Consider the following 56235-nt stretch of genomic DNA (forward strand, 5'->3'; position numbering starts at 1 on the left):
GCGATCTCCAATTGTCCCGTATATGGGATAGTGAAAACATAAAATCCCAAATAGTCGAGATAAGGCTCACTGTCTATGTTTGCGAACATCTGAAAACAGGACAGTAGAGGTTCCCAATGTCCAAGAAAACAATGGCCCTTTGGGGCGCACAAGTTCTTCTGGCGGCCGTTTTCGCGCTGGCCGGCTTCATGAAAGCAACGCAGCCAATCCCTGACCTGGCGGCTATGATGGGATGGCCCGGTGAGGTGCCCGTCGCGCTCGTTCGTTTCATCGGCGCTGCCGAACTTGCAGCGGCTGCAGGCCTGATCCTACCCGTCCTGACGGGTATCATGCCACGCCTGACCGCGTTGGCTGCGCTCGGCCTCGCAACAATCCAGGTGCTGGCCATGGGCCTGCATATCTACCGTGGTGAACTCGAGGTGCTGCCGGTTAATGCCGTGCTGCTGGCCTTGGCCGTGTACGTCATCCTGGGACGTCGCACCTCGCGGTCCGTGCCCGCTACCGCCTGAGGTGACACAATGACCAAAATGCCAACCTTCTATATCTCGCACGGCGGAGGCCCATGGCCATGGGTGCCGCAGTTACGCGCGATTTTCAAAAACCTGGAAGCGTCCTTTGTGCAAATGGAGGAGGACCTACCCGAGCGGCCCAAAGCCGTTGTGATGATCTCTGGTCATTGGGAAGCCGATCAAGTGCGGGTCATGTCGTCAGACGCGCCAACGATGGAATACGACTATTCCGGCTTTCCGCCCGAAACCTACCAGATCAGGTACGGTGCGCCCGGCGATCCGGCCTTGGCGGAACGGATCATCGGGCTGTTGGCCGGGGCGGGGATCTCTGCCACGCCAGACCCCAAACAGGGCTATGATCACGGGACCTTTGTGCCAATGCAGATCATGTACCCGGATGCGGATGTGCCGCTGATCCAGGTGTCCATGCTGAGCTCCTATGATCCTGCAAAGCATTTCGAGATCGGCCGTGCGCTTGCGCCGTTGCGCGACGAGGGCGTTCTGATCATCGGTTCGGGCCTGAGCTACCACAACATGTCAAAGATGAACCCGGCGGCAAAAGTGCCCTCGGCCGGATTTGACGCGTGGCTGGGTGAGACGCTGGCCAAGGCACCGGAGGCCCGAACAGCGGACCTGCTGAACTGGGAAAGCGCGCCCCATGCCCGCGAATGCCATGTCAAGGAAGACCATTGGGTGCCGATCTATGTCGCCGTTGGCGCAGCAGAGCAGGCAACAGCAACCCTTGTCTACCACGAAACCGATCTTTTGGGCGGCATAACCGCGTCGAGTTATCGGTTTGACTAACAGGAACAGGGACAAAAAACGCTGAAAGCCCTCATGAGAAAACCTCATTGGCTTTGGTTGCTTTTGTCCTTACCCGCGCTTGCCTTTGCGATGAACGGGGCAACGCAAGATGTTCAAGGCGATCTCGAGTTCATCATGCCGACGATGGGTTGACAGAATTGACGGGGCCTCAGCCCCGTCATTCTCCCCGAGGCATGCGTTATTGACTGCGGTCGTTTCTGAACGATGATGCGTCCCTCGTTCCCGGCTTTACGATTTGTTGTGACGGCTGGGAGTTGGACTCTTGGCATCATGTGCCCTCTGATCCTCCCTCCGGAACCAAGCATCAACACAGTGCCGACGATGACATCATAGCATCTGATCGAATGGCCGCTTTACCTGCTGAAGGGCAGCATCAGATTTATTGCTCCCACAGCATTCTCTGTGCTGCGAGCGCACGCAGAGAAGAAATCGAATTCACAGGTTGGGCTCGGAGCCGTCGTTGGATCGATCGCAGCATGTGCGCCGGTCAGGCAACGCCTTTACGGCAAGGCCGGCCCGAAGTTGCCTTTCGTCTCGCTAACAAGTTGCGGCGGCCGTAGTCCACATAGCTGACATTCGCCGCGGCCGCAAAATTTAACAAAGCTTAGACGCACGGATCACGGACAATCCTACTGTCGCCTGATGTCTGCAACTTTTGCCGAGTCTTAGAAACTGTCATGACTTGGTGCCGAGATCCGACTTCAGCCAGGAGTGTATGCTGGTCTTTTCTTGAAAGCAAAGCTGCCATTCAATGCAGCACCCCAATATCCGTTCGAGCCTGGACACGCCTATATGCGCTGTGAGAAATTCGCCAGGCTCCGAGTGGGTGTGATGCCTTAAGACTAAGCTAGATCGTCAAGCAACCTGCTTGCCTTGGCTCCAAGCACCGCAAAGTACAGGTGCTTTGCTGGTCTTGCGAACACGGAGTACATCGCCGCGCTGGCCGATGTCTAGGCGTCCGCGATCGCGTAGGCCAGCGGCGGTCGCAGGATTGCAGGTGACCGTCGCAACCGCGCGCGGCAAGTCGGACCATAATTCAGCCAAATAGAAAGCGGACAACAGCAGAGCAGACGGCACATAGTCCGACGAAACGATATCGAGTAAATCAGCCTTAGCGAGTTCTTCCGCTGCAACGTTTCCAGAATGTGACCCCCCGCGGATCAGATTAGGAGCACCCATCATAACCGCGATCCCTTGTTCGCGGCAGGCTTTCGCGGCTTCGAAGGTTGTCGGGAATTCCGCAAATCCAACTCCATTGGCCGACGAAGTCACGACTTGCTCTGCTGTTGTATCATCGTGACTGGCCAAAACCGCCCCCAGTCGGCGGGCTTCCTTCACTGCACCTGCCTCATGAGCAGCGCCGAATTTCTTTTGTAAGGCCAAAAGGTTCTCGACATGTTCAGCAAACTCCGCCTCGTTCATTCCGCGTTTTTTAGCAACGTAGGTTCTAAGTGCGGTGAGGTCGCGGAACTGCCGTTGACCTGGTGTGTGGTCCATGAGGCTCACGATGCCCACACGGTCATCCGCGCTGAATGCCGCAAGCTCGTCCATTAGGGTTTCGGAACAAATCTCGGCCCGCAGATGCAGGAAATGGCTGATCTTGAACAGACCTTCTGCACGCGCAGCCAAAAGTTCATCCGCAAGTTTGCGAGCATAATCAACATAACGCCCCTTTTTGCCGCTATGGATGGAGCCAACGCGCATTGCATCAAATACTGTGGTGATGCCTGTTGATGCTAGTTCCGCGTCATGCGCAATCAAAGCAGGTAGATGAGGCCAATCAACCTCTGGCCGCGGTTCGATATGGCGCTCGACATTATCGGTGTGCAGTTCAACCAATCCGGGCAGCACGAAATCGCCCTGACAATCCGTTGCCCCCTCAGGAACGTGGTCACCTTCAGAAATTTCGGTGATGACACCTTGTTCGATGGTGACTGATCCCTTTAGGACCTGATCAGGCAGGATAAGCTGGGCATTTGCCAGCCAAAGGTCGCTTGTCGCACCGTTGTCATATGTCTTTGTAAAAGAGGCCGCAGAAAAAGGGGAATTCATGTCATACTCTCGATTTCCGATCTATTTTATCCCACCCGAAGGCCCCTTGGCCGATTTCGGCGCGGCGTGGCTGGGGTGGAACGTTGTGACGGGTCGTGTGGCCGCTCAGCCGGAGGTATCCGGTTTGCGTGACATCACGATGACACCGATGAAGTACGGGTTTCATGGCACCTTGAAGCCGCCGTTTAGGTTGGCTGACGGTATGTCTGTTGAGGCCCTTGAGACTGCCGTTGGGGAACTGGCCGCGTCTTTGAAACCTGCCGCTTGTGATAGATTGGCGCTCACCACATTGGGTGGATTCCTCGCTTTGACGCCGCAAGGCGACGCAACCGGGTTGCGGCGCATAGCTGACGCCTGTGTTCGCGACTTGGACAGGTTCCGCGCCCCTGCGCCAGACGCTGAGCTTGCGCGCCGCCGGCAAGCAGGATTGACGGACCGGCAAGAGGCACTGCTGACGCAATGGGGCTATCCCTACGTGATGGAGGAGTTCCGCTTTCATCTGACACTGTCCGGACGTCTGCCCACCGCGGACATCGCCCACTGGTCTGCTGTGGTCGAACAGCACCTGCCGCCCATAACAACACCGTTCCCCATCGATCAAATCGCGCTTTGTGGAGAGCGGTCGGACGGTCGGTTTGAACTGATCCAACGCTACGCCCTCACCGGTTGAATGAGTGCCGCGGCCCGGGCAACTGTCTGGTTCAAAGGTCCATCGTTTGAAACTTCGACAGTGTCTAAGCCATCTGGCAAGCACTTCTGCGCGACAGAAATGCGTTGGGCTATCTCTTCTTCAGATTCACGGCCACGCGCAGTCAGCCGTTTTGCTAAAGTTTCCGGTGAGGCGGTGATATTGAGAACCAGAAAATTCGGGAAGATGGAGGCCCCTTCAGAAAGGGCTTTGCGAGAAAAGTTAACGAGACAATCCGTTCCCTTGGTCAATTGGTACTTCACGGTGATCGGAATGCCGTACCGTAGACTATGGCCCCCCCAATGCAGCGCAAATGCTCCGCTTTGGACCATCGTATCGAATTCCTCAGGCGAAACAGCGTCGTAGTCTTCGCCGCCGAGGCCTGGTTCGCGAGTGATGACACGCCGAACGACATGAAGATCGGGCATAAGGCTTTTCAGCCCAGACATAACGCTGTCTTTGCCAACGCCGGATGGACCGACCACGGCGATGACCCGGCCGGTCATCACGCTGCCATCTTCGGGGTGAAAGCACTGACATCTATTTCTCGATCGCATACACGGTCCCGCGCAGCTTCATCGTGGAAGATGCCGATGATCGCAGCACCCCGCGCCTTTGCCTCTTCAATGAGGGAGAGAACGACCTCTCGGTTCGCCGCGTCGAGACTAGCAGTCGGTTCGTCTAGCAACATCGCTGGGTATTCATGGGCAAACCCGCGAGCGATATTAACTCGCTGCTGTTCTCCGCCAGAGAATGTGGTGGGCGAGAGCGACCAAAGACGTTCCGGGATGTTGAGTTGCGACAGCAGTTTCTTTGCCCTGGCTTCGGCGTCTTTAACCGACACACCAACCGCACGCATCGGCTCTGCAACGACCTCCATGGTTGGAACGCGTGGGACAACACGCAGGAACTGACTGACATAGCCGAGCACCTCGCGACGCAAGGCAATCACTTCACGCGGTTCGGCTTGAACCAAATCGACACCACCAATGCGGATTTCACCGGCTTGGGTCAGATAGTTGCCGTAAATCATCCGCATCAGCGTTGATTTGCCAGCACCGGAGGCCCCCGTCAGCGCCACGCATTCACCTTTCGCGACCGAAAGGGAGACATCGTTGATCACTTCGATGACAGCACTGCCCTGATTGTGCAGCGTAAAGGTTTTTGAGACGTCTTTAAGTTCAATCATGGCTCATACCTGCAAAACGGAGCTGACGAGGAGTTGGCTGTAGGCGTGCTGCGGATCATCCAGCACTTGATCGGTTAAACCGGCCTCAACCACGCGACCGGATTTCATCACCATCAACCGGTCGGCCAGTAGTCTAACAACTGCGAGGTCATGGGTTACGATGATGGCAGACAGACCCAAATCGCGCACTAGACCTCGCAGCAGATCAAGCAGTCTTGCTTGAACCGAAACATCCAACCCGCCAGTGGGTTCATCCATGAAAACCAAACGCGGCCCAGTCACTAGATTTCGAGCAATTTGCAGACGCTGCTGCATCCCGCCGGAGAAAGTGGTGGGGCGATCATCAACACGTTCGGCATCAATTTCGACGCGTTGCAACCAATCGGTCGCTTTGTCGCGAATGTCGCCATAGTGGCGCTCGCCCACCGCCATTAGTCGCTCGCCGACGTTCCCTCCTGCGCTGACACCCATACGCAAACCGTCGCGCGCATGCTGATGGACAAATGCCCAATCGGTACGACCCAGCATCCGCCGCTCTGGCTCTGACATAGTGACGGTGTCTCTTGGCCCATCTGTGCGGGTATCAAAAACAACTTGGCCGGAGTCGGGCGCAAGATGACCAGCCATACAGTTCAACAATGTGGACTTGCCGGAACCAGATTCACCTACAATCCCCATGACTTCTCCGGGGTAAAGGTCAAACGACACATCGGCACAGCCAATATGCCGACCATAGTGTTTTGTTACACCCTGAACGGACAAAAGCGGTGTCATGCCGCCACCTCACTTCCTGGAAATGCTGGACCTTGATGGCCGGCAGCGCGGCGGCTGGTGCAATAATCAGTATCTGAACAGCAAAAGAGCCGCCCGCCTTGATCATCAATGATAACCTCGTCGAGATAGCTGTCTTCAGCGCCGCATAGCCCACAGACTTGATCGGCCTTAGACGCCTCAAAGGGGTGGTCGTCAAAATCGAGACTGACGACATCCGTGTATGGCGGCAGCGCATAGATCCGCTGCTCTCGACCGGCACCAAAGAGCTGAACAGCAGCCATTTGGCCAAGTTTTGGGTTGTCGAATTTTGGGATCGGGGACGGGTCCATCACATAGCGGCCTTCGACCTTCACCGGATAGGCGTAAGAGGTCGCGATATGGCCATGACGACTGATGTCTTCATAAAGTTTGACGTGCATAAGCCCGTATTCTTCAAGACTGTGCATCTTACGCGTTTCGCTTTCGCGTGGCTCAAGGAACCGGAGCGGTTCCGGAATTGGCACTTGATAAACGAGGATCTGATCTTCGGTCAGTGGCTCCTCAGGTATCCGGTGCCGCGTCTGGATGACTGACGCCGCACTTGTTTCTGTCGTCGTCTCTACGTCAGCGGTGCGTTCAAAGAACGTGCGAATTGACACGGCATTGGTTGTGTCATCTGCACCTTGGTCGATGACTTTGAACGTATCTTCTGGTGTGAGTACCGCCGCGGACACCTGAACGCCGCCGGTCCCCCAACCATAAGGCATCGGCATCTCGCGCGAGGCGAATGGCACCTGATAGCCCGGAATTGCCAACCCTTTTAGGATCGCACGACGGATCATCCGTTTCGTTTGTTCGTCTAGATAGGCGAAGTTATAGGCGCTTTCACTCACAGCAGCCCCCTTTGCTTAAGACCTGCTTCAAGAGCGTCCGGTCCGGTAAAATGAATGGCGTTCATGCCCGCGGCTTTCGCGCCAAGACAGTTGTGCAACCCGTCATCGGTGAAAATGCAATCGGCAGCGTCAACGCCCGCTTCGACGCAGAAGTAGCTGAAGATCTCTACGCTGGGTTTGATCATCCCAACTTGACCCGACACGACCGTGAATTCGAAAACTTCAGCCAGTTCCGGATGTGCTTTGCAGCCCTGAGGCCAGGTCTCCACCGACCAGTTGGTTATGGCGAAAACCCGCACATCTTTTGCTTTCAGCGCGTTCAGAATATCCCACGTGCCCTGAATCTTATTCGGCACCGTCTGCGAATAACGTTCTACATATTGCCTCAGAAGAGCGGCGTCGTCGGAATCATCCAATAGGGATGCAGCTTCATTGAACGTCGCGCCCGCATCACAGGCCAAATTCAATTTGTCGAAGTTGATGCGTTCCAAGAAAGCGTTGGTTTCCGATTGGCCGAGGTCGTCTACCCAAGCCAAAGCTGGATCCCACTCAACCAGCACTGCACCGATGTCGAAGACGACGTGTTTCATTTAATAGGTCCTCGCTGCTGAAGAGCTGCTACATTAGACCTTTGTCGCAATTCTGTTACGTGCGTTGTGCTATCCGCAGGCCAGACATGATGTGTATTCGATTTAGCAGGTTCATATGACGCGCTGGGGTGCGATAGATTGGCCCCTTTACCGCAGAACAAAACCCCTCGTATCGGACTATTTTCAACAACATAAGGAGACTTAACGTGACGAGCGCTTGCTCGAACAATTTTGCTTTTTGGAAAAGCATTTGGCCCTTTGGCATTCCGATTGGCTTGGTCGCCTGTTTTGGAGACTCGGTGATGGAAATTTTTTGGACCGTCGGTATTTGCCTTTTTCTTTGGTTCAAAGACTACAGCCGGCGTAGCACTCTCCGAAAAAGAGAGGATGGGGTCTATATCTGGGTCGAATGGCACGGAGGCGAACGAAGTTCGATGTGCGACCCCTCTGAGCCCGGTGGAGAATGGGCCAGTGAAGGAGATGGCGGAGACGGAGGCGATTGATCGGCCTCTTTTTTTTGTCTCGGGTACTCGACTTTCTAGACGTAAAAAGTCTTTTTTTGCAGCCACTTTCATTCCGCCGCCTCCTGAACCTGATGCGCGCCGGCCTCTCGGCGCAGCTTGCGGACCAGTTCAAGTTCAGACTGAAAGTCGACGTAATGTGGCAATTTGATATGTTCGAGAAAGCCCGTCGCTTGGATATTGTCGGCGTGATAAAGAACAAATTCCGCGTCCTGCGCCGGGGCGCCTGCGCTATCTTCGCCCAATTCCTCCCAACGAAGGGCGCGATCGACCAAAGCCATCGAGATCGCTTTGCGTTCGGTTTGGCCAAACACCAAACCGTACCCGCGTGTAAACTGCGGCGGCTCGGTTTTTGAGCCGGTGAATTGGTTGACTGTTTCGCATTCAGTCAGGGTGATTTCGCCAATTTCGATTGAGAATCCGAGCTCAAGTATCTCCATCTCCACCGGAACAGAGCCAATCCGCAGTTCCCCCACAAAAGCATGGTTTCTGCCGTATCCTCGTTGCGTGGAGTATGCCATGCCAAGCGTAAACCCTTCGTCAGACCGTGTCAGGGCCTGCAATCGAAGGGCACGATCAGCCGGCATTTCTAATGGCTCGCGCGTAAGGTCAGGCGGCATTGTGTCGTCATGCGGTGCTTCCTCGATCAATCCCTCTTGATTGAGAAACTCAGTGACATGCGGCACATCAGCAGGCTCAACGTCACGCGAAGGGGCTTCGGCAACCTCTCCATCTGCGGCGAGTTTGAAATCCAGCAAGCGGTGGGTGTAGTCGAAGGTTGGCCCAAGGATCTGCCCACCAGGCAAGTCTTTGAACGTAGCGGAGATTCGGCGATCGCAGTCCATCACACCGGTATCAATCGGTTTGGATGACCCAAAGCGTGGTAACGTCGTCCGGTAAGCGCGAATGAGAAAGATCGCTTCGATCAGATCACCGCGTGATTGCTTGATCGCTAAGGCCGCAAGGTCGGGATCATAAAGTGACCCTTCGGCCATCACGCGATGTACAGAGAGGCTCAGTTGTTCGCGGATTTGTTCGATTGTTAGTTCGGCTACTTTGGTATCGCCGCGCCGTTCTTCTGCCAACCAGGCATGGGCGTTTTCGATAGCGCGTTCGCCGCCCTTTACAGCCACATACATTTAAGACACCTCCGTTGAACGCGGTAACGCTGCGAGTTGGTCGCCACAGGTGAAATAGAAATCCAGACCCAGCGGAAATTTCGCTTGATTGGCTTGGAACGCAGCAAGCTCTGGTAGGTTTAGGCTTGCTTGGTCTTTGATCCCAGGACCCTTTAGCGTTGCCTCACCGTCGAGGCTGGAGCTTTCAACGATAAGCGTCGCGGAGCGATCGGGATATTCAGACGTTCCAATTTGATAGGCGCTGAGAGGAGCGAGCGCCTCCCACGTCCCGACGGCAAACATCGCATGGGATGGTCCCATCAACGGAGCACCGGTGTGAAAAGCGATCCAAGCCCGAATTTCTGCGGTGTCGGTCTCACCCGCCAAATAAACGGGTGTGTCAGCGTCGCAAAGTGTAAGCAAGATGCATCCTGCTGCCCTTGAGAGCGGAGACGGCGGTTCTGCTCCCGAAATATCTTGGATCGTTCCTGGGCGCGCCATAACTTCCATCACGCTCCTAAAAGCGTGGGCGGATTGAATTGCGGGTTCGGTGAAGCCTCCGCCGAGCGTTTGCGCGTCCATCAATCCTCTCCTCGGACCAAAGTGAAAAAATCAACCTTTGTGGCTGCTGCTTTGGAAGACCGGGCAGCCCTGCGCGCCGCTGCCTCGGCCGCCAAGGGTTCCAGAATCGCCGTGCGGACCTGCTCCGCAGCGTCCGTTTGCATCAAAGCGTCAACCAAAGCCGCCGCTTCCGCGTCTGCCTTGCGCCGACCCTGAATATACGCGTGACCCACTTCGCCACTTTCGAGCGTTAGAGCGCATCGGGTGACACTCATTTCGCCTAAGTTAAACGGTGCACCGGTTCCGCCAGCACGTGCTTGCACCATCGTGCTACCAATTTCCGGAGCGCGCAGCCATTCGAAGCTGGGCCGCGCAATACAGGCATCCAGCAACGCCGAGACGCGTCCAGCAGGCGCCTTTGCCAAGAGGCCCATCCACCGTTTACGTGGGTTTTCTTCTTCAAAGGTGTCTTTCATCTCGACAACTTTTCTCTATCCTATACAACTATACATATATTACCATAACTGACCGATGATGACAGAAGAGTTTTGTGAAGATTGAGTGACATTTCCCCCAAAACACCTGTTTGGAAAGCGATCGCAAATGCATTGCGTAGCGACTTAGCCGAAGGACGATACACGCCCGGAGACAAGCTTCCTACGGAAGCGGCGCTGGCGGAACGGTTTGGTGTCAATCGTCATACTGTTCGGCACGGAATATCCGCTTTGGTAGAAGAGGGACTGATCCGAACGCGACGTGGAGCTGGCGCTTTTGTTGCGGCGACACCGACCGATTATCCCATCGGGCGTCGGGTACGTTTCCACGAAAACCTGATCGCCGCCGGGCGCCGGCCCGAAAAACGTGTCCTGCATGTCGAAGAACGTCTCGCAACAGAGGGTGAGGCGCAGGCCTTGCGCATCCCTTCGGGTGTTCGGATCTGCGCCTATCACGCGTTGTCCTTAGCCGATGGTCAGCCGGTCGCCGTTGTAGAAAGCGTTTTTCCTTCCGACCGCTTGATCGGGCTTGCTACGGCGTTGGCCGAGAACACAAGCATAACTGAAGCTCTTAAAGTTGTAGGCGTTGAAGATTACACCCGAGCGTCAACGCGACTGACAGCGGTTCGCGCCTCTGCGACCCAAGCGCTGCATCTAAACGTGACAGAAGGCGACCCCTTACTTAAGTCAACAAGCGTCAATGTAGATGCGTCAGGGCGGCCGGTCGAATATGGCCGCACCTGGTTTGCAGGGGACCGGGTGACGCTAACCCTTGAAAATTGAAATGGCCTTCGCAAGAGTTTGCGAAGGCCAACTCCGGTGTCGGACAGAGCTATTCCAGACCCATGCAGTTTGCGTAGTAAGTCACGGTTGCAGGCCAATCTGAGAAAATACCTACAACGCCGACATCTTGGGCCAAGGCATCGATGTATTTATACATAACGCCATCATTGTCGGTGATGTCAGCAATTGACTGATAGTACCAGCCACCGCCGCGGACCAACGGTCCTGAACGTTCGATGGTCCAGGTGATGATATTCAAACCGGCTGCCTTCGCTTGGATCGCGAGTTCAGACGGCACAATCTCTTCGCGATCCAATGTGACGAGCATCCAAGTCGGGGGCGCGATGTAGTTTACACCCATCGCTTTCAGCTCTTCCATGGTGTTTGGCCAGGTCGCCGGATCCATCGGGGAATAGCCATCAATGTTGTATTCATCCATCAGATAGACAGCTTGCGCGCCAAAGTCCGGTTCCGCTTCGATCCAATACAAGATGTCTTCGAGGTTAAAGGATTGAAGCCAAACGTCAGATGCGGGAACGCCTGCCGCTTTGTACTCATCAACCAACTTTTGTGCATAGTCTTCCTGCGAGAAGCCGTTGAACGGCATTTCCACAGACGGTGATTTCAGCTCTGGCGTAAACTTCGCACCCAGGGATTTGAACAACTCGATGGACTCTGCATGCGACATGATCGTCGCAGGCTCAACGGAATAAAGATCAGTGCGCCAATCAGCGGTGCCGCCAAGATAAGCTTCAACAGTCGTGGCTGAACGATCGGCTGCATCCATCTTTGGGGTCAGTGTGCGGTATTCAGCCAACGTAATTTCGGATGTCCGGCATTCTGCAGCGGCGTCTGTGTCACCATCTGCTGGCGCAAATGGGGTCACGCAGGTGTCCGCGAGCGGCGTGGCAAGGATATTGGTCGTTGTGTGAAGGTCGTTCTGCGCATGCCGGCAAACCAATTCCAAGTCTTCGGTAAATGTCACGTCGCATTCCAGAATGCCTGCACCCATGCGGGCCGCTGCGAGGTTTGATTCCGCCGTATGCTCAGGAAACTGCATCGGTGCCCCACGGTGTCCGATTGAGAAGCGAGACGGCGTCGCCTCTTGTCCAGCGCAAGACATCAACTTTTCTTTGAGCGGACTATCCGCCATTCGATCAATCAAATAGTAGGGCCGTGGGCCATATTCGACGCTATCGACAGATTGCGCTAGCACAGGCGCGGCTGACACAGCCAGCGCTGCGATTGTAGAAATTCTAAGCATGGGTATCCCCTTAAATTTGGAATGCCCTGTTGCTCTGAACCGTCAGAGTAAACCGTCCGTGACAGTTGTTTGAAGTTTTTCTGACATCTGGGAGGCCTCATATTTTTCAAGGAAAGCCTCTGCACTGAGAGCGCGAAAATCGCCTAGCGCGCAGCGCAGTTTGGGGTGCTCCCAATCCCACCACGCCAGCGCGATCAAACGGTCGGCTATCTCTCTTGGTTGGCGCAACCGCAGCGCCTTCGCTGGCGTGCCGGCAACAATAGTAAAGGGATCGACATCTTTGGTGACAACGGCCCCAGCCGCGACAACAGCTCCATCTCCAAGTGTCACCTCAGGTTTAATCATTGCACCCGCGCCGATCCATGTATCGTGCCCAATTACAGAGATGCGGGATTTGCGGTGGGCGAAAAAATCCGCATCGCAACCAACATCATCCCAATAATCATCAGATCGATAGAGAAAATGATGCAGCGACGCCGTGTGCAGGGGATGGTCTGTCGCACCAATTCTGCTGAACGCTGCGATGTTTGCAAACTTGCCGATCTTTGCATTGGCCACATCGGCATATCGATCGCAATAGCTGTAATCATCAAAGCTAGAATGCGCGATGCGGCTACCTCTACCGATCTCCACAAAGGACCCAAAAGAACTGTCCGTGATCTCGCAATCAGGGTGAATGAACGGGTCGTTTCCCAGACGTGTCATCAGTCTTTCCGCCCAATCAACTTGCCGCGAAGCCAACCAGAGAACCAATCCATGAACATGACCATCAGAATGATAACAACGATGTAGTAAGCGACTTCTTCCCAATCCTTTTGCGTCTGAATGGCTTGGGTCAACAAAAGGCCAATACCGCCGCCAGTGATCGCACCGATAATCGTGGCAGACCGCGTGTTAGATTCAAGGAAGTAAAGGATCTGAGCCAACAAGACTGGCACCACTTGTGGGATTACGCCGAACCGATAGCGCTGAAGAGGTTTTGCACCCGTCGATGACACACCTTCGATCTGTCTCTGATCCACGTTCTCGAGCGCTTCGGAAAAGGTTTTTCCGAATGTTCCTGTGTCCGTGATCAAGATGGCCAGCGTACCAGTCAACGGACCTGGGCCGAATGCACGTGCCAATACAACTGTCCAAATTAGGGCATCGACGCCACGGACAAAATCAAAAAAACGGCGCGTGGTGGCGCGGATCAGCATAAATGGAGAGAAACGTTTTGCTGCGAGAAACGCGAGCGGCAAAGCGATCATTGCGGCACCCATTGTGCCTAGGAACGCCATCAATATTGTTTCACCAATCGCCCAAGCAACATCGCCATGTCTCCACATTTTGTTGTACCAAAAGTCATTGGCTGCACCCGATACATTGCTGCGCTCGGGATCAATTTGCTGACCAAAGAAAATGGAAGTGAAGCTTTGCCCATAGTACGGGCTATCAAGAGTGAACCAGAAGAGTTCCCAACCGGGGAAATAGTTGAACACTTCGGTCCGAGCGCCCGTCAGTGTGATGCGTCCTTCCTCGGTTGTGATCCCAATCCGCCTGTCTGATGCAGAAATCCAGTCTGGCAGCTCATCAGGCAGATTACTGGTGACCTTACGTCCCTCAGCCTGCGCCTCGATCAGAGGAAAGCCGGGTATCTCAATTTCGGTCCGATTGTCTGGCAAATATCGCACTATATGATCGCCGCCGAGGTCAATGGTCAAGACATCATCGCCGCTGACCCAATCCGGGCGTTCTCCATCGGGATATAGCCCTTTACGCTCTCCTTCGACGGCGTAGACGACATCACCACTACGATTGTCTCGCGTTACGTGGACCTTGTAGGACCAACTATCGGAAGCAAGCGTGACAGCATTGTTCCAATTCGCGCGCCCGGCAAGACCTGCGACATCAAACGAAAAGAAAATGTAGATAAGGTAAGTCACAATCACTGCGGGGATGGCAAAGCCCACAAGACGCTTACGTTTAAAGAGGCTGTCCGCGGCGAGCTTGGATGCATTGATATCGACAGCAGTCATTGAGCTTGTCCTTCGGTGAGACGATTACGGTAACGGCTGGACAATTGATCGAAGAAGACGATCGTGCAGAACAGCAGAATGAAAATGGCGGCGGCTTCGTCAAATCGCCCGGGCCCCCAAGCCATGGCGTTTCGCAGTTCGTAGCCAAGTCCGCCTGCGCCAACAAAGCCGAGAATGGCAGAGGCGCGGATATTGATCTCAAATCGCAACAGCGAATAACTGATATAGTTCGGAGCCACCTGCGGTAAGACGCCAAGTAGCATTCTCTGGGACCATGTCGCCCCAGTGGACGCGAGGCCTTCGACAGGTTTCAAATCGGCATTTTCTGCAACTTCGGAGAACATCTTCCCGAGTGCTCCGGCTGTGTGGATTGCGATGGCGATCATCGCCGGTACCGGACCACCGCCAAGAACAAAGATGAGGACCAGAGCAATGACAATCTCTGGAACGGCACGCATGATGTCCGAGATACGACGAAAAAGCGGAATAAGTCTTGGCCATTTGGCCAATCCGCGCGTTCCCAGAAGCGACAAGTATAGCCCGCCAAATACACCTAAAATGGTCGAGACGGCGGCGATATTGATCGTTTCGATCAAGGCTGGGAAATACTTAAGCAAAAGAGCGGGCATCTCGGCGCGGTTTTCCCAAGCTTCGGAAAGAACGTCAGCCGGGTAGTCTCCGATTTGATGCAGACCTTCCCAAAAACCGCCCGCGTTGCGTTCATTGACGGTGTAGAAACCGGCAACCATCATCACAACGAAAATCAAGAGCATCAGCCCACCGTAGAGGCGGCGCCGTTGAACCATTTCCATGTAGTGGGATTGGATATCCGAAACGCTTTGTTGCGTACTGCTAAACGCGATGTCTGCCATGTTGCCCCCAGATGCAAAAAACCGGCAACCCTAGCGGGCTGCCGGTCCTGTCTTTGACGTACTTAGCCGCCGATCTTCGCTTTGCGTGCTTCGACGATGGATATGTATGTGTCATGTGTCACGGGCTGGAAACCCAGTGTATCGCCTGCTGCGACGCCGTAGGCACAATCTGGATCCGCTTCATAGAGACCGTCGACCAGCTCTGTCATTGTGACTTTGACTTCTTCAGGAAGCGCCTGACGCAGAACAACAGGGCCTTCTGGGATAACCGCAGATTTCCAGATCTCTACCAGATCGTTCATGTCGATCAGACCAGCGTCAACCGCCTTGCGCAATGCGCCAGAGTTATAACCGTCTTCCCAGTTGCCCTGACCATCTGCCCAAGTCACACCACCGTCGATGTCGCCATTTGCGACAGCTACGATTGTCTGCTCGTGACCGCCGGTGAATTTCACTTCACCAAAGTAGTCACCGGATTCCATTGTGATGCCGTCTTTGTACTGAGGGATCTCGATGGATGGGATCAGGTAGCCGGATGTGGAGTTTGGATCGCCAAAGCCAAAGACTTTACCTTCCATGTCATCCAACGATGTCACGCCGCTGTCGACGCGCGCAAAACCGATGGAGTGATATCCGATGGAACCGTCCAAGTTGACCTTAACCAAAACTGGCTCAACAGCTTCTGGATCTTGCAGGTAGGTTGCAGCATAGGAAGACGCACCCAACCAAGCCATGTCGATTGTGCCGCCCAGTAGGCCTTGGATCACTCCGTTGTAGTCCGCAGGGGCAAACAGCTTTGTTTCAACGCCAAGTGCTTCGGATGCATATTCCTGCAAACAAGCATAGCTGTTCATCCGGTCTTGCGCGTTTTCGCCGCCCAAGATGCCGATGCGAAACTGGTCGATGCCTTCAGCAAAAGCAGCTGAGCTGAGGCTGGTTGTGGCGACAAGCGCCAGTGCGAGGGTCTTTTTCATCGTTCTCTCCGTAAGTTTGATGAAGGTGGCCCGCGTCTGACGCGGGTTAGAACTGGCTCAGGCGACGGCTTCCGCCGCTTGTTTTGCAGACCTGTCCAGTGTTTCGATTTCGGTAGACGTGGCAGCCTCCGAAAAATCCGCGCCTGCACCGTAGATGTCTCGTGCGACACCTGTTGTGAGTTGCGCGGGCGTGCCGTCAAAAACGATCCGACCGTCTCGCATACCGATGACGCGGTCGCAGTAGCGGCGTGCCGTATCAAGCGTATGCAGGTTGGCGATGACCATGCGACCGTCTTCTTCATGGATCGTTCGCAATGATTGCATAACGACCTGTGCATTCATCGGGTCGAGGGATGCGATTGGTTCGTCGGCAAGAATGATTTTTGGGTCCTGCATCAATGCGCGCGCGATCGCGACACGTTGCTGCTGACCACCAGAAAGAGCCTCCGCCCTTTTTGGCGCTTGTTCCGCGATACCCAATCGGTCAAGGATCTCGATGGCATGGTGGATATCTGATTGCGGATACAAGTTGAACAAAGTCGCAAAGGTTGACCGCTGGTTCAAAGTTCCGTGCAAGACGTTCGATACAACGTCCATGCGAGGAACCAGGTTAAACTGCTGGAAAATCATCGCGCAGCGGGATTGCCAATTCCGCTTGGCGGCACCCTTGAGATCAGTGATGTTTTCGCCTTCAAAAACAATCGATCCCTCCGTGGGATCGCTCAACCGGTTGACCATTCTAAGAAGGGTCGATTTCCCAGCTCCCGATCGGCCAATGATGCCGATCATCGTTGGCTTATCGACCTCAATGTTGGCTGAATCAACAGCCGTCTTCTCACCAAACCGCTTTGTCAGCGCGTCTATATGCAGCATATCGCCCCCAAGAATTTGAGGGCGACGCTAAGTAGGTTTCACGACACAAAAGTGACGCCTAGGATTCAGTTTTGTTTAATTCTTGAAACGGTTTTGTGACGGCGACGTCGCTCTAAATGCAATCTAGGGTAGATTTTCGAGCGGCACGATTAAAATTATCCACAGGTCGTCATAAAACTGTTACGTTTTAAATTCCGATGGTCTAACCTTTGAATATGCGGTTCGCCCTATCTCTCGCCTTTTGTTTCTTGCTACCAAGTTTTGGGGCTGCGCAGATTGCTGACCTAGATTGCGACGACCGTGAAAGGCTGACTGAAACGCTTGAAAATGTCCTCGGGGCGACAAGACAAGGCATCGGACTTCGAGACCCTGACACCACTCTTGAGATTTGGGTACAGACGCGAAACAGCGATTGGTTTATCGTTCAGAGCTACGCCAACGGGACGTCTTGCATCGTCGCTATGGGCGAGTTCTGGGAAGATCGGGTCAACGGCCCAGCTTAAGCGGTTATTCAGACTAATCGGTCATTTGTGGATAGCGCGGAGGCCGCGAAAGCATGTGTTTCCTGATAGCTGATGCATTGCATCAATTTCGGACGTACTATCACCGGCAACTTCGGGTCGAAAGCTGCGCATGGCTTCTTATGCACGAACAAAACAGTTGGACTGCGCAAGAAGGAGACCTTGCTCAAAGCTGCCGTAAGCTTTTTCCCAACATTCCTAGTGGCACCCCTGACTGAAAGGCTGCTTTTCACTTCTGGTCGTGGAGACCGTGCACTCGCCGCGAACTTCGGCTTTCCGCCCATCGCTTCAAAATGAGCGAGGCGCAGCATTGGTCACTAAGGGCTCAAAGCGGTTGTTTGCTCAACGGACAACCAATGTCAGCTGTAAAGGCCGAACAGCCATTTGCTGCGTTCTATTGCTGATCAACTAAACAGTCGGACCATACCTGCAAATAGTTATGGGAGAAGCCTAATGTATTAGAGTTTAGTCGCAGTAACTCGCTCTCCGTATCCGCGATTTTGCTGCTGGCGTCTCCAAGTACGCGTAACGACCACCTGAATATCTGCGGCAGTCAAGGGCGTGACCTGCCGCGATCACTGCAGCACCCACATCCTCGCCGTCGGCATAGCAGACGCCGACCCAGCGATCATGCGTACGCTCGCCATTTAAGTCGCACTCGATACTCTTGCCACGCAGATAACTGACCATCCATCGACGTGCATCTTGTCCTGCCCTGGTCCTAAGTTCAGGCGCATCCACCCCGTTTAATCGAACCGGCGTCCCGTCAACAACGATCGTATCAGCATCACGGACATGAAGTCCGGATGCACTTGCGGTTGTTGCCACTGTGGTCAGCGCGACCACGAGAACTCTTAACATATCAAATCTCTCTAATTTGGGATCAATCCAAGACTTGGGTCGCTATCCGAGTTTCCGTCAGCTCTTCTTCTACTAAGATGTATATCTCTTCGGGTGGAGTGTTTAGCGAATAGAGCATCAATTCAGAATTAACACCCATATCGATCAGGTGCTGCATTGTTTCGCCCTGCCCTTTCTGAATGCCCTGTCTGACGTCAGCGCTAATGAGACAGTTTAGGGTGATTTGATAAGAGAGGGTTTCTTGCGCGAAGTAGAGGTGATTTAATGCGAGCGTCTTGCGAGAAGTGCACTTTTTGGGTTTCGGTTTGACTTTCGAAATCAGTACCGCTGAACCTTTCGGTATTTCGGAGTTATTGTCGGTTTTTTTGTTACAAAGGACTGTTACATTCAACAGAGTTGTGATGGATTAAGTCACTGAATTTAATAAACTAAAAATCGGAAGTGGAATTTCCCCTAGGCTCCACCAAAACCTTACAGATCAATAGGTTAGAAAAAAATACTGAGGTGTGAAACACGATCGAAACACAACGCCACAATATCATTTAATATCAATAACTTACTGATACATTGGAGCCTCCTCTATGCTCCACCAGAGCCATTTCGCGACTGCCATCGACGTCCCGTTCATGCAGGAGGTCTTTGACATTCTGATGCGAGAGCGGAAACCGGAAATACGGAAAGTCCGCAAAACCGTTGACCTTGGGACTGGCTGAGAAGCCCTTTTTAGAAGGCAGGTTTGGTCACTCCCAGACGCTACGAAACCACCCTGCCCCTCTCAACACAATTTAATCCGACAATGCTCCCCGTTTTCTTAGCCACCTGCGAGCCGCTTGATCAACATCACTTCGGCACCTTCAGGTAACTCCTTTGACCAATCGTCACGGTAAATTACGCCGTCTACGGCAACCGCAACCTGACCCCGGAACGGTGTTGCAAGTCCAGGATAACGTTCTTCGAGCTTTCGAAGCATTTCTCGTATATTACTGGCCTCAACAGTCGCGACGGACTGATTGTCGGCGAGCGGGCGCAAACCCGCCCACAATTTGACCTCAACCATCACGTCTTTGCAGCATTCAGCGCCGCAAGAATACGTGGTGGCGAAAGCGGTATATGGGACATGCGCAGGCCCACCGCGTTCGATACGGCGTTTGCGATGGCGGCCAGAGGTGGCACGATAGATGTCTCCCCGACACCGCGAACTCCATAAGGGTGGTTGGGGTTGGGGATTTCCAGAATTTGAGTGTCGATCATTGGTAGATCAGAACAAACGGGAATCCGGTAGTCGAGGAACCCGGGGTTCTGCAAACGACCGTCGTCGCCATAGATATATTCTTCGTTTAACGCCCAACCGATACCTTGTGCGGCGCCGCCCTGATACTGACCTTCCACATACGCAGGGTGCACAGCCTTGCCGGCGTCCTGAATGACAGTATAACGCACAACTCTGCTGGATCCGGTTTCGGAATCCACTTCAATGTCGCAGATATGCGTGGCAAACGACACGCCTGCACCATCAGCTACCAATTCGCTGTGCCCTGCAATGGGTCCGCCTGTGTTCCCAGCCTCGGCCGCGATATCCTTGACCGAAAGAGGGGCACGATTGCCGTGCTTACTGCCAGCGGCTTTGGCATGGCCATCCTCCCAATAGATATGCTCAAGCGGGATGTCCCACATTATGGCTGCGCGTTGGCGCATCACCTCAATCGCATTTCGTGCTGCCGAGATCGTTGCCATGGAGGTAGAAAACGTCCCTCGGCTGCCGTCGGTCATGTCGTTGTAGCCCAGTGTTGATGTGTCTGCGATCACCGCTTTGACGTCGCTGTATTCGATGCCCAATTCCTCAGCCACGATCAGTGACAGAGAAGCGCGCGAGCCGCCAACGTCAACTGTACCGACCGCAATGGTAACGGTACCGTCCGCGCTGATGTTTAAATCGGTGCAGGTCTGACCCCCAAAGTTGAACCAGAACCCACAAGCCATGCCTCGGCCTTGGTTCGGGCCAAGCGGGGCAGACATATGCGGATGCGCTTTCGCGGCATCGAGTGTCGGGCCGATTCCGATAGGACCGTAGACAGGGCCGTAAGACGATCGCGTGCCCTCTTTGGCCACATTCGCAATGCGGAAATCGACCGGATCCATGCCAATTTCTTTGGCCAACTCGTCTACAGCACTTTCTGCCGCGAAAGCCGCCATGGGCGCGGATGGGGCGCGATAAGCAGCCACCTTGGGTCGATTAACTACAACCTCAAAGCCAACGGTTTTTACATTTTCCAGATCATAGGGGGCAAAGGCTGTCATCGCACCCAGTTCAGCCCACATGTCGGGATATGGTCCGCTGGTGTAACGTAATGTGGCCTCCGCAGCGGTGATCTTTCCATCCTTTGTCGCTCCGATTTTGACATCGATCGACGTGGCGCTGGTGGGGCCAGAGGCGCGGAACACTTCTTCACGCGACATTATCAGCTTAACGGGCCGACCCGCCTTGCGCGACAGCGCGAGAGCTACCGGTTCGGCCCAAACGTGGGTTTTGCCGCCAAAACCGCCACCGATTTCGGAGGAAGTGACGCGTAGCTTAGAGGCCTCAAGCCCCAGAAGATCAGCACAGTTTTGCCGGTAAACGAAGTGCCCTTGGGTGCACACCCAAAGATCTGCCGTTCCATCGGCGTTGCAACTGGCCACGCACGCATGTGGTTCGATATAGCCCTGATGGGCTTGTTCAGTCTTGTAGCTGCGTTCGACGATGATGTCCGCTTTTGCAAAACCGGCGTCGACGTCGCCATGTCCGAATTCGGAACGATTGGCCACGTTCGACGGTTTAGACGGCGCTGGTTCAACACCTTGAGTGAAGATCGTGTCATTCAGCACAGGCGCATCCGCCATCATGGCTGCGTCTACGTCCACAACGTGCGGCAGAACCTCGTAGTCGACTTTAATCAATTTCAACGCGGCCTTTGCCGAACTTTCATCAATAGCGGCGACGGCAGCGACCGCATGGCCGTCATACATTGCCTTTTCGCGCGCCATGCAATTGTCGAGGATCGCAAAAAGGGCCTCGTCCCCATCGGTTAGATCTGGCATGTCGGCGGCGGTGACAATAGCTTTCACGCCTTTCACAGCTTCCGCCTTCGAGGTGTCTATCCCCTTAATCCGCGCATGGGCATGAGGGCTGCGCAAAACGCGGGCCACAAGCTGACCGGGCATGTTGAAATCCGCACCATAGCGCGCGCGGCCTGTCACCTTGTCGATGCCATCAGGGCGAAGAGGACGCGTGCCGACAGAGTTGAATCTCTTGTTTTGGAATGTCGCGTCGAAACTCATGCTGTCTCTCCCCTCATCTCGGCGGCGGCGTCCTGAACAGCGCGGACGATTTTGTCATAACCGGTGCAGCGGCAAAGGTTGCCAGCAAGCCAGAACCGGATTTCTGTTTCGGTTGGATCTGGATTGACCTCCAAAAGCGCCTTGGCCGCCATCAGAAAACCTGGCGTGCAAATGCCGCATTGGAGTGCGGCGTGTTCGATGAACTTCCGTTGCAGCGGATGCAGTTCGTTGCCATTGGCCATGCCTTCGATCGTCTCGATCGTGCGGCCTTCGGCTTCGGCGCCAAGCACTAGGCACGAACACACCACACGTCCGTCTACGATGGCGCTACAGGCACCACAATCTCCAGTGCCACAGCCTTCTTTCGCGCCCATAAGTCCCAAACGGTTGCGCAAGACATCGAGTAATGTCTCATCCGGCTGGCATAAAAATTCGACGGTATCGTCATTGATAGTGGTAGAGACAGCAATCGCGGGCATCAGTTCTCTCCTGCACGTGCATAGGCGGTTTGAGCGGCTCGGCGCGCCAAGACGCCGGCAACCTCTTTGCGGTACTCAACGGTCCCGCGCTTATCATCAATCGGATTACTGGCGTTCGAACAGGCAACGGCAAGCGCTTCTAACGCAGCTTCGTCTAGATTACTGCCAATTAAGGCTTCTGCAGCCTCTTCGACCAATAGAACTTTAGGCGCAACAGCTCCAAGCGCCACGCGGGCAGCGGAGATCGTACCATCGTCACCCAAAGACAAATTGACGGCGGCGCCGACAACAGCGATGTCCATTTCGGTTCTTGGAATAAAACGCAGGTAAGCATCGGCAGTGCGTGGTTCCGGCTTGGGCAATAGAACAGCTTCGATGATCTCGCCTTTTGAGAGGGATACCTTCCCCGGACCGGTCGGAACATCTGCAATCGCAACCTCTCGTGTTCCCGCAGGCCCGGCAATCTGCGCACGTGCATCGGCAGCCACCAAAGCAGGTACACTATCGGCCGCAGGTGAGGCGTTGCAAAGGTTGCCCACGATTGTGCAGCGCCCTTGGATCTGAGTAGACCCAATGAGGTTCGCAGCTTCAACCACGCCCGGCCACGCCGCCACAAGCGCTGCATCTTCAGACAACGCCGCAGACGGTACTGCCGCACCAATCACAAATCCGTCTTCGGTCTGGGTGATCGCGTCGAAACCGGAAATCGCTTTAATATCGACAATCAGATCCGCTTCGAAGGCGTCGCTTTGCATCCGCACCAAAAGGTCTGTGCCTCCGGCCAGAACAAAGGCGTTCGCCTCGGCCCCTGCCATTAGGGCCGTGGCGTCTTCGATCGTTTGAGGTCTTTCGTATCTCATTTGTTTACTCCGTCGGAATTGCGTCGGACCGAGAACAGATCACAACATTTTTCGTCAAATCCATTTGCACCACGCGAGAAACCTGTCCGTATCATGCGGGTTTGCGCCCCCGAATGTGATGGGGGCAGTGCTCGCCGCTTTCCAGCACCCCAACAAGTTTGGTCCAAATGGCCACTTGATGATCTATAAAGTCAGTTCCATAGCGATCAGACAACTCGGACCGTTTTGGCCCTGTCAGCCATGCCAACTCTTGCGCGGCCACTTTTGCGTACCAAGGGTTGCGATTGACGAGCTCAACGTCAACAAAGCCTGCATCTTCCATAGCTTTGCGATAAGTGCTCGGCGAAGCCATGGCGAAATCGAGACCTTCTTCCTGAATGTAGTCGGCCATTTGCGCTGAGGGCGCTTCATCGTGACTGATCAACCAATCTGAGGCAGCAAATTGTCCGCCCGCTTTGAGAACGCGAAAAGCCTCGCGTGCCATGCTTGCCTTGTCTGGGATGTGGATGATCGAGTCTTTCGAAAATACTGCATCGAAGGTCGACGCATCAAATGGAAATGGTCCGGGAGTTACTTTAAGAATTCGGAATCGGTCACCCAGACCAGCGGCTTGTGCTCGTCGGTTGGCGGCCTCACACACCGGATCCTCTACATCGATACCAGTCACCTGTGCGGCCTTGTGTTGTTGAACCAACAAAACCCCGCAGGCACCTGAGCCAGAGCCGATGTCGAGGACATGGCCGCCTGCAAGATCGACACCAGTTAGAACCCGCGCCACCTCATCGGGGCCACCTGGTGACAAGAAGCCATCTCCCCAAATCTCTTCAAGGAACCCAATAACCTGCACGTCGTAAAGAACCTCATCCTGCATGGCTTATGGCTCCAACGGGAAATGTTTTGGAAAGTACTTAGCCAAGGTCAAAAGGTTGTCGCTGTGATATTCTTCAGCAGTCGTGCCTTTGGGGTAGAGCATGAGACAAAGCCAAGCACCATCCGACAGCGCCACAATGGAACGAGCAACTTGGGAGGCATTCAGATCATACTCGCCGTATTCGATCAGTTCGGCACAAAGCCGTTCGATCAACTCGTGTCTCTCATCGTCGTATTGGTTGTGAATTTTTTGATAGTTGGGGCGATACTTGACCTGTCCCCAAAAGGCGAACCAAACCGCAAGGCGTTTGCTGGTGCAGATATCTTTGTCAAAATCGGCGGCAATGATAGCGGCAAGACGATGCGCTGGCGTCGGCTTGGCTTGCTCGTAATACCGTGTCCACGTTTCATAGTGTTCGCGCGCCAGATAACCGAGGGTGGCGTCATAAAGCGCCTCCTTGCTTTCAAAGTGGTAATTCGCAACGCCCTGCGAAAGCGACGCGCCTTCTGTCACATGTTTGAGCGTGGTGTCAGAAAAGCCGCGTTTGGCGATAGAGTCGAGGGCCGCCATGATCAACTGTAGCCGACGGATTTCACGCGGCTCGCTCCGGCGTTTGCGTGAGGGGGTTTCGACGTTCATTACCCCTCCTCCTTAAATGCCATCTGCTGATCCCGAAGTTCGGCCTGTTGTTGGCGGAAGATTAGGATCGCAGCGATGGCCACGCAGATGGAGATCGCGATGATCATTATGGTCGCCATCGCATTAATATCCGGGCGAAGGCCCAACCGGATGCGCGAGAAGATCAGGATTGGCAGCGTCGTTGAACCCGGTCCCGTGACAAAACTCGCGATGACAAGATCATCAAGTGACAGTGTAAAGGCCAGAAGCCAGCCTGAAATCAGTGCGGGCGTCAGCCGTGGGATCGTAATGGCCGTGAGCACTTTGAATGGCTTTGCGCCGAGGTCTGCCGCTGCCTCTTCCAGCGTCTGGCCCATGCCTGTCAGACGCGCCTGCACAGTCACAGCAACAAATGCCATCGAGAAGGTGATGTGGGCGATGGTGATTGTCGTGAAACCGCGCTGCGAGGGCCAGCCGATCAACTCGCTCAATGAGATAAAGAACACTAGAAGTGATAGGCCAGTGATAACTTCTGGCATGACAAGAGGTGCCACCAACATCCCACCGAAAAGCGTTCGCCCGCGGAATCCCCCAAAACGTACCATGGCTAGACCTGCCAGCGTGCCTAAGAGCGTTGCAAAAGTGGCGTTGACAACAGCGATCTGCAGCGACAGCAAAACCGCCTCCCAAACTTCCTCTGACTGAAAGAGCTCCTGATACCAACGCGTGGACCAGCCGCCCCAGACAGGCACCAGTTTCGAGTTGTTGAACGAATAGATCACCAAGAGCAGGATCGGGATGTAAAAGAACGCCAACCCTAAAGTCAGCATCACGGTCAAAAAGCGAGATCGGGTCTGCGTCATGGGTCAGCGCACCTCGCTCGATTTGCCTTGGAAGTATTGGAATATCATCATCGGTACGACCAAGAAAAAAAGCAGCATGATCGCCACTGCTGAGGCCACGGGCCAGTCGCTGTTGCGCGAAAACTCATTGAAAAGGACACGGCCAATCATCTGCACGTTGCCGCCACCTAGAAGGTCCGGCACGACGTATTCTCCCGTCGCAGGGATAAAGACCAACAGGGAGCCAGCGATGATACCCGGCTTGGTCAAAGGCAGCGTGATGCGGAAAAACGTGGTGGTTTGACGGGCGCCAAGGTCTGCTGCGGCTTCGTTCAAGCTACCGTCCAAACGCTCCATATTCGCATAGAGCGGCAGGATCATGAACGGCATATAGGTGTAGACGATACCCACATAGACCGCGAACTCAGTGTAAAGCATACGGATTGGCTCATCGATTAGCCCAAGGCCAATCAGGAGGTTATTGATCGTGCCTTGATCCGCGAGCAGGCCCATCCAAGCGTAGACCCTCAGAAGGAATGAAGTCCAAAATGGCAGGATGATCAGAAAGAGGAAGATCGGTTTGGCCACGGGGCCAGACCGCACGATGGCATAGGCGATGGGGTAGCCGAGCAGCAAGCAAAGGAGCGTCGCTGAAGCTGAGATCTTTATCGAATTTAAGTACGTATCGAAATAGAGTGGGTCGTCAATGATATAAGCAAAATTGTCAAAGACGATACGGATCGTCACGATCCCGTTGTTTGACCATTCCATCATTCGCGTGAAGGGCGGGCTCGCGATAGCGAGTTCTGCAAGCGAGATCTTTGCGACGATAAAGAAAGGCGCCAAGAAGAAAAATAGGAGCCAGACGAAAGGGATCGCGATGACGATGAGCCGCCAGTTCTCTTGTGCCCGACGCGCGAGATCCCGCATCCAGGATGATGCAGGCAATTTCTCAGATGGTTGCGTTGCGTCGGTCATGAGCTGAGCAACATTGCGTTTGATGGCTCCCAGCTCAACAAGACTTTGTCGTCCCAGGTGATCCGATCACTATTGCTGGATGGCCGCATTTGGTTTGGCGCTGCGACGTCCACGATCTGACCGCTCTCGAGCTTCACTTTGTAGATCGAGGTTTCTCCCAGATATCCAACGTCATCCACAATGCCGCTTATCTGGTTAGGGCCTGAAGCGGCAGCCTCGGATTTCTCGATACGGATCTTTTCAGGCCGCAAGCCAACCCAGATCCGGCTGTCGATCTTCACCGATTGGCCGTGATCTATGAACACGTCGCAGGCCTCGGTCGTCACAAGGATATGATCCGCACTGTCCTCGACCACTCTGCCTTCAAAGATGTTTGCTGAACCAATGAAGTCAGCCACGAAACGCGAGTCAGGAAATTCATATATCTCGGTTGGTGTGCCGATCTGCTTGAAGCGACCGGCATCCATCACAGCCATGCGGGTGGAAAGAGTCATCGCCTCTTCTTGGTCGTGTGTCACCACGATGAAGGTCACGCCCACTTGTTCTTGTATGTTGGCAAGTTCGAACTGGGTTTGCTTGCGCAGTTTTTTGTCGAGGGCTGCAAGCGGTTCGTCCAAAAGGAGCAGCTTCGGCTGCTTCACCAAGGCGCGTGCTAAGGCGACCCGCTGCCTTTGCCCACCGGAAAGTTGTTGCGGTTTGCGTTTTTTGTAATCCTGAAGCTCTACAAGCGTTAGGATGTCATGCACGCGGTCTTTGATTTCTGATTTTCCAACGCCGTCTTGTTGCAGCCCAAACGCGATATTCTTTTCGACCGTCATGTGCGGGAAGAGCGCGTAACTTTGGAACATCATATTGGTCGGGCGTTCATACGCCGGCACATGGGCCATATCCACGCCGTCAATAAGAATCTCACCGCCGTTAGGCGTCTCGAACCCGGCAAGCATCCTTAGCAGCGTTGATTTTCCGCACCCAGATCCACCAAGCAAACAAAAGAGTTCGCCCTGATAGATATCGAGATCAATATTGTCGATGGCGGTAAACGCCCCGAAGGATTTAGTCAGACCCTTGATCTGCACCAATGGCTTCTGACCCGCAGGATCAAGCCAAGGCGTATCGCTGAACGCATCAATTGCAGCCATTCTTATTCCATACCCACTTGGCAAAGTGAGGTTGCGGCGCACCGAAGATGCGCCGCAACCTATGGTTTGTTGGGACTAGTTGCCCGCCTTGAAGTTTGTCCATGTCCGGGTTTGCAGACGCTCAACTCGCGGAGGCAGGACTACAGTCGTGTACATAAGCTCAACCTGATCCGAAGTCGGGAACGCCGCTGGGCTTGAGATAACTTCCTCATCAATCAAAGGCTTGGCATCGATGTTCGCAGTCGCATACCAGACGAAGTTTGTATCGCCAGCAGCAACTTCTGGGCGCATCATATAGTTCAGGAATAGATGCGCATCCTCAACGTTTTCTGCATCAGCGGGGATCATCCAACTGTCGACCCAGAGCTGCGCTGCGCTTTCACCAGGTGGCAGGAAGAAATCCAAGACAACGCCAGTGTTCGCCTCTGCCGCACCTGACATAGCCAAGAGACCGTCCGGCCCCCAAGTTGTCGCCACGCAGAATTCGCGCTGAGGCATACGTTGGTAGGCATAGTTATCAAAGGTCTTCACGTAAGGGCGAATCTCAGCCAGCATTGCGCCGACTTTTTCGTAGTCCTCAGGATTTGTCGAGTTTGGATCAAAGCCCAGGTATGACAGTGCCATAGGAATGATATCACCAGGCGAATCTAGGAACGACACGCCGCATTTCGACAGTTCAGCCATGTGCACAGGGTCAAAAATCAAATCGAGTGAGCCAACCGGCGCATCTGGATAAGTCTCCAGCACCAGCTCATTGTTATAGGTCACGCCATGGCTGCCCCACATGTAGGGTAACATGTGAACATTGCCTGGGTCCCATTCCGCAGCGAGCTGTTCCATGATCGCCGGGTCAATATGTCTAAGGTTGTCGAGCTTTGAGAAGTCCAGTGGTGCCAGAATGTTTCCTGCTTTGATTAGGCGCGCAGCGTCACCGCTGGCATGGACCACCACATCGTATCCGCTGTTGCCCGCAAGTAGCTTGGCATCAATAGATTCAGCAGAGTCATATACGTCGTAGATCACTTCGATCCCGTATTCCGCCTCGAAGTTGGCGATCGTGTCCTCGCCAATATACTCGCCCCAATTGGTCACTTTAAGCACCCGGTCTTGGGCGGTGGCAGATTGTGCTGACGCGATGCTTAGAATTGCTGCAAGCAACGCGCTCGATGATGTTTTGAGTGTCTTCATGATGTGACTTTTACTCCCGTAGCGCTTGGATTGACTCAAGCGCATTCTAGTTGTTCAGTTTGTTGTGGTGTGAGTGGGCGCCCCTGCGCGCGCCCCGTTATGGTCGCTCCCGTTTCTAGGGCTTCGCGAATGACATGCCCGATAATCCGACGTCCCATCTGAACGTTCATTCAAAATGCTAGGATTGGATTTGAAAGTCTGTCAAGCGTTTCTTGTCAGATTCGTCTCCCGAAGCGTCAAAAACTCAGAGAACAAGAGAAAATCAAGGAATAGATTAATTTTTTAGCATAGCCGCCATTCGGGCTCTCATTGTTTGCGTTCTGAATGGTCATTCAGAAGAATCTATTGACGTATCGTCGCTTTTGAACGGATAGTCGCGTGAATTGGAACGTCGTATCTACAAATGTTTGCGGCGAGATCGCAGGACACTAAAGGGCATCTGGGCGAGATATGATCATGCGAGCAAGAAGACGCGCGACCACTCGCAGTGCGTTTCAAAGCAAAATCAAAATAGGCTCGACGTTGCCTGAATGGTCGGGCGCGTAATGGAGAGTTTGTCGCAAGACCCGGATGTGATCGTCATCGGCGCGGGCGCCGCGGGCCTATCAGCTGCCAAGGCTCTACGTGCAGCTGGGCTTGTGACGAACGTGCTAGAAGCCGCAAACCATGTAGGTGGCCGCTGCGTGACAGACACGACCACGTTTTCGACCCCATTCGACCGTGGTGGATCTTGGATGCACTCAGCCAATATCAACCCGCTTGCGCGGCAGGCAGAAGCGGTGGATGCAAGACTCCACAAGACGGAATGGAGCTTGACCGCTGCGCATTGCTTCGACCGCACCCTAGAGGGAGAAGATTTTGCCGACTATTCCGCCTACGAAGACGTTATTTGGAACGTCGCCAGCGGTGTCAAAGAAGGTACGGTCGATACTACCGTCGACGCCGCGCTGCCCTTTTCACCTTGGAAAGCGCCTGCAAAGCATCTCATCTCGACCATGGATGGCGCCGACGCCGACATGATCTCACTCCACGATACAGCGGCTTATGATTGGGGCGATGATAGCGATTGGTTGGTCGAAGGGGGCTACGGCGCCTTCGTTGCCCGAATGCACGCAGATGTGCCGGTCAAATGCGGCTGCCCTGTCACAGAAATTCGGCATGGAGGGGCCACGCCTGAGGTTGTCACACCTGAGGGTACGCTCAGCGCCGAGCAGGTGGTCGTAACAGTATCTACCGGTGTCTTAGGTGCAGAGCGCATTCGCTTCGAGCCCTCGTTGCCCGTCGATACACTTAGAGCGATCGACCAACTGCCGAATGGCTTGCTGAATAAAGTTGGAATAGAGTTCGATCCTGTGTGGCAAGAGGCGGTCTTAGGCGATCGTTTCGATTTCCACGCGAATTCGGATCAATTCGTCACCCTTTTCTTTGGCTTTTATGGAACCGGCCTCGCCACGGGATTTATCGGGGGACGATGCGCCGATCAGCTCGAACAGGATGGACCGGGCGCAGCGACTGCACTTTGTCGCGATTCGCTGCGGAGCTTTTTCGGAAGCGACATTGAAAAAATGATCCTTAAAACGACCGAGACCGCCTGGCGCAGCGATCCACTGACATTGGGATCTTACAGCTATGCAAAACCAGGCGGTGCCGGAGCGCGTCAGATGCTGGCCACGCCTGTGAATGACCGGCTCTTTTTTGCGGGTGAGGCGACGATGCCTCACAGCTATTCAACCGTTCATGGCGCTTGGCTCAGCGGGCAGCGCGTTGCTCAAGAAATCTTAGCAGTCCGGTCAAAAGGAAACTGATATGACCAGAGATCCACGTTTCGACGTCCTTTTTGAACCGGTCAAAATCGGACCGGTAACGGCGAAGAACCGATTTTATCAAGTCCCCCACTGTAATGGCATGGGCCGCGCGTTCCCGTCTTCTATGACCGAGATGCGGCGCACCAAGGCCGAGGGCGGCTGGGCTGTGATCTGCACAGAAGAAATGGAAATCCACCATACTGCCGACCACACACCGTGGGCAGGTGCGCGGCTTTGGGATGATCGCGACATACCAGTCTGGGCCAAAATGTGCGATGGCATCCATGAATTCGGCTCACTCGCCGGTGCTGAGCTGAACCACGCAGGCGCGACAACAGCGAACCGCTGGAGCCGTGAAGTGCCGCTCGGCCCCTCACATTTTCCAGTTGAAATGTATGACCCTGTGCAGGTCCGCGCTATGGATCGCGAAGACATCCGTGCCCTGCGACGCTGGCACCGTGACGCCGCGCTTCGGGCCAAAAAAGCAGGCTTTGATCTGGTGTACGTCTACCTTGGGCACCAGCTTTCGACGATGTCGCATTTTTTGTCGCCCTACCGGAACCGCCGCTCTGATGAATATGGTGGCTCTTTGGAAAACCGCGCACGTCTGGCGCGCGAGATCCTGGAAGAAACCAAAGACGCTGTCGGCGACACCTGCGCCGTGGCGATACGCTTTTCGGTCGATGAGTTGATGGGCGACGCGGGTATCACCAGTGAGGGCGAGGGTCGCGAACTTATTGAGATGTTTGCCGAACTGCCGGACCTTTGGGATGTGAACATCAGCGGTTGGGAACATGATAGCGCAACCTCGCGTTTCAAAGGTTCGGGCTTTCAAGATGACTACGTCGCCTTCGTGAAACAGGTCACGACCAAGCCAGTGGTGGGCGTCGGCCGCTACACCTCGCCAGATGCGATGGTGTCGCTGGTTAAGTCCGGCAAACTCGACATGATCGGGGCCGCTCGGCCATCCATTGCGGACCCATTCCTTCCAAAGAAGATTGAAGAAGGACGCATCGAAGACATCCGAGAGTGTATAGGCTGCAACATCTGTGTTTCAGGCGATCACCACTCTGCGCCGATCCGCTGCACTCAAAACCCGACAATGGGGGAGGAGTGGCGCAAGGGATGGCATCCCGAAAGGATCGCCCCCAAAGACTCCGACGCATCCGTCTTGATCGTAGGTGCAGGCCCTGCGGGATTAGAGGCCGCGCGAGCGCTGGGCCAACGCGGCTACACTGTGACATTGGCCGACAAAGCTGCCGAGGCGGGGGGGCGCGTGGCGCGGGAAAGGCGCCTACCGGGGTTGTCGGAATGGGGCCGCGTCGTGGACTACCGGCTTTACCAAATCAGCCAGATGCCAAACGTATCGCTCTATCTGGAAAGCGAGATGACACCTGACACGCTCGATGAATTTGGCGCGGATCATGTGGCGCTGGCAACGGGTGCGCGCTGGAACGCCGATGGCATCGGACGGCAAAACCCGCGCGGGATATCTATTGCGGACGGCGCAAAAATAATGACGCCTGATGATGTGATGGCAGGCGTTGTACCGGATGGGCCGGTGGTTGTGTTTGATGACGACCATTTCTACATGGGCGGCGCGGTTGCAGAGATGCTATTGCGTGCAGGTGCCGATGTTACTTTTGTGACCCCTGCCCCTGAAGTCTCTAGCTGGACTCATCACACACTTGAACAACACGCGATTCAAAAGCGTTTGCTTGATTTGGGTGCCAAGATTCACTGCGGACAGAACGTCGCTTCCATCGACAAAGATACAGTCACACTTGAGAACGTTTACAATGACGCACTGCAGGTGTTGGCCGCGAGCGCGGTGATTCTGGTTTCAATGCGCACGCCCGTGGACGACCTTTGGCTAGCACGGCCTGAAGTGACCCGCATCGGTGACGCTTACGGCCCGTCCACAATTGCCGCGTCTGTCTACAGCGGCCATCGATACGCTCGTGAGCTTGACGCCGCCCCCCATGACGGCGTTCCGTTCCTGCGCGAGCTCGTCGAACTCTCCCCCAACTAAGTCGAGGCCAAGTTATGACCCGCGATCCCCGCTATGACATTCTGTTCGAGCCCATGAAAATCGGTCCTGTCACCGCGAAGAACCGGTTTTACCAAGTGCCACATTGCACAGGAATGGGATACCTACGCCCGCGCATGCTGGCCGATATGCGTGCGACTAAAGCAGAGGGTGGCTGGGGTGTGATCTGCACCGAATACAACTCGATCCATCCCACGTCCGACGACCTCAAGCACGTGTCGGCTTCCCTTTGGGACGACAGCGACATTCGTGCGCATAAGCTTATGACCGACAAGGTTCACGAACACGGTGCACTTGCTGGTGCAGAGCTCTGGTATGGTGGCGGGCGGTCTGGAAACATGATGACGCGGGAGGTGGCGCTGGAGCTTGACAGCGTACCAAATGCAGTTGGCCATCCGTTTCAGACCCGTGCAATGGACAAAGAAGATATTCGCAACCTGCGCCGCTGGCACCGAAAAGCTGCTCTGCGTGCACGCGACGCGGGGTTTGACGTTGTATATGTTTACGCCACGCACACCTATCTTCTGGCGAATTTCCTGAGCCCGACAGCCAATACACGAATCGATGAATATGGCGGTAGCTTGACCAACCGGGTACGCCTCGTCCGCGAGTTGATCGAAGAAACAAAGGATGCGGTGGGCGATCGCTGCGGTGTTGCAGTGCGCTTTGCTGCCGATGAAGAGATTGGCGAAGACGGCGTGCCTATTCATGGCGAACGGCGTGATATGTTTGCGATGTTGGCGGATTTACCGGACCTTTGGGACATCAATATTGCCAACTACACGGTCGAGATGGGGGTTTCGCGCTTTACCAAAGAGGCTGCGCTGGAACCTTACATGGATTTCGTGAAATCCCAGACTGACAAGCCAGTAGTTACTGTTGGGCGTTTCACTTCGCCTGACACGATGGTCAGTCAGATCCGCAGGGGGATCACCGATTTCATAGGTGCGGCGCGGCCCTCAATCGCTGACCCGTTTCTGCCTAGGAAGGTCGAGGAAGGCCAGTTCGAAGATATCCGCGAATGTATCGGTTGTAATATCTGCTATGCTGGCGACAGCATCGGTGTTCCAATCCGCTGCACCCAAAATCCGACCATGGGTGAAGAATGGCGCAAAGGCTGGCATCCCGAACGGTTTTCGCCGACGCAAATGCCCTCCAAAGTGCTTATCGTCGGTGCAGGGCCAGCTGGGCTCGAAGCCGCACATGTATTGGGCAAACGCGGCTATCAAGTGACTTTGGCCGATGCTCGCCGCGAGCTGGGCGGGCGCCTACCGCGCGAAGCTGCTCTACCCGGGATGAGCGAATACATCCGTGTACGCGACTACCGAGCGCAACAGTTCCACAAACTGCCCAACGTTGAGGTGTTCCTTGAAAGCCCACTGACGGCCAACGACGTGTTTGAGTTTGAGGCAGATCACGTTGTCATCGCGACAGGCGCGTCTTGGAGGAAAGATAGGTTCGACGGCGACCGATACATCCCGATCGCCGTACCCGATGGCATCAATCTTCTAACCGCCGATGACATCATGGAGGGTAATCTGCCCGATGGTCCGACTTTGGTTTATGATGAGGACGGCTATTATCTGGGCGGCGTGATTGCGGAACGGCTCAAGGCTGCCGGTCAGGACGTGACATTGGCCACACCATCTGAAGTCGTCTCAGAGTGGGCGAGCAATACGTCAGAGCGATGGAAGGTTCGTACACATCTGATGAAGCTTGGTGTTGGGATTGAGCTTTCGCAAACCTTAACCGCATTTGATGGAGAGACCGCAACATTCGAATGCACGTTTACGGGCGAAAAGAAGAGTTTGAAGGTGGCCAACGTAGTTATGGTTACGCAACGCGCGCCTAACGATCGGCTTTATCACGACGTACTGGCAAAGGAGGGCGGCGATGCCAAGGCATTGCCGTTTACGTTGGCAAAAATCGGTGACTGTGACGCACCTGCCATCGTGGCTGGGGCGACTTATGCGGGGCATCGCTACGGGCAGGAGCTAGATCGACCTGTCGATATCGACGTGCCTTTGAAGCACGATCGCATTGATGTCGGCGATATCCACACTTCGGACCCTAAGGAGAAGCTAGTCGAAGGTTATCTCGATACGGTGCTGCACTATTATGAAGAGGAAATTGAGGGCGAGACTTTCTTTGCCGCACTTGCTGATCACCTGACCGCGCCAGAGCATAAGGCGAAAATGGCGATGCTGGCGGAGATCGAAGGCTATACCGCGAAGGCTATGCAGCCTTTGCTCGAGAAGTACGCGCTTAAGCCCCGCGCGACCGACATGCTACATGCCAATGGGCGTAGACAGGCTGAAGATCTGCCACGGGACTGGCCGGGTCTCATCAACCATATGCGAGAGATTTTTCCCGCTTACATCACCGCTTTCGAAAGGCTTGAGGCCATGGCCCCACCTGAGGATTTACCCGCGCTGCGCATCGCTACGGCGCATGAGATCGCGGCGGTCTCGTTTCTGGAACGAGAGGCCGAAGGAGATCCTGACAGTACCGCTCCCCTTCGCGAATTCCTAATGACGGGAACTGCGTAGTTGACGCTAGTGGGCGCAACATCCGCCAAAGCCCACCATGGGTTTGACCGGTTGTTTTCGCCGCTGCGCGTTGGGCCCTGCACGCTCAAAAACCGAATTTTTTCCACAGGCCATATGGCGGTTATGTTAGATGGCCACAAGCCTAGTGCCGCCATGGTTGCTTACCACAGGGCCAAGGCCAAAGGTGGCGCAGCGCTAACGATCATAGAGGCCGCGCGCGTGCATCCTTCCGGCAATTCGGGCAGGCCTGCGATACGCGCTTATGATCCAAGCTGCATCGACGGCTATGCCGCGCTGGCAAAGGCCTGTCAGCCATACGGTTGTCGGGTCTTTGCGCAACTGAGCCATCCAGGCCGAGAGATGACCATGGCCGCCGATGGCACCCATGCAGTGGCCTACGCACCCTCAGCTGTGCCCAACGAACGTTTCCACGTGATGCCCCGCGCGCTGACGCCCGATTTGATCGAGGAGATTATCGCGGGATTTGAAACCTCGGCTGCACATATGGCGGCGGCGGGTCTTGATGGTGTCGAACTCGTAGCGTCACATGGTTATCTTTTGGGGCAATTTCTTAATCCCCGTGTCAATCTACGCGATGATGAATACGGCGGGTCTTTCGAGAACCGTTTGCGTTTTGTGCGTGAAGCTATTGCAGCCGCACGGCGCGGCGCGGGAGACGACTTAGCTGTGGGCATTCGCCTTTCGGGCGATGAGAAGGACCACGACGGGATTGACGCGTCCGATATGCTAGACATTTCGCGCGCTTTAGGCGCGGACCCCACGCTGGATTATCTAAATGTGACCGCGGGCACCTCTGCTGGCCTCGCAGGTTCCACTCATATCGTACCGTCGATGCGCGCAGAGGTAGGCTATACCGCCCCGCTTGCTGCTGCGATCAAAGAAGTTGCCAGTAAGCCAATTTTTGTCGCCGGGCGGATCAACCAACCGCAGACCGCAGAACAGGTACTGCGTGATGGGGCTGCGGACATGTGCGGCATGACGCGGGCATTGATCGCTGATCCCTTAATGCCCCAAAAAGCTGTCGCAGGTCAGGTCGACGATATCCGCGCCTGTGTGGCCTGCAATCAGGCCTGCATTGGGCATATGCTCAATGCGCAACCAATCTCGTGCATCCAGCATCCCGAAACCGGACGCGAATTGGCTTTTGGGACTCTGTCGCCCGCAACAAAGCAGCGCAATGTTTTGGTGGTGGGCGGTGGACCGGCAGGGCTGAAGGCAGCGTCCGTCGCGGCACAGCGCGGGCATCACGTGACGCTCTATGAAGCAAAAGCTACGCTTGGTGGTCAGGTCAATCTTGCGCAAAACCTACCTGGTCGAGCTGAGTTCGGCGGGGTTACGACAAATCTCGCTCGCGAGGCTGAGAGCGCCGGAGTGGAAATTCAGCTAAACACAAAAATAACAGCAGACCACATCCAATGCGATGCGCCGGATGTTCTGATAGTAGCGACGGGAGGCACAGCCTACATGCCGCCGATCGAAGGCGCGGGAGACGGCCACGTTGTCACTGCTCAGCAGGTGCTTGAAGGTCGGGCCAATGTCGGTGCCCGTGCGGTCATTGCCGACTGGCGCTGCGATTGGGTGGGTCTTGGTATGGCCGAACGCCTGGCCCGCGACGGCTGCCATGTGCGTTTGGCCGTGAACGGGATGGTCGCAGGTCAAACCATCCCACAATATGCGCGAGACGCTTGGCTCGGCGATTTGCATCGGCTTGGAGTGGTGATCCTGCCGCACATGCGCTTGCATGGGCTTGATGCCGAAGACGCCTATTTCCAACACACATTGAGCGGCGAGGCCGTAATCTTGGAAGACGTGGACACGCTTGTTACCGCCCTTGGCACGCGGTCTGACACGGCGCTGGAAGAGGCGCTACGCGATTGGTCTGGCGAGATGCATGTCATCGGTGACGCACTTTGCCCAAGGACCGTTGAAGAAGCGGTGTTCGAAGGTCTCAAGACGGCGGCAACTCTATAGGTGATACATGATACACATGCTCTCCAGCTTTGATTTGAAACCGGCACAAGATCCCGACGTGTTTCAGGCCGACTATGCGGAATTCGTCGAAGACCTAATCACAGCGGGTATGATTGTGAGCGCAGGTCCGTTGGGCAAAAGGGTTGCCGACACACCTATGGACACTGACGACGACCGTGATCACAGCTGGTTCTCAACGATGAGTTTCCGCGATCGAGCTCAGCTAGACGCGGCATACGCATATATCGAGGCTCGCCAGAACCCGAGCACGAAAAGCCATATCCGCATGTACCGCCGCATCACCAACTCGATCTTCCTGTGTTGGGAGGACCAGCCGCCAGAAAAGGATACGCCATGACAAAAACCGCGAACATCATCCGCTTTGATCCAAACGGCCCGGATGGCCTCGAAGTTTGGGAACAGATGGACTACGCCTCCTTGGTATCGGGCGAACCGGTCCAGCGCGGCCACCTTTATCATGAAATAGAGGGTGAGGGATACATGGCTGGCGTCTGGGACTGCACGGCCTTTGTCGATCAGATGATGCCCTATCCGGTGGACGAATACATGCTGTTGCTCAAGGGGTCGGTGATCATGGTGCTACCTGACGGAACGGAGATCGAGGTTAAGGCAGGCGATGCGTTTGTGATCCCCAAGGGCTTTATGTGCCAATGGAAACAGCCCGAACTAGTGCTCAAGTACTTCATGATCCTCGACGGCCCCACGCCAACGGCGGAAAATGCGTCGTTGCAGCGGATCGCGGTGCCCGACCTCACGGGACCATCCGCCGATGTCGCCGACCGACGAACAGATTTTCTAAACGCAGCGGGAACTATGAGTGTCGATCTGGTGACATATGGCGCAGTTCAGATGCCAGCTGCCCCAGCCTCCAAGCACCAACTCATAAGCGTGTTGGACGGCGCGTTGGCCTTACACGACGGCGAAGAGGCTCACAGTTTTGCTGCGGGCGAGACAGCTTATTTGCATCAGGGCGACAGCGCCGGATGGACCACATCTGAAGGCACCCGTCTGTTGATAGCCAGCTACACCTCGCCATGAACGATGTCTAAGCGAAATCGGGCTCAACCTCAGTTAACGCGTCTTCGATGATGTCGAACATCGCATCGATTTCATCGGGCGAAATGGTCAACGGTGGCGAGAAGACGCACATGTTGATCAAGGGGCGCACAATAAGCCCGCGCGCTTCACAGGCAGCATCAAGCCGTGCCCCAAGCGTGCGCTGCACCTCTAGCGGAGTGTCTCTGCCCGCGTCGAGCAAGCCTTCTAGGCAGCCCAAGAGGCCCATACCACGCGCGTCACCAATCACAGGCGACGCCTCAAGCGCTTTCAATCGCGCCTGGAAATGGGGGGCCACGGTCTGCACATGCCCAAGCAAGCCTTCGCGTTCGATGATCTCGATGTTCTTCAGCGCCGCAGCACAGCAGACTGGATGGGCCGAATAGGTGTAGCCATTGGGAAAGAGAACGTCGTGATCCGCGCCGGTCATCCGGTCCATCACCCGGTCAGAGATTATACAGGCCCCCAGAGGCAGATAGCCCGACGTGATGCCCTTAGCGCAGGTGATTATGTCGGGTTCGATCCCAAAGACCTCCTGTGACGCAAACCAATGTCCCAAGCGACCAAAGCCAGTGACAACTTCATCGGATATGTAAAGGATGTCATGGGCGCGGCAGACCTCTAGCGTGCGTTGGTGATACCCCTTAGGCGGGATGATCACACCGCCAGAACACAATATCGGCTCTGCAATAAAGGCTCCAATACGGTCCGGACCGATCTCAGCGATCATGTTCTCAAGATCTGCAACTTTGGCATCGCACCACTCCGCCTCAGTCATGACGTCGGGCCGAATGTAAGGATTGATGTCGGGTAAGAAACGCACCAAACGATCTTCGAAATCAAAACAGCTCTTGTCGCGTTCTTTGCCGGTGACGCTGGCCGCGAGATACGTCGATCCGTGATAGCCCTTTTCCCGCGCAATGATGATCTTTTTCCCGGGCCGACCGAGGCGATTGTTCAGGAATTGCATGGTACGCAACGCCGTATCGACAGCCGTAGACCCTCCTGTGGTGAACATCACCGTGTTAAGGTCGCCTGGCGCGAGCTCCGCTATTCGTTCGGATAGCTGTGCCGCGGGAGCTGTCGTCGAAGTCCACGGCGAAGCATATGGCAACTCCATCACCTGCGAAGCAATCGCATCCGCCATTTCGCGTCGCCCGTACCCGATCTGCACTGCCCACATGCCAGCCGGTCCGTCGATAAGTTTCTGACCGTCCTGATCATAGACATAGATGCCCTCGCCACTGGTGAAGCAATGCGGATCGGCTTCGCGCCAAGCCGAAAGATCATGCCAGGGATGGAGATGATGCGTCCGGTCTGCCGTCAAAACGTCCGACAAATCCTGGTTGTGTGTTCTGTGTGGCTTCATTCTTATGTCCTAGACTTCAGCTGACAGAGTCGACCTTAGCCCTTCATACTAAGCAAACAAGGATCAATCCAAGTCTTTGGCGAGCTGACTGTTTCGTTCTGGGTAAATTGTGAATGAAACCAACTAGGCTCAACTAGAGTTCTGTAAGATGACTTAGTACCAGTCGCAGCTTTCTGCAGGATGCGCGAACTGTTGCGGAACAAAGATGAGTCCAATCGGAAACGGCTTAGTTTTTTCTTATGATGGACATCGCAACCTTAGACAACTTGCGAACGGCAATACGTGATAATGAAGTGTGACACGCAACCGAAATCCGACACCTAAATATCTTTTAATGTCAATAACTTGCAGATCTGTTGGGTTCTCCCCTAGGCTCCACAAAAATCGCGCTAAAATCATAGACCTACGCATGAGTAACTTGCGTCAATTGGCTACATGGCTACGCGCACAACCTAGCCGACACTCTGGCCCTTTCCCTCAATCCACGCGTTCGCCTGCTCGATCGCCTCGTTCAACGCGGCCCCAATTTTATCCTGCTCGGCGAATACATTGTCTGCCGAAAGTTGCTCCAACAACCCCGTCCGACCGAGTTGGCGCATCAGTTGGTCATTGACGCCGGCGAGCATCAACGCACTCTGAGTTTGCTCCAACTCTTGCGCATATCTCTGCAGAAGCCGGATGACTGTGCTGCCGAGGTCGTCAACATCTCTCAAGATAAGGATCACCACTGATCTGTCACCAGTCGACGCGTCCGGAAGTTGTGCCTCGAGCGCTTTGGCGGAGGCAAAGAACAATGCGCCTCTGACCCGCAGGATGCTGACGCGGTCCGCGACCAAGTGATAGGGGCGCGGCTTGTCGATTGGAAATCCATTTGCGACCAGTTCTAACTCACGTACCTCAACACGGTTCGACGCTTGCATGACTTGCAACACAAACGACAGCGCGATGCCGAGCAGGATCGCGTATTGTAGAGGGACCATCAGCGTCGCGAGAAACGTCACACTCATGGCGATGCGAGGAAGTGTTCCCGTATTCCAAATGATAAGAATGTTCTTTGGGGAGACGTTCTGAATCCCAACCACAACCAAAAGACCGCCCAATGCCGCCATAGGAACAAGTTCGACCAATCCAACGAAGAAAAACACAATCGCAATGACGATGAGACCTGCGAAGATATTTGCCCAGCGCGACTTTGCGCCCGCTTGAACGTTGACCGCAGTACCCGACATCGACCCGCCCGATGGGATCGCTCCAAAGAAACCAGCGGCCGTGTTCGCGACACCCTGGCCAACGAAATCTTGGGAGGCATCAGGAAACCGGCCATCGGGGTTGGGATAACTCTGCCCTACTCCAGCCCCTTGGACCAATCCAATCACAGCAATTGCGATGGCGGGAAGGGTCAACGACGGTAGGTAACCCAAATCTGGCAAGACAAAGTCAGGAAGGCTGCGCGGAATGGCTGCTACGTCTTTCACAAGCTCGGTGTCACCAATCGACAGGACAGCCATGCTTAGTTGAACCATCGCCGTAACCGCCACTAAGGCCACGATCAAAGCGAACTTAGCAACACGTGTGGTTTGAGCATAGAAAATGATGGCTATTGTCGCGATCCCAAACACAACTGCGGCGTAGTCGAGCGATCGCCAATTCAGGATCGTATCCGCAATTCTCAACAGATGGTTTGGCAGTGGGCTTTCGTACCCAGTGATATCCGGAATGGCGCCCAAGATGATCAATGCCGCGATGCCCGTTATGAACCCCGTCATTACGGAATTAGAGATATACCGCACCAAGCTGCCGAGTTTCAGAACCCCCATGGCGAGCTGAGCGAGGCCGATCAAAACAACAAGCGTCACAAGAGCAGAAATTTTGCTCTGGTCTGGAACATCACTCAGCGCTTCACCCGCCGCGACCGACAGTGCGCCGGTGGTGGAGACATTCATGTAAACCGAACTGGTATACATGGCCCCAATGGGCATCGCGATCATGAGCGCGTAGAGACCCGCGACAGGATTAACCGACGCCAGAACTGCATTGGCCATACCTTGCGGCACGTTCACCACAGCAAATGTTGCCCCTGCGACAAGGTCGGGAACAATATTCGTGCGATTGAGTTTCAAACCGCCTGGGAGCGTCAGCAGTTGCTTCATTCAAAGACCCTGTCGCCAAAAATCGAACTGATGCGGAAGGGCGCACCAAAGTGAATTAATGCAAGTGTTAGTTGAACTGGTCCCGTCGGTCTACAGCTTGTCAGGGCGTTGGACCTCGTGCCGGTCTAGACCTGCAAATGTGTCAAACCATAAATAAACGGTGAGAGGGGTCGTTTTGAGCGAAGCCATTTCGCATATAGGATGCACGAAACCGCAACGCATAGGACCTCCCAATGACCCTAAACCGCCGCGTAGTCTTAACCTCCCTCGCCGCCATTCCCGTGGCCGGCTTCACCGCCTACTGCGTACAAGCCCAAACGACGCCGCCGGTCTACACAGAAGGTGGCATCGCCATAGATGGAACCGATCCCGTCGGCTATTTCAAAGAAGGCAAACCTGTCGCCGGAGACGCCAGCATTACGCATGATTGGAATGGCGCGACTTGGCGTTTTTCAAGCGTCGAAAACCGCGATGCTTTTGCTTCTGATCCTGAAACCTATGCTCCACAGTACGGTGGCTACTGCGCTTACGCGGTAAGTGAAGGCTACACCGCCTCGACTGTTCCAGAAGCATGGAAAATTGTGGATGGAAAGCTCTACCTCAACTTCTCACGTGGTATTCAGAACCGCTGGGAACGCGACATTCCGGGCCGGATCGCGGCGGGTAATGCAAACTGGCCGAGCGTATTGCAGTAAGCGCTAACCCTAATTCTGGATCAGAGCATCCTCCCACTCTTCCAGAAACTTTTTGCGCTTAAGGCTATCAAGAAAGGTCATTGTAGCCGGATCAAGTGGGATCGCCCCCCGATCCCCGTCCTGCGCCAATGTCGGCAGTGGAGACGCATTTGACGCGTCATCTGATTGGTACGCGATAACGGCTCTTAAGAATGATGCCGCCTCTGCCACTTGCGTGGTTTCTTTAGACACCAGAGCGGTTCGCATCATCGTCGTTTCAAAATCGGACAGGTCCAGGATTTTGAAACGCTCCCCACTTTCGACTCGCGCTTCCGCGTAGCTTCCCAAAACGTTATAGGCGACGGCGATAGTCCCGTCGGTGAGGTCGTCGATCATGTCGCCAGAACAGCAATAGAGCCGGACATCAAGCCCACCCATCACTTCCATCAAACGCCAGTAGGTTTCTGAGGCGCGAGAATCCTGAGTGGCGAACAAATACCCCAACCCGGACCGCCTGATGTCGTAAGTGCCCACGCGCCCGGCAAAAAGGTCCGGGCGGTCTCTCAACAACCCGATCAAGTCTTGCCTTGAGCTGGGAACAGGCAAGCCTTCAAAGGCTGCGGTGTTGATAACAATCGCCGCCGGCTCGGTTGTGAAGGCAAATAAGCTGTTGCGCCATTCGGCCCATTCGGGATGCGCGACATCATCCAAAGCCAAAGCGAAACCATCATTCGCAAGCTTAAGCTGAAGGTCCATTGCACTGGAAATGACAACATCAAAACGCTCGGGCGCTTCACGGAAGAGGCCATCAATATCAGCAGTCCCAGTCACCAAATATTCCACCGCCGTATCTGGGTTCTCCGCCACATAAGCCTCAATCAAAGGCGCGAAGAGATTGGTATCCGTGCTCGACAAGACGCGAAGGGCATCGCCACCAGCGCCGTCATTGAACAGGCGCTGATCCTCCCACTCTTGCGCAAAGCTGGTGGACGCAAGAAACCCAAGGATCAGAGCGATAAGATAACGCATGCTCCACCCTCCTCTCTGTTGCGCAGGGTGATCTCTCCGCCATGCGCGGTCGCTACGTCTTGCGCGATGGTGAGGCCTAGGCCAGACCCAATCGTGTTGTCGGCATTGCGCCCACGTGTAAATCGCGCCGTCAGCGTTTCTATTTCATCCAGCGGAAACCCCGGCCCCTGATCTGAAACCGTGACGGCAACTACAGGTTCAGAGCGCACACTAATCTCAATTGCACCATCGGCAGGGCTGTATTTCATAGCGTTGTCAATCATATTGCGCAGTGCGTTTTGCAACAAGATCGGATCCCCCGCATAAGTCACGGTATCTTCGCCCCGCAAATCCAAGGTCAAATCCTTCATATCCGCCACTGGGGTCAGACGAAGGATCAGATCGCGCACTAGGTCGACCAAATCGAGTTCTTCACGCTCAAGATGGTCCGCACGAAAGGTGATCATCGCATGATCCAAAAGCTGCCCAGCTGCACGAGAGCTTTCATCGATGGCTTTCACCATGGACCGCATTGCTTCGCGATTTTCTTCCTTGTTGACCCGCAAAAGCGTCGCCTCAGCGTAAGACCTCACAGTAGCCAAAGGTGTCCTAACCCGGTGGGCGGCTTCCGCTATGAAATCCTCAGACTGGCTCAAAGACTGGTCCAGCCGACCCATCAAAGAATTCAGAGACGTAACCAACGGTGCCATCTCCTGCGGAACTGGTTTTGTGAACGGACTGAGATCTTGTGGACCTCTGCGGGTCACGGAATTAGTCAAGCGACTGAGCGGGCTGATAGTCGCCTGCGTCGCCCATATCGATAGCGCGACCGCGAGCGCAAAGAACCCCAAACCCAAAAGAGCCGCATTGCGGGAAATCTGATCAAGCGTATCGGCCAACGCATCTTGCGTCTGAGCCAATGCAATCTGGATTTCCGTCCGCTGATCCGCGCCGATTAGCGTTCGACTCGCTGTCACCTCTCGCACAGACGTATCTCTATAATCCCGCGTCTGAAAGGATGGCTGCCCACCCTGATTTTCTCCGAGAAGGCCCAGATCGTTATACCCCGACAAGAACGTATCATCCTGATAAATGGCATAAAATACCCTGTCGTCAGCCGGTGTGTTCAGCATCGAAAACGCAGCGTAAGGGATGTCAACCTCAGCAACACCATCACGGAACGCTGCTGCATCTAGCATCGACGTCACCGATGCCAAAAGGATATTGTCTTGCCCCCGCTGCGCGACTTGCACCGCATAGCTGCGAACCGCAAAGAACAAAAAGATCGCAAGAACCGCGGCGCCGCCAATCAGGATCAAAACCAACCGATTCCGAAGCGATCCTGACACAACAGCATCAGTCTGCATGGTCAAGCCTGTAGCCTAAACCCCGCAAGGTCGTGATGCCCAAGTCAGATTTCTCTAAGTGTTTGCGCAAGCGTCCGACATAAACCTCAATCGCATTCTCTGAGACATCATCGTCATAAGAAAACAGTCGATCCGCCAGCTTCTGCTTGGAAAACACCTGCCCAGGTGCGTTCAAAAACAACTCTAGCAATCGCAATTCCCTGTTCCGCAAATTGATCGGCTCGCCCGCAACCTTCAAACTGCCAGCAACAGAGTCAAACACCACCCCACCCGTTTCAATCGTGACCCTTGCGTTGCCAGATTTCCTCCGCAAAACCGCGCGGCACCGGGCTTCTAACTCCGCGTGGTCAAATGGCTTTGTCAGGTAGTCATCCGCGCCGAGGTCAAGCGATCCGATTCTATCTGAAACTTGGCTGCGCGCCGTCAGCACAATGACAGGCGTATCCAAATCGCTGGCCCGATGCTCTTTCAAAAACGTGCGGCCGTCTCCATCGGGCAGCATGATATCGAGCAGGATCATGTCATATTCGCCGGTGGAGACAAAGGCCTTGGCGTCCTCCAAAGTTTCAGCATTATCAACAACATGGCCATCGAGACGCAGTCGAGACGCAATCGCCCCTGCCAAATCACTATTGTCCTCGACCAAGAGGAATTTCATGCGATGCCCTTCGATTTTTTCCGATGACAGGTCGGTGTCAGGTTTAGGTGATTAGCTTTCGAATAATTGATCCGCACTGCGGACAGTTGTCAAATGGGAGGAAATCATGACGACATTCAAACTGGGCCGCCGCGCCCTGCTTTCTGCCGTTGCAGCCTTTGGTCTAGCCGGACCAAGCTTTGCAGACGGCCATCAAGTTGTAGACAGCATCCACTTCCTGATCCCCGGCGGCGCCGGCGGTGGCTGGGACGGAACAGCGCGTGGCACTGGCGAGGCGCTAACAAACGCAGGTTTGGTCGGTACCGCATCTTATGAAAACATGTCAGGCGGCGGCGGCGGTAAGGCCATCGGCTTCCTGATCGAAAATGCGGATAGCAACCACGGTACATTGATGGTGAACTCAACACCCATCGTGATCCGGTCACTAACAGGCGTTTTCCCACATAACTTCCGCGACCTCACGCTGGTCTCTGGCACCATCGGCGACTACGCAGCCTTGGTTGTGGGTAAAGACAGTGACATCAACTCGATGGACGATCTCTTGGCAGCCTATGATGCCGATCCAAGCGCCACCGCGATTGGCGGCGGCTCCGTTCCTGGCGGCATGGACCACCTTGTTGCAGCAATGGTGATGGAAGCAGCCGGCAAAGACGCGTTGGGTGTGAAGTACATCCCCTATGATGCGGGCGGCAACGCCATGGCTGCCCTGCTCTCAGGCGAAATCGCGGCTCTGTCCACCGGTTTCTCTGAAGCCGTTGATCTGGCGAATGCGGGTGAAGTGAAGATCATTGGCGTGACCGCCGATGAGCGCGTCGACGCCTATGCAGACGCGCCAACCATGAAAGAGCAAGGCATCGACACCACCTTCGTCAACTGGCGTGGATTCTTCGGCGCTCCTGGCCTGCCAGATGACAAGCTGGCAATGTATCAGGACGCGATCGCCAAGATGTACGAGACCCCTGAGTGGGAAGAAGTGCGGGCGCGCAATGGCTGGGTCAACATCCATAACCCAGGCGATGATTTCCAAAGCTTCCTGGAAGAGCAGGAACAGGTGATCGGCGATCTGATGAAGAAGCTTGGCTTCCTCTAAATACGGTTTCGCGGACCATGTCCGCGACCGACGCGGGGGGCCAGCCCCCCGCACCCCCCGAGGTATTTTTGGCAAGAGGAAAGGGAGATCTCTTGAGACCTCCCTTCCCAGAGAAAGACAGATCCTTCCCCTTGCACGGCCATCGGCTCCTCAGCCTGTTCCGCAAGATCAGACTAGATCGGATTTGATTAAAATTTTCTTTCCTCTTGCCCAAAATACCTCGGGGTGAATTGAGCCCGAACGGGCTCAAGAGGGGCAGAGCCCCAAAAGAACAAACCGGGGGACACATGGCACTCGACCGATGGATAGCGCTCATTCTGTTGGGCATTTTTGTAACCTACGGCTACGCCGCTTGGTTCACGATGGATGATAACCTCGCACCCTTCATGCGCAGAAACCCTATTTGGCCAAGCACCTTCCCCAAAGTCTTGTCAGTGCTGGGCGTGATCGCCTGTCTGATCGTATTGTTTGGCCTCGAAAAGAGCGAACCCAAAGAACCTGAAATCGACTATAGACGGTTGACGGACTACAATCTCGGCCAAGCCATAGCGCTTCTTGCGCTCATGGTCGTCTACGCTTTGTGCCTACGTCCAGCTGGGTTCATTTTTTCAACATCAGCGTTTCTGATCCTCGGCCCGATCATCTTAGGCGAACGCAACTGGAAAATCATGATACCAGTCGCCCTCACTGCAACCTTTGTCGTTTGGTACCTCGTGCAAGAGGTACTTGGCATCTACATGCGCCCATTGCCGGGCTTTATCGGAGGCTGAGATGCTTGAAGGACTTCTGATCGGGCTCGAAACCGCATTCTCACTCAAGAACCTTTTGATGGTGATCGGGGGGTGCCTCATCGGCACCTTCATCGGCATGCTGCCGGGACTTGGTCCAATGTCGATCATTGCCATCATGATTCCTGTTGCCATCTCCTTGGGCGACGCATCTGCCGCTCTTATCCTACTGGCTGGTGTCTATTACGGCGCGATTTTCGGCGGGTCGACGTCCTCGATCCTGTTGAACGCTCCCGGCGTTGCCGGAACGGTCGCCTCCAGCTTTGACGGCTACCCGATGGCGCGAAAAGGTAAGGCCGGTAAAGCTCTGACGATCGCTGCAATCGCGAGCTTCGCAGGCGGAACACTTGGCGCACTTCTGCTGATGGTCTTCGCCCCCGCCCTTTCCTCAGTGGCTTTGCTATTCCATTCGGCCGAGTACTTTGCCCTCATGGTGGTCGGCCTCTCCGCTATCGCAGCCTTCGCCGGCACAGGCCAAATCGCGAAAGCGATGATCATGACCTTGCTCGGCTTAATCATGGCAACCGTCGGAGAAGGGGCACTTTTTAACTTGCCACGTTTCACCATGGGCATCATGGATCTTCAATCTGGCTTTGGCTTTATTACTCTCGCCATGGCAATGTTCGCCCTGCCCGAAGCGCTCTTCCTCGTACTCAAGCCCAAAGACCTCAAAGGCGACGAAGGCGAGATCAAAGATCTGCGCATCAGCCGCACCGAGGCCAAGGCCATCGCACCGGTCATCGGTCGGCAATCTGTTCAGGGGTTCTTTATCGGTGTCCTGCCGGGTGCCGGCGCTACCATCGCGAGTTTCCTCGGATATGCCGTCGAACGAAACATTGCGCCGAAAGAAGAACAAGAGGAATTCGGCAAGGGATCCATTAAGGGCCTCGCGGCACCGGAAACCGCCAACAACGCTGCCTGCACCGGGTCGTTCGTTCCGCTGCTGACCTTGGGCATCCCCGGCTCCGGCACGACCGCGATTTTGCTCGGCGCGCTTATTGCCTTGAACGTCTCCCCCGGGCCACGGCTGATGATCGACGAACCCCAGATCTTTTGGGCCGTCATTATGTCGATGTTCATCGGCAACCTTGTGTTGCTGATCCTGAACTTGCCCCTCATTCCATACATTGCGAAAGTCCTGGCCATCCCGCGCAACTACCTGATCCCCTTCATCCTCTTCTTTACTCTGATGGGGGCTTACATCGGGCAGAACAACGCGACCGAGTTGTTGATCCTTGTTGCCTTTGGGGTCTGCGCAACGGCGCTCAAATTCGCCGATTATCCGCTGGCACCGTTGCTCATTGGCTTCATCTTGGGCGGCATGATGGAAGACAACTTCGCCCGCTCCATGCAGCTCTACGACGGTGTCAGCTTTATCTGGGAGCGTCCGATGACCTTGGGTCTCTTGGTGATTGCCGCGATCCTTGTGGTTCTGCCGAGTTATCGCGCACGTCGCCTACGCTCCAAAGCGCAGGCAGAAGGTGTGGCGGACGGTGACTAGCCCGCTGAAAGGCGTCCGAGTTCTAGACCTGACCAATGTCTTGGCCGGACCCTTCTGCTGCTATCAACTCGGCCTCCTCGGCGCTGAAGTCATAAAGGTCGAGCGCCCGGGAACCGGTGACCTCGCACGCGAACTTGGCGCGGACCCTGAGCGAAACGCCGCAGGGATGGGGGTTAGCTTTCTTGCCCAAAATGCGGGAAAAAAATCTGTCACGCTCGATCTGAAATCGGACACCGGAAAAGACCTGCTCAAGCGCCTTCTAGAAACCGCCGATGTCTTGGTCGAGAACTTTCGACCCGGAGTGATGGACCGATTGGGTCTCGGCTACGAGGTTCTGAAAGAGGTCAAACCGTCCCTGATATATTGCGCCATCAGCGGGTTTGGGCAAACTGGCCCACGCAAAGATGATCCCGCCTACGATCAGATCGTGCAGGGCATATCCGGCGTCATGTCGATCACCGGAACGAAAGACACCGCGCCTACCCGCGTGGGCTATCCGCTTGCGGATACGACCGGAGGCCTCACCGCCGCCTTCGCCATTTCCGCGGCCCTGAACCAAACGCCGCGCGGCGCATTCCTTGATATCGCTATGTCAGAGGCCGTGATGTCGACAATGGGTTGGGTCGTGTCCAACCACCTAATCGGGGGCGTGGACCCCGCGGCAGACGGTAACGAAAACCCCACCTCCGCGCCTTCTGGAACATTCGAAACCGCGGATCACCCGATCAATATCGCCGCAAACCGAGACAGCCAATGGGCGGCCTTGGCTAAGCACCTGAACCGAGAAGATCTTTTGACGCACCCAGATTATGCCACACGCGAGGACCGCAAACGGAATCGCCATAAGCTACGCACCGTGTTGGAAGAAACGCTTCGGACTTCGCCGGCCGACAAATGGGTCGCGGAGTTGAACGCCTTAGGCGTTCCGAGCGGACCAGTCTTAACCGTTCAAGACGCCCTCAAGGACCCGCAGGCAACGGGTAGAAACCTGACAGCCGCATTTCCGAACGGTTCAGAAATGCTCGAATTACTCGGCAGCCCAATCCTTTTTGGGGATCAACGCCCTCATCCAACAACCCCACCGCCCGATCTCGGTGCCGACAACAATGACGTTTGGGGCATGCTGGGGCTAAGCGAGGAAGATTTGGATGAACTCCGAAAGAGAAAAGTCATCTAAGATTTGACTAAAATTCTCTTTCCTCTTACCCCAAAATACCTTGGGGTGAATTGAGCCCAAGAGGCTCAAGAGGGGCAACGCCCCTCAAACTCGGCTCTAGTGAACCGATACGACCTGCATGTCGTTCTGCGCCGCCAAATCCGCAGCAATCGCCTCATTGGCAACAAGTGCGACTTGCTCACCTTCGGTATTGTGAACGGCAAAGACCGTCCCCAGCGATCCCGCATCTTCACGCACTTCGTCTGGCAAATCAGATGTCGCCACAGGCTTGAGATAGATCATATTTCCCGCAAGGGCTTTCAATTCGTGTTTGCGCTGCATGACGTTACCCTTTCTTAATCTCAATGGTTTGGATCACCTTCTCCGGCACTTGCCGGGTCAGATCGACGTGCAGCAAGCCATTCTCCATGATCGCCTCACCAACATCGACACCATCCGCCAAGACAAAGGACCTCTGGAACTGTCGCGCGGCGATTCCACGGTGCAGGAACATACGCCCTTCACTGTCATCGACCTGACGGCCGCGTATCATCAAGGTATTGTCCTCAACCGTGATCGACAAATCACTGCTGGTAAACCCTGCGACAGCCAAAGTGATCCGATACGAATGTTCGGAGGTTTGCTCAATATTATAAGGGGGATACCCTTCGTTTCCGGTTTTGGCGGTGCGTTCTACCAACCGTTCCAGCTGCTCAAACCCTAACAGGTAGGGGTGCGTCCCTAAGGCAAGTTTCGTCATCAGACACGTCCTTCATAAGCGACATCTCAATTGGCCCCGAAATCGGCGACCTCACTCAAAAATATGGGGTGGAAACGCCAATGCCGCAAGGGCCAACCCCTAGGCGAAAGCCGCTTTATGCCCTATATTTGAAGCGCTGAGGGGCAGTTTGTTATGAATTCATCGTCAGAAATGGACCCGATCGAGGTTTTGCGCGTGAAACTCGAAGTTTTGCGCCGCCAGCACCGTGATCTCGACGATGCCATCGAAGCCCTGCAAGAACGCCGTTCGGCCGACATGTTGACCCTACGGCGACTCAAAAAGCAAAAACTTGGCCTCAAAGATCAAATTGCTGTCCTAGAAGACCGAATTACCCCCGATATCATTGCCTAGACGCATTGCGCTGCGGCGCGGCGCGGCTATAGTGCCGCTTCCTTTGGACAGGGGACAAATATGACTGCAGCAACCGTTGGGATCATTATGGGCAGCCAATCGGACTGGCCCACCATGAAAGAAGCCGCCGATCTGCTAGATGAATTGGGCGTCACCTATGAGGCCAAAATTGTCTCCGCCCACCGCACCCCAGATCGCCTTTGGGATTATGGCAAAACAGCTGTCAATCGCGGCCTACAGGTCATTATCGCAGGTGCCGGAGGTGCTGCACACCTCCCCGGTATGATGGCCTCCAAAACCCGCGTACCCGTGATCGGCGTACCGGTACAAACCAAAGCGCTTTCCGGCGTCGACAGCCTCTATTCTATCCTGCAAATGCCCCGCGGTTATCCCGTCGCCACGATGGCCATCGGCGCCGCAGGGGCAAAAAACGCGGGCCTCCTGGCAGCAGGCATCCTAGCGCTTCAAGACCCCGCGCTGGCCCAACGCCTCGACGCATGGCGCGACGCCCTCTCTGCTTCTATCCCCGACGAGCCTACAGATGACTAATCCCCTTTCAACCGGCGCAACCATTGGCATCCTTGGCGGCGGTCAATTGGGCCGTATGCTCTCGGTTGCAGCTTCCCGCCTCGGCTTCAAAACCTGCATCTATGAACCCGGTGGCGATAGCCCCGCGTCTCATGTCGCCAATTATCATTTCCAAAAGGGCTATGACGATCTCGACGCGCTGAAGCAATTCGCGCAAAGCGTTGGCGTCATCACCTATGAATTTGAAAACATCCCCACCTCAGCCCTCGACGCACTTGAAGCAATCAAACCGATCCATCCAAACCGCACCGCACTGGCCACTAGCCAAGACCGTCTGACAGAAAAAGACTTCCTCGCCAGCCTCGGCCTCAAAACCGCGCCCTACGCCGATGTCACCGATGCCGCATCGCTTGAAGCCGCCATCGCAACCATCGGCACGCCTGCCATCCTAAAAACCCGTCGCATGGGCTACGACGGCAAGGGGCAATCCCGCCTCAAATCTCCCGATGACGCGGTCAAAGCGCTGGCCGACATGAACGGCGCCCCCGCCATCCTCGAAGGCTTCGTCGACTTCAGCCACGAGGTTTCCGTCATCGCCGCCCGCAGCCTAGACGGCGCGGTCTCCTGCTATGACCCCGGCGAAAACGTTCACAGTGACGGCATCCTAAGCACAACAACCGTGCCTGCCAATCTGACATCTGCCCAGCGCACCGATGCCGTGCTGTTGGCCGCGCAAATTCTCAACGCACTGGATTACGTCGGCGTGCTCGGTGTCGAACTTTTTGTCACGCCGCAAGGGTTGATCGTCAATGAAATCGCCCCGCGCGTCCACAACTCCGGCCATTGGACGCAAAACGGCTGCACCATCTGCCAGTTCGAACAACACATCCGCGCCATCGCCGGCTGGCCCTTGGGCGACGGCAGCCGGCATTCTGACGTCGTCATGGAAAACCTGATCGGCGATGACGTCTTGCGCATCCCCGACATCGCCAAAACCACAGACGCCATCCACCTCTACGGCAAGGCCGACGCAAAACCGGGCCGAAAAATGGGCCACGTCAACCGCATCACCGGGCATGCCTCTTAGGCGATACCTCATCGTCTTTTGAGCAAAAAAGACCTAAAGCGTATCAGTCGCTGCCAAAGATCACGTCCGTCAGACTCAAATCGTCGTCGAACTGACCCGTCTGCAAGAACCGTACCGTCTCGGCCATGACCAGAGGATTGTTCATCATAAAAGTATGCGTCACGGGCAAGACCAAATGATCGGTCATGCCCTCCAACTTCGTGCTCTCGACAGAGACTTTCCCATCGTCAGGCCCATCAATCACGGACGAATACACCGGATTGAGCGACGTACGTCCCGCAATGATCCCAACCTCAAAGTCTGGTAATTCCAACTGGTTCGGCACACTCTCGGCTTCGGTACCCAACTGCAATCCAGCTGGTCCATTCACCCATTGAAACGGGTCCCAATCCCCAAACACATCGACAAGCTCTGATCCCCCATTCGGTGGCCCTAGCATCACAACACGCCCCATATCCACGGGCCTGTTATTCGTCAGCCAAGCCCGTGCAAGGATGCCGCCCATCGAGTGCGTTACAAAATGCACTGTGCGATCACCACAGGCCGCGACATCGCGTGCGACATTTTCGTCGACCAATTGCTGGATTGTGTACTCGGTCGAAGGGTATCCCTCATTCACAACCGCATAGCCTTCCGCTTCGAGATAGAACTCCATCGCGGCAAAAGAAATTTCCGACCGCGCCAAACCGTGCAGCAAGACCACACATTCTGTGGCCTCTTCATCTATGTCATCCGCAAAGGTGAAGGGGGTGGTCGCAACCAAAGTGGCTGCACAAAAGAGGAGTAAACGCTTCATATCCCAAACCTAGGGTCCACAGGTCAACTTTGAAAGGTCAGGACAGACTGACCTTGCGTTCTTTTACGCACCAAAGCATGGTCCGACCATGCCTCGTATCGCCGCTCGCGCCATCATTCTGTATGAAGACAAGTTGCTGATCGTCAACGCGTGGAAAGGCCATACCCGCCTTTGGTGTCTTCCAGGTGGCGGTGCGGAAGATCATTCTAGCCTGCCAGAGAACCTTGCTAGAGAAGTGATGGAAGAATGCGGCTTGGAGATCGAGGTCGGCGGCCCCTGTTTGGTCAACGAATTTCATGACCCCAAACGCAAATTTCACCAGATCGAGGTCTTCTTTCGCTGTCGGCTTCTTGATGGCGATCCCTTTGGTCCATGGACAGATCCCGAAGGCATCGTCGCTCATCGGAGATGGGTCACACGGGATGAACTTAAAACCCTTCCGCACAAACCATCTTCATTGGCGGACGTTGCGTGGGGAACGGGCGAAGCCACCTACGATCCCTTGGAACTGATCGTTGAATAGGCCTAGCCGCGCCGCAGCAGCGATAGGCCAATCCCGCCAAGCACCAACAAGCCCGCAATAATAAGGCGCGAGTTTAGCGGCTCGCCCAATAGCGCCACGCCCGCTGCAACGGCGATCACAGGCACGCTCAACTGCGCGACAGCCGCCACCGTGGTCGAAAGCTGCGGGACAACACGATACCATAGCGCATATCCCAATCCCGATGTGATGGCGCCAGAGATGACGGCTGCAATGACGCCTCCCAACGTCATGCCAGTCAGCCCCGCCAAGACCCAAACGACCCCAACAATCGGCAGGCACAGCACGAAATTCGCGGAGGACGCCGCCAACGGATCAGTCGCCTTTTGCCCAATCAACGTATAAGCCGCCCATCCGATTCCAGCCAATGCCATCGCGACTGCGCTTGGCCCATGGATGGGGGCAGACCCGCCGGGCCACAGCAGAATGGTCAACCCAGTGAGCGCAACCGCCGCTCCGATCCATCGCATTAGTGGTACATCATCCCCGCGCCACACCGCGAAACCAAACATGGCCACCTGCATTGCGCCAAACAGGATCAGCGCCCCGAGACCTGCATCAAGCTGGAGATAAGCCCAGGAAAAACCAACCATATAAATCGCCAGAGAGACAGAGCCCGCATAGCTGCGTCCTTGCGCAAACGGGATCGCACCTTTTTGCCACAAAACCAGAAAAGCCAGCATCGCGGCCCCCGCCCCTACACGCACCGTCGCAAAGGCGAACGGGTCCATCCCGTAGGTAAAGACACCAACGCGGCTTAGAACCGAGTTACTTGCAAAGGCGATCATCACGATCACTGTGAGGAACAAAAGTCTCATCCCTCTGCCCTGCCCGCGTGTGCAGCGAAACGCAAGCAAAAGCGCGCCGCCTCACACTCCGTTGAAGGCGGCGGGATAGATCAGTTCTTCCTCAGGCGTCCCATCAACACCGACAAGCATCGTAAATTCGATGGGATAAGGCCCGCTGAGCTTTGCCGCCGCTGACCGATCAAATTCGCATCGCTCGTAAAAAACAGGGTTCCCCAGCACGACCACCGGCGTCGATGTGATCTTCGCCCATTCGGTCAGCATCCCCAACATCCGTTTGCCAAAACCTTGGCGGTGAAACTCCGGGTCGATCGCTACGGGAGCAAGAGCCAACCACCCCTTTGGCTTTACCATCTTTGAGAGCGCAAAATAACCGATGATGTCGTCGCCCATCGGCAAAACCGTTTCGCCTGCAATGGCATTGGCCTTACGCAGCTTGCGCACCAACCACGCCTCGGCATCGGTCTCAAACGCAGCCAGCAAAAGACGCTCAACCGCGTCTTCTTCACCAGGTTTCATATCGCGAATAAATCCAGGTGTTTTTAGCACTGCTCATACCCCTTGCCGCTAGCACGCAGGAATAGGTGGCACAGAAGGGTAACGACAAAAAGCAAAAAAAGGGCGCCTCGTTCAGAGACGCCCTTCTTTTGTTCTGCGGTAACGGCTCTCGGTGAATTCAAGAAATCACCTGTCGCCTTGTCATCGCGTTTGGGCAATGTCCAAGCGGCGATTACATCATGCCGCCCATGCCGCCCATGTCGGGCATTGCCGGTGCGCCTGCGCCTTCTTTAGCTGGCTTATCAGCAACCATGGCTTCGGTTGTGATCAAGAGGCCAGCAACAGAAGCTGCGTCTTGCAACGCTGTGCGCACAACTTTCGCAGGGTCGATCACGCCGAATGCGAACATGTCACCGTACTCTTCCGCCTGCGCGTTGAAGCCAAATGCTGCGTCGTCGCTTTCACGGATTTTGCCCGCAACAACTGCACCGTCGACACCGGAGTTCTCAGCGATCTGACGCAGAGGCGCTTCGATTGCACGGCGTACGATGTCGATACCGACAGTCTGGTCGGAGTTCGCACCTTCCATACCATCAAGAGACTTCGCACCTTGAACCAGTGCAACACCACCGCCCACGACAACACCTTCCTGAACAGCAGCGCGTGTTGCGTTCAGCGCGTCATCAACGCGGTCCTTACGTTCTTTCACTTCTACTTCGGACATGCCGCCAACGCGGATCACAGCAACACCGCCTGCGAGTTTCGCAACACGCTCTTGCAGCTTTTCACGGTCGTAGTCGGATGTTGTTTCTTCAACCTGTGTGCGGATCTGAGACACGCGCGCTTCGATCTCGGCCTTGTCGCCAGCACCGTCAACGATGGTTGTTTCGTCTTTGGTGATGTTAACGCGCTTAGCAGAGCCAAGCATGTCGATGGTGACAGACTCAAGCTTCATGCCGAG

At 55.1% G+C, this 56235-nt stretch carries 59 protein-coding genes (1 of these 59 cut by a window edge); 21 read left to right on the forward strand and 38 right to left on the reverse strand.

Translation table 11 applies throughout. The features are described 5' to 3' along the window. Nucleotides 1-116 precede the first annotated feature (116 nt). A complete protein-coding gene (locus BUA85_RS07405; protein WP_072900177.1) occupies nucleotides 117-509 on the forward strand; it encodes a DoxX family protein in 393 nt (130 codons plus the stop codon). 9 nt (nucleotides 510-518) lie between these two features. Continuing rightward, a complete protein-coding gene (locus BUA85_RS07410) occupies nucleotides 519-1313 on the forward strand; it encodes a DODA-type extradiol aromatic ring-opening family dioxygenase (protein ID WP_072900178.1) in 795 nt (264 codons plus the stop codon). Nucleotides 1314-2189: 876 nt separating this feature from the next. On the opposite strand, the gene BUA85_RS07415 is transcribed toward BUA85_RS07410, so the two are convergent. Continuing rightward, nucleotides 2190-3386 (reverse strand): alpha-D-ribose 1-methylphosphonate 5-triphosphate diphosphatase, encoded by a 1197-nt coding sequence (locus BUA85_RS07415; protein ID WP_072900179.1) that lies wholly within the window; start codon nucleotides 3384-3386, stop codon nucleotides 2190-2192. On the opposite strand from BUA85_RS07415, the gene BUA85_RS07420 reads away from it, so the two are divergent. Further along, nucleotides 3385-4056, forward strand: a complete 672-nt coding sequence (locus BUA85_RS07420) for a DUF1045 domain-containing protein (protein ID WP_072900180.1) — start codon at nucleotides 3385-3387, stop codon at nucleotides 4054-4056. The genes BUA85_RS07415 and BUA85_RS07420 overlap by 2 nt on opposite strands. On the opposite strand, the gene phnN is transcribed toward BUA85_RS07420, so the two are convergent. The 8 genes from phnN to phnG all read right to left on the reverse strand — a co-directional run bounded on the left by phnN (nucleotide 4038) and on the right by phnG (nucleotide 10175). Further along, the gene (gene phnN / locus BUA85_RS07425) at nucleotides 4038-4580 is read right to left on the reverse strand and encodes a phosphonate metabolism protein/1,5-bisphosphokinase (PRPP-forming) PhnN (protein ID WP_072900181.1); all 543 of its coding nucleotides are present in this window, start codon (nucleotides 4578-4580) and stop codon (nucleotides 4038-4040) included. The genes BUA85_RS07420 and phnN overlap by 19 nt on opposite strands. Next, a complete protein-coding gene (gene phnL / locus BUA85_RS07430; RefSeq protein ID WP_072900182.1) occupies nucleotides 4580-5263 on the reverse strand; it encodes a phosphonate C-P lyase system protein PhnL in 684 nt (227 codons plus the stop codon). Before phnL ends, phnN begins: the two co-directional genes overlap by 1 nt. A 3-nt stretch (nucleotides 5264-5266) precedes the next feature. Continuing rightward, on the reverse strand, nucleotides 5267-6037 hold the full coding sequence (gene phnK / locus BUA85_RS07435; protein ID WP_072900183.1) for a phosphonate C-P lyase system protein PhnK: 771 nt from the start codon (nucleotides 6035-6037) through the stop codon (nucleotides 5267-5269). Beyond that, entirely contained in the window at nucleotides 6034-6909 is an 876-nt protein-coding gene (locus tag BUA85_RS07440) for an alpha-D-ribose 1-methylphosphonate 5-phosphate C-P-lyase PhnJ (protein ID WP_072900184.1), read from the reverse strand. Before BUA85_RS07440 ends, phnK begins: the two co-directional genes overlap by 4 nt. Next, nucleotides 6906-7499 (reverse strand): HAD family hydrolase, encoded by a 594-nt coding sequence (locus tag BUA85_RS07445; RefSeq protein WP_072900185.1) that lies wholly within the window; start codon nucleotides 7497-7499, stop codon nucleotides 6906-6908. Before BUA85_RS07445 ends, BUA85_RS07440 begins: the two co-directional genes overlap by 4 nt. A gap of 571 nt (nucleotides 7500-8070) precedes the next feature. Continuing rightward, nucleotides 8071-9159, reverse strand: coding sequence for a carbon-phosphorus lyase complex subunit (locus tag BUA85_RS07455; RefSeq protein ID WP_072900187.1), 1089 nt, complete (start codon nucleotides 9157-9159; stop codon nucleotides 8071-8073). Then, entirely contained in the window at nucleotides 9160-9720 is a 561-nt protein-coding gene (gene phnH, locus BUA85_RS07460; protein WP_072900188.1) for a phosphonate C-P lyase system protein PhnH, read from the reverse strand. After that, entirely contained in the window at nucleotides 9720-10175 is a 456-nt protein-coding gene (gene phnG, locus BUA85_RS07465) for a phosphonate C-P lyase system protein PhnG (protein WP_072900189.1), read from the reverse strand. Before phnG ends, phnH begins: the two co-directional genes overlap by 1 nt. An 81-nt stretch (nucleotides 10176-10256) precedes the next feature. Between phnG and phnF the strand changes: the two genes are divergently transcribed. Further along, the gene (gene phnF / locus BUA85_RS07470) at nucleotides 10257-10976 is read left to right on the forward strand and encodes a phosphonate metabolism transcriptional regulator PhnF (protein WP_072900190.1); all 720 of its coding nucleotides are present in this window, start codon (nucleotides 10257-10259) and stop codon (nucleotides 10974-10976) included. A gap of 49 nt (nucleotides 10977-11025) precedes the next feature. Here phnF and BUA85_RS07475 read toward each other — a convergent pair whose 3' ends face one another. The 6 genes from BUA85_RS07475 to phnC all read right to left on the reverse strand — a co-directional run bounded on the left by BUA85_RS07475 (nucleotide 11026) and on the right by phnC (nucleotide 16977). After that, complete coding sequence (locus BUA85_RS07475; RefSeq protein ID WP_072900191.1) at nucleotides 11026-12240, reverse strand: glycerophosphodiester phosphodiesterase family protein; 1215 nt, start codon at nucleotides 12238-12240, stop codon at nucleotides 11026-11028. A 42-nt stretch (nucleotides 12241-12282) separates the two neighbouring features. Then, the gene (locus BUA85_RS07480) at nucleotides 12283-12945 is read right to left on the reverse strand and encodes a DapH/DapD/GlmU-related protein (RefSeq protein ID WP_072900192.1); all 663 of its coding nucleotides are present in this window, start codon (nucleotides 12943-12945) and stop codon (nucleotides 12283-12285) included. Continuing rightward, a complete protein-coding gene (gene phnE / locus BUA85_RS07485) occupies nucleotides 12945-14258 on the reverse strand; it encodes a phosphonate ABC transporter, permease protein PhnE (RefSeq protein WP_072900193.1) in 1314 nt (437 codons plus the stop codon). The genes BUA85_RS07480 and phnE (BUA85_RS07485) overlap by 1 nt, the downstream gene beginning before the upstream one ends. Next, nucleotides 14255-15130 (reverse strand): phosphonate ABC transporter, permease protein PhnE, encoded by an 876-nt coding sequence (phnE, locus tag BUA85_RS07490; RefSeq protein WP_072900194.1) that lies wholly within the window; start codon nucleotides 15128-15130, stop codon nucleotides 14255-14257. The genes phnE (BUA85_RS07485) and phnE (BUA85_RS07490) overlap by 4 nt, the downstream gene beginning before the upstream one ends. Nucleotides 15131-15192: 62 nt before the next feature. Continuing rightward, entirely contained in the window at nucleotides 15193-16104 is a 912-nt protein-coding gene (gene phnD, locus BUA85_RS07495; RefSeq protein ID WP_072900195.1) for a phosphonate ABC transporter substrate-binding protein, read from the reverse strand. Between the two features lie 57 nt (nucleotides 16105-16161). After that, nucleotides 16162-16977, reverse strand: a complete 816-nt coding sequence (gene phnC / locus BUA85_RS07500; RefSeq protein ID WP_072900196.1) for a phosphonate ABC transporter ATP-binding protein — start codon at nucleotides 16975-16977, stop codon at nucleotides 16162-16164. A 209-nt stretch (nucleotides 16978-17186) separates the two neighbouring features. Here phnC and BUA85_RS07505 point away from each other — a divergent pair, with 209 nt between their 5' ends. After that, nucleotides 17187-17480 carry a hypothetical protein gene (locus tag BUA85_RS07505; protein WP_131802777.1) on the forward strand — a complete coding sequence of 98 codons (294 nt, stop codon included), beginning with the start codon at nucleotides 17187-17189 and terminating at the stop codon, nucleotides 17478-17480. A 483-nt stretch (nucleotides 17481-17963) separates the two neighbouring features. On the opposite strand, the gene BUA85_RS07515 is transcribed toward BUA85_RS07505, so the two are convergent. Both BUA85_RS07515 and BUA85_RS17015 read right to left on the reverse strand, forming a co-directional pair. Beyond that, entirely contained in the window at nucleotides 17964-18359 is a 396-nt protein-coding gene (locus tag BUA85_RS07515) for a thermonuclease family protein (RefSeq protein WP_072900199.1), read from the reverse strand. Between the two features lie 22 nt (nucleotides 18360-18381). After that, a complete protein-coding gene (locus BUA85_RS17015; protein WP_278246395.1) occupies nucleotides 18382-18516 on the reverse strand; it encodes a hypothetical protein in 135 nt (44 codons plus the stop codon). A gap of 424 nt (nucleotides 18517-18940) precedes the next feature. On the opposite strand from BUA85_RS17015, the gene BUA85_RS17020 reads away from it, so the two are divergent. Beyond that, nucleotides 18941-19072, forward strand: coding sequence for a hypothetical protein (locus BUA85_RS17020; RefSeq protein WP_278246396.1), 132 nt, complete (start codon nucleotides 18941-18943; stop codon nucleotides 19070-19072). A gap of 98 nt (nucleotides 19073-19170) precedes the next feature. Here the strand turns inward: BUA85_RS17020 and BUA85_RS07525 are convergent, their stop codons facing one another. From BUA85_RS07525 to BUA85_RS07570, 10 genes are all read right to left on the reverse strand, one after another. Beyond that, on the reverse strand, nucleotides 19171-19416 hold the full coding sequence (locus BUA85_RS07525) for a MoaD/ThiS family protein (protein ID WP_072900201.1): 246 nt from the start codon (nucleotides 19414-19416) through the stop codon (nucleotides 19171-19173). Then, complete coding sequence (locus BUA85_RS07530) at nucleotides 19416-21677, reverse strand: xanthine dehydrogenase family protein molybdopterin-binding subunit (protein ID WP_072900202.1); 2262 nt, start codon at nucleotides 21675-21677, stop codon at nucleotides 19416-19418. Before BUA85_RS07530 ends, BUA85_RS07525 begins: the two co-directional genes overlap by 1 nt. After that, complete coding sequence (locus BUA85_RS07535) at nucleotides 21674-22156, reverse strand: (2Fe-2S)-binding protein (protein WP_072900203.1); 483 nt, start codon at nucleotides 22154-22156, stop codon at nucleotides 21674-21676. Before BUA85_RS07535 ends, BUA85_RS07530 begins: the two co-directional genes overlap by 4 nt. Beyond that, on the reverse strand, nucleotides 22156-23016 hold the full coding sequence (locus tag BUA85_RS07540; RefSeq protein ID WP_072900204.1) for an FAD binding domain-containing protein: 861 nt from the start codon (nucleotides 23014-23016) through the stop codon (nucleotides 22156-22158). Before BUA85_RS07540 ends, BUA85_RS07535 begins: the two co-directional genes overlap by 1 nt. Nucleotides 23017-23107: 91 nt before the next feature. Then, the gene (locus BUA85_RS07545) at nucleotides 23108-23887 is read right to left on the reverse strand and encodes a methyltransferase domain-containing protein (RefSeq protein WP_072900205.1); all 780 of its coding nucleotides are present in this window, start codon (nucleotides 23885-23887) and stop codon (nucleotides 23108-23110) included. 3 nt (nucleotides 23888-23890) lie between these two features. Beyond that, nucleotides 23891-24526 carry a TetR family transcriptional regulator C-terminal domain-containing protein gene (locus tag BUA85_RS07550; protein WP_072900206.1) on the reverse strand — a complete coding sequence of 212 codons (636 nt, stop codon included), beginning with the start codon at nucleotides 24524-24526 and terminating at the stop codon, nucleotides 23891-23893. Then, on the reverse strand, nucleotides 24526-25368 hold the full coding sequence (locus tag BUA85_RS07555) for an ABC transporter permease subunit (protein WP_072900207.1): 843 nt from the start codon (nucleotides 25366-25368) through the stop codon (nucleotides 24526-24528). Before BUA85_RS07555 ends, BUA85_RS07550 begins: the two co-directional genes overlap by 1 nt. A gap of 3 nt (nucleotides 25369-25371) precedes the next feature. After that, nucleotides 25372-26277, reverse strand: coding sequence for an ABC transporter permease subunit (locus BUA85_RS07560; RefSeq protein ID WP_072900469.1), 906 nt, complete (start codon nucleotides 26275-26277; stop codon nucleotides 25372-25374). 44 nt (nucleotides 26278-26321) lie between these two features. Beyond that, nucleotides 26322-27464 (reverse strand): ABC transporter ATP-binding protein, encoded by a 1143-nt coding sequence (locus BUA85_RS07565; protein ID WP_072900208.1) that lies wholly within the window; start codon nucleotides 27462-27464, stop codon nucleotides 26322-26324. Nucleotides 27465-27539: 75 nt separating this feature from the next. Next, nucleotides 27540-28652, reverse strand: a complete 1113-nt coding sequence (locus BUA85_RS07570) for an extracellular solute-binding protein (protein ID WP_072900470.1) — start codon at nucleotides 28650-28652, stop codon at nucleotides 27540-27542. 530 nt (nucleotides 28653-29182) lie between these two features. Here BUA85_RS07570 and BUA85_RS07575 point away from each other — a divergent pair. From BUA85_RS07575 to BUA85_RS07600, 6 genes are read left to right on the forward strand one after another with little or no spacing between them, the layout of a single operon-like run. Next, nucleotides 29183-30457, forward strand: coding sequence for a flavin monoamine oxidase family protein (locus BUA85_RS07575; protein ID WP_242649005.1), 1275 nt, complete (start codon nucleotides 29183-29185; stop codon nucleotides 30455-30457). 1 nt (nucleotide 30458) lies between these two features. Next, the gene (locus tag BUA85_RS07580; protein ID WP_072900209.1) at nucleotides 30459-32489 is read left to right on the forward strand and encodes an oxidoreductase; all 2031 of its coding nucleotides are present in this window, start codon (nucleotides 30459-30461) and stop codon (nucleotides 32487-32489) included. Between the two features lie 14 nt (nucleotides 32490-32503). After that, entirely contained in the window at nucleotides 32504-35056 is a 2553-nt protein-coding gene (locus tag BUA85_RS07585; RefSeq protein ID WP_083526196.1) for an oxidoreductase, read from the forward strand. A 9-nt stretch (nucleotides 35057-35065) separates the two neighbouring features. Further along, nucleotides 35066-37048: an oxidoreductase gene (locus tag BUA85_RS07590; RefSeq protein WP_242649026.1), complete on the forward strand. Its 1983-nt coding sequence runs from the start codon at nucleotides 35066-35068 to the stop codon at nucleotides 37046-37048. Nucleotides 37049-37055: 7 nt separating this feature from the next. Continuing rightward, the gene (locus BUA85_RS07595) at nucleotides 37056-37406 is read left to right on the forward strand and encodes a DUF6614 family protein (RefSeq protein WP_131802778.1); all 351 of its coding nucleotides are present in this window, start codon (nucleotides 37056-37058) and stop codon (nucleotides 37404-37406) included. Then, nucleotides 37403-38107, forward strand: a complete 705-nt coding sequence (locus BUA85_RS07600) for a cupin domain-containing protein (protein ID WP_072900211.1) — start codon at nucleotides 37403-37405, stop codon at nucleotides 38105-38107. The genes BUA85_RS07595 and BUA85_RS07600 overlap by 4 nt, the downstream gene beginning before the upstream one ends. A 7-nt stretch (nucleotides 38108-38114) precedes the next feature. On the opposite strand, the gene BUA85_RS07605 is transcribed toward BUA85_RS07600, so the two are convergent. Both BUA85_RS07605 and BUA85_RS07610 read right to left on the reverse strand, forming a co-directional pair. Next, nucleotides 38115-39494 carry an aminotransferase gene (locus BUA85_RS07605; protein WP_072900212.1) on the reverse strand — a complete coding sequence of 460 codons (1380 nt, stop codon included), beginning with the start codon at nucleotides 39492-39494 and terminating at the stop codon, nucleotides 38115-38117. Nucleotides 39495-39946: 452 nt separating this feature from the next. After that, entirely contained in the window at nucleotides 39947-41644 is a 1698-nt protein-coding gene (locus BUA85_RS07610; RefSeq protein WP_072900213.1) for a SulP family inorganic anion transporter, read from the reverse strand. Nucleotides 41645-41877: 233 nt separating this feature from the next. Here BUA85_RS07610 and BUA85_RS07615 point away from each other — a divergent pair, with 233 nt between their 5' ends. Next, on the forward strand, nucleotides 41878-42339 hold the full coding sequence (locus BUA85_RS07615) for a YHS domain-containing (seleno)protein (RefSeq protein WP_072900214.1): 462 nt from the start codon (nucleotides 41878-41880) through the stop codon (nucleotides 42337-42339). A 9-nt stretch (nucleotides 42340-42348) separates the two neighbouring features. Here the strand turns inward: BUA85_RS07615 and BUA85_RS07620 are convergent, their stop codons facing one another. From BUA85_RS07620 to BUA85_RS07630, 3 genes are read right to left on the reverse strand one after another with little or no spacing between them, the layout of a single operon-like run. Further along, complete coding sequence (locus BUA85_RS07620) at nucleotides 42349-43347, reverse strand: ABC transporter substrate-binding protein (protein ID WP_072900215.1); 999 nt, start codon at nucleotides 43345-43347, stop codon at nucleotides 42349-42351. Then, complete coding sequence (locus BUA85_RS07625; RefSeq protein ID WP_072900216.1) at nucleotides 43326-44693, reverse strand: sensor histidine kinase; 1368 nt, start codon at nucleotides 44691-44693, stop codon at nucleotides 43326-43328. The genes BUA85_RS07620 and BUA85_RS07625 overlap by 22 nt, the downstream gene beginning before the upstream one ends. After that, complete coding sequence (locus BUA85_RS07630; protein WP_072900217.1) at nucleotides 44683-45351, reverse strand: response regulator transcription factor; 669 nt, start codon at nucleotides 45349-45351, stop codon at nucleotides 44683-44685. Before BUA85_RS07630 ends, BUA85_RS07625 begins: the two co-directional genes overlap by 11 nt. Nucleotides 45352-45457: 106 nt before the next feature. On the opposite strand from BUA85_RS07630, the gene BUA85_RS07635 reads away from it, so the two are divergent. The 4 genes from BUA85_RS07635 (at nucleotide 45458) to BUA85_RS07650 (ending at nucleotide 49907) form a co-directional block, all read left to right on the forward strand. Further along, on the forward strand, nucleotides 45458-46441 hold the full coding sequence (locus tag BUA85_RS07635) for a Bug family tripartite tricarboxylate transporter substrate binding protein (protein ID WP_072900218.1): 984 nt from the start codon (nucleotides 45458-45460) through the stop codon (nucleotides 46439-46441). A 287-nt stretch (nucleotides 46442-46728) separates the two neighbouring features. Next, nucleotides 46729-47211, forward strand: a complete 483-nt coding sequence (locus tag BUA85_RS07640; protein WP_072900219.1) for a tripartite tricarboxylate transporter TctB family protein — start codon at nucleotides 46729-46731, stop codon at nucleotides 47209-47211. 1 nt (nucleotide 47212) lies between these two features. Continuing rightward, nucleotides 47213-48730: a tripartite tricarboxylate transporter permease gene (locus tag BUA85_RS07645; RefSeq protein WP_072900220.1), complete on the forward strand. Its 1518-nt coding sequence runs from the start codon at nucleotides 47213-47215 to the stop codon at nucleotides 48728-48730. After that, nucleotides 48723-49907 carry a CaiB/BaiF CoA transferase family protein gene (locus tag BUA85_RS07650; protein ID WP_072900221.1) on the forward strand — a complete coding sequence of 395 codons (1185 nt, stop codon included), beginning with the start codon at nucleotides 48723-48725 and terminating at the stop codon, nucleotides 49905-49907. The genes BUA85_RS07645 and BUA85_RS07650 overlap by 8 nt, the downstream gene beginning before the upstream one ends. Before the next feature lie 96 nt (nucleotides 49908-50003). Here BUA85_RS07650 and BUA85_RS07655 read toward each other — a convergent pair whose 3' ends face one another. Both BUA85_RS07655 and BUA85_RS07660 read right to left on the reverse strand, forming a co-directional pair. Continuing rightward, nucleotides 50004-50228, reverse strand: coding sequence for a DUF1150 family protein (locus BUA85_RS07655; RefSeq protein ID WP_072900222.1), 225 nt, complete (start codon nucleotides 50226-50228; stop codon nucleotides 50004-50006). 4 nt (nucleotides 50229-50232) lie between these two features. Next, on the reverse strand, nucleotides 50233-50646 hold the full coding sequence (locus BUA85_RS07660) for an Hsp20 family protein (RefSeq protein WP_072900223.1): 414 nt from the start codon (nucleotides 50644-50646) through the stop codon (nucleotides 50233-50235). A gap of 153 nt (nucleotides 50647-50799) precedes the next feature. Between BUA85_RS07660 and BUA85_RS07665 the strand changes: the two genes are divergently transcribed. From BUA85_RS07665 to BUA85_RS07675, 3 genes are read left to right on the forward strand one after another with little or no spacing between them, the layout of a single operon-like run. Then, nucleotides 50800-51018, forward strand: a complete 219-nt coding sequence (locus tag BUA85_RS07665) for a YdcH family protein (protein WP_072900224.1) — start codon at nucleotides 50800-50802, stop codon at nucleotides 51016-51018. Between the two features lie 60 nt (nucleotides 51019-51078). Then, nucleotides 51079-51567: a 5-(carboxyamino)imidazole ribonucleotide mutase gene (gene purE / locus BUA85_RS07670; RefSeq protein ID WP_072900225.1), complete on the forward strand. Its 489-nt coding sequence runs from the start codon at nucleotides 51079-51081 to the stop codon at nucleotides 51565-51567. Then, a complete protein-coding gene (locus BUA85_RS07675; protein ID WP_072900226.1) occupies nucleotides 51560-52633 on the forward strand; it encodes a 5-(carboxyamino)imidazole ribonucleotide synthase in 1074 nt (357 codons plus the stop codon). Before purE ends, BUA85_RS07675 begins: the two co-directional genes overlap by 8 nt. A gap of 43 nt (nucleotides 52634-52676) precedes the next feature. Here BUA85_RS07675 and BUA85_RS07680 read toward each other — a convergent pair whose 3' ends face one another. After that, a complete protein-coding gene (locus tag BUA85_RS07680) occupies nucleotides 52677-53429 on the reverse strand; it encodes an esterase/lipase family protein (RefSeq protein WP_072900227.1) in 753 nt (250 codons plus the stop codon). Between the two features lie 88 nt (nucleotides 53430-53517). Between BUA85_RS07680 and BUA85_RS07685 the strand changes: the two genes are divergently transcribed. Beyond that, nucleotides 53518-53952 (forward strand): NUDIX domain-containing protein, encoded by a 435-nt coding sequence (locus BUA85_RS07685; protein WP_072900228.1) that lies wholly within the window; start codon nucleotides 53518-53520, stop codon nucleotides 53950-53952. A gap of 2 nt (nucleotides 53953-53954) precedes the next feature. On the opposite strand, the gene BUA85_RS07690 is transcribed toward BUA85_RS07685, so the two are convergent. From BUA85_RS07690 to groL, 3 genes are all read right to left on the reverse strand, one after another. Further along, the gene (locus BUA85_RS07690) at nucleotides 53955-54788 is read right to left on the reverse strand and encodes a DMT family transporter (RefSeq protein WP_072900229.1); all 834 of its coding nucleotides are present in this window, start codon (nucleotides 54786-54788) and stop codon (nucleotides 53955-53957) included. A 51-nt stretch (nucleotides 54789-54839) separates the two neighbouring features. Continuing rightward, on the reverse strand, nucleotides 54840-55325 hold the full coding sequence (locus BUA85_RS07695) for a GNAT family N-acetyltransferase (RefSeq protein ID WP_242649006.1): 486 nt from the start codon (nucleotides 55323-55325) through the stop codon (nucleotides 54840-54842). Nucleotides 55326-55506: 181 nt separating this feature from the next. Then, nucleotides 55507-56235: the 3' portion of a chaperonin GroEL gene (groL, locus tag BUA85_RS07700; protein WP_072900231.1), read on the reverse strand. 912 nt of this gene lie beyond the right edge of the window; 729 of the gene's 1641 nt are visible here — the last part of the coding sequence; its start codon lies beyond the right edge, outside the window; it ends in the stop codon at nucleotides 55507-55509.

Origin of the sequence: Cognatiyoonia sediminum (assembly GCF_900129845.1) — a bacterium.
GTDB classification, from domain to species: Bacteria; Pseudomonadota; Alphaproteobacteria; order Rhodobacterales; family Rhodobacteraceae; genus Cognatiyoonia; species Cognatiyoonia sediminum.

Coding starts and splice junctions, on each gene's coding strand:
- BUA85_RS07405 (WP_072900177.1), top strand. CDS start 117: ATGTCCAAGAAAACAATGGCCCTTTGGGGCGCACAAGTTCTTCTGGCG.
- BUA85_RS07410 (WP_072900178.1), top strand. CDS start 519: ATGACCAAAATGCCAACCTTCTATATCTCGCACGGCGGAGGCCCATGG.
- BUA85_RS07420 (WP_072900180.1), top strand. CDS start 3,385: ATGTCATACTCTCGATTTCCGATCTATTTTATCCCACCCGAAGGCCCC.
- BUA85_RS07415 (WP_072900179.1), bottom strand. CDS start 3,386: ATGAATTCCCCTTTTTCTGCGGCCTCTTTTACAAAGACATATGACAAC.
- phnN (WP_072900181.1), bottom strand. CDS start 4,580: ATGACCGGCCGGGTCATCGCCGTGGTCGGTCCATCCGGCGTTGGCAAA.
- phnL (WP_072900182.1), bottom strand. CDS start 5,263: ATGATTGAACTTAAAGACGTCTCAAAAACCTTTACGCTGCACAATCAG.
- phnK (WP_072900183.1), bottom strand. CDS start 6,037: ATGACACCGCTTTTGTCCGTTCAGGGTGTAACAAAACACTATGGTCGG.
- BUA85_RS07445 (WP_072900185.1), bottom strand. CDS start 7,499: ATGAAACACGTCGTCTTCGACATCGGTGCAGTGCTGGTTGAGTGGGAT.
- BUA85_RS07455 (WP_072900187.1), bottom strand. CDS start 9,159: ATGTATGTGGCTGTAAAGGGCGGCGAACGCGCTATCGAAAACGCCCAT.
- phnH (WP_072900188.1), bottom strand. CDS start 9,720: ATGGACGCGCAAACGCTCGGCGGAGGCTTCACCGAACCCGCAATTCAA.
- phnG (WP_072900189.1), bottom strand. CDS start 10,175: ATGAAAGACACCTTTGAAGAAGAAAACCCACGTAAACGGTGGATGGGC.
- BUA85_RS07475 (WP_072900191.1), bottom strand. CDS start 12,240: ATGCTTAGAATTTCTACAATCGCAGCGCTGGCTGTGTCAGCCGCGCCT.
- BUA85_RS07480 (WP_072900192.1), bottom strand. CDS start 12,945: ATGACACGTCTGGGAAACGACCCGTTCATTCACCCTGATTGCGAGATC.
- phnE (WP_072900193.1), bottom strand. CDS start 14,258: ATGACTGCTGTCGATATCAATGCATCCAAGCTCGCCGCGGACAGCCTC.
- phnE (WP_072900194.1), bottom strand. CDS start 15,130: ATGGCAGACATCGCGTTTAGCAGTACGCAACAAAGCGTTTCGGATATC.
- phnD (WP_072900195.1), bottom strand. CDS start 16,104: ATGAAAAAGACCCTCGCACTGGCGCTTGTCGCCACAACCAGCCTCAGC.
- phnC (WP_072900196.1), bottom strand. CDS start 16,977: ATGCTGCATATAGACGCGCTGACAAAGCGGTTTGGTGAGAAGACGGCT.
- BUA85_RS07515 (WP_072900199.1), bottom strand. CDS start 18,359: ATGTTAAGAGTTCTCGTGGTCGCGCTGACCACAGTGGCAACAACCGCA.
- BUA85_RS17015 (WP_278246395.1), bottom strand. CDS start 18,516: ATGCAGCACCTGATCGATATGGGTGTTAATTCTGAATTGATGCTCTAT.
- BUA85_RS17020 (WP_278246396.1), top strand. CDS start 18,941: ATGCTCCACCAGAGCCATTTCGCGACTGCCATCGACGTCCCGTTCATG.
- BUA85_RS07525 (WP_072900201.1), bottom strand. CDS start 19,416: ATGGTTGAGGTCAAATTGTGGGCGGGTTTGCGCCCGCTCGCCGACAAT.
- BUA85_RS07530 (WP_072900202.1), bottom strand. CDS start 21,677: ATGAGTTTCGACGCGACATTCCAAAACAAGAGATTCAACTCTGTCGGC.
- BUA85_RS07535 (WP_072900203.1), bottom strand. CDS start 22,156: ATGCCCGCGATTGCTGTCTCTACCACTATCAATGACGATACCGTCGAA.
- BUA85_RS07540 (WP_072900204.1), bottom strand. CDS start 23,016: ATGAGATACGAAAGACCTCAAACGATCGAAGACGCCACGGCCCTAATG.
- BUA85_RS07545 (WP_072900205.1), bottom strand. CDS start 23,887: ATGCAGGATGAGGTTCTTTACGACGTGCAGGTTATTGGGTTCCTTGAA.
- BUA85_RS07550 (WP_072900206.1), bottom strand. CDS start 24,526: ATGAACGTCGAAACCCCCTCACGCAAACGCCGGAGCGAGCCGCGTGAA.
- BUA85_RS07555 (WP_072900207.1), bottom strand. CDS start 25,368: ATGACGCAGACCCGATCTCGCTTTTTGACCGTGATGCTGACTTTAGGG.
- BUA85_RS07560 (WP_072900469.1), bottom strand. CDS start 26,277: ATGCGGGATCTCGCGCGTCGGGCACAAGAGAACTGGCGGCTCATCGTC.
- BUA85_RS07565 (WP_072900208.1), bottom strand. CDS start 27,464: ATGGCTGCAATTGATGCGTTCAGCGATACGCCTTGGCTTGATCCTGCG.
- BUA85_RS07570 (WP_072900470.1), bottom strand. CDS start 28,652: ATGAAGACACTCAAAACATCATCGAGCGCGTTGCTTGCAGCAATTCTA.
- BUA85_RS07575 (WP_242649005.1), top strand. CDS start 29,183: ATGGTCGGGCGCGTAATGGAGAGTTTGTCGCAAGACCCGGATGTGATC.
- BUA85_RS07580 (WP_072900209.1), top strand. CDS start 30,459: ATGACCAGAGATCCACGTTTCGACGTCCTTTTTGAACCGGTCAAAATC.
- BUA85_RS07585 (WP_083526196.1), top strand. CDS start 32,504: ATGACCCGCGATCCCCGCTATGACATTCTGTTCGAGCCCATGAAAATC.
- BUA85_RS07595 (WP_131802778.1), top strand. CDS start 37,056: ATGATACACATGCTCTCCAGCTTTGATTTGAAACCGGCACAAGATCCC.
- BUA85_RS07600 (WP_072900211.1), top strand. CDS start 37,403: ATGACAAAAACCGCGAACATCATCCGCTTTGATCCAAACGGCCCGGAT.
- BUA85_RS07605 (WP_072900212.1), bottom strand. CDS start 39,494: ATGAAGCCACACAGAACACACAACCAGGATTTGTCGGACGTTTTGACG.
- BUA85_RS07610 (WP_072900213.1), bottom strand. CDS start 41,644: ATGAAGCAACTGCTGACGCTCCCAGGCGGTTTGAAACTCAATCGCACG.
- BUA85_RS07615 (WP_072900214.1), top strand. CDS start 41,878: ATGACCCTAAACCGCCGCGTAGTCTTAACCTCCCTCGCCGCCATTCCC.
- BUA85_RS07620 (WP_072900215.1), bottom strand. CDS start 43,347: ATGCGTTATCTTATCGCTCTGATCCTTGGGTTTCTTGCGTCCACCAGC.
- BUA85_RS07625 (WP_072900216.1), bottom strand. CDS start 44,693: ATGCAGACTGATGCTGTTGTGTCAGGATCGCTTCGGAATCGGTTGGTT.
- BUA85_RS07630 (WP_072900217.1), bottom strand. CDS start 45,351: ATGAAATTCCTCTTGGTCGAGGACAATAGTGATTTGGCAGGGGCGATT.
- BUA85_RS07635 (WP_072900218.1), top strand. CDS start 45,458: ATGACGACATTCAAACTGGGCCGCCGCGCCCTGCTTTCTGCCGTTGCA.
- BUA85_RS07640 (WP_072900219.1), top strand. CDS start 46,729: ATGGCACTCGACCGATGGATAGCGCTCATTCTGTTGGGCATTTTTGTA.
- BUA85_RS07645 (WP_072900220.1), top strand. CDS start 47,213: ATGCTTGAAGGACTTCTGATCGGGCTCGAAACCGCATTCTCACTCAAG.
- BUA85_RS07655 (WP_072900222.1), bottom strand. CDS start 50,228: ATGCAGCGCAAACACGAATTGAAAGCCCTTGCGGGAAATATGATCTAT.
- BUA85_RS07660 (WP_072900223.1), bottom strand. CDS start 50,646: ATGACGAAACTTGCCTTAGGGACGCACCCCTACCTGTTAGGGTTTGAG.
- BUA85_RS07665 (WP_072900224.1), top strand. CDS start 50,800: ATGAATTCATCGTCAGAAATGGACCCGATCGAGGTTTTGCGCGTGAAA.
- purE (WP_072900225.1), top strand. CDS start 51,079: ATGACTGCAGCAACCGTTGGGATCATTATGGGCAGCCAATCGGACTGG.
- BUA85_RS07675 (WP_072900226.1), top strand. CDS start 51,560: ATGACTAATCCCCTTTCAACCGGCGCAACCATTGGCATCCTTGGCGGC.
- BUA85_RS07680 (WP_072900227.1), bottom strand. CDS start 53,429: ATGAAGCGTTTACTCCTCTTTTGTGCAGCCACTTTGGTTGCGACCACC.
- BUA85_RS07685 (WP_072900228.1), top strand. CDS start 53,518: ATGCCTCGTATCGCCGCTCGCGCCATCATTCTGTATGAAGACAAGTTG.
- BUA85_RS07690 (WP_072900229.1), bottom strand. CDS start 54,788: ATGAGACTTTTGTTCCTCACAGTGATCGTGATGATCGCCTTTGCAAGT.